At 62.8% G+C, this 54,220-nt stretch carries 57 protein-coding genes; 33 read left to right on the forward strand and 24 right to left on the reverse strand.

Going from position 1 to position 54,220, the window contains the following annotated elements; translation table 11 throughout:
- Positions 1–79 precede the first annotated feature (79 nt).
- A complete protein-coding gene (locus tag ABE456_RS16445) occupies positions 80–796 on the reverse strand; it encodes an SIMPL domain-containing protein (RefSeq protein ID WP_346644859.1) in 717 nt (238 codons plus the stop codon).
- A gap of 201 nt (positions 797–997) precedes the next feature.
- On the opposite strand from ABE456_RS16445, the gene ABE456_RS16450 reads away from it, so the two are divergent.
- The 4 genes from ABE456_RS16450 to ABE456_RS16465 all read left to right on the forward strand — a co-directional run bounded on the left by ABE456_RS16450 (position 998) and on the right by ABE456_RS16465 (position 5,388).
- Entirely contained in the window at positions 998–2,254 is a 1,257-nt protein-coding gene (locus ABE456_RS16450) for an ATP-binding protein (protein WP_346644860.1), read from the forward strand.
- Entirely contained in the window at positions 2,254–2,814 is a 561-nt protein-coding gene (locus tag ABE456_RS16455; protein ID WP_003255244.1) for a response regulator, read from the forward strand. Before ABE456_RS16450 ends, ABE456_RS16455 begins: the two co-directional genes overlap by 1 nt.
- A 217-nt stretch (positions 2,815–3,031) precedes the next feature.
- A complete protein-coding gene (locus ABE456_RS16460; protein WP_346644861.1) occupies positions 3,032–3,973 on the forward strand; it encodes an AEC family transporter in 942 nt (313 codons plus the stop codon).
- 56 nt (positions 3,974–4,029) lie between these two features.
- Positions 4,030–5,388, forward strand: coding sequence for an amino acid permease (locus ABE456_RS16465; protein WP_346644862.1), 1,359 nt, complete (start codon positions 4,030–4,032; stop codon positions 5,386–5,388).
- A 122-nt stretch (positions 5,389–5,510) separates the two neighbouring features.
- On the opposite strand, the gene ABE456_RS16470 is transcribed toward ABE456_RS16465, so the two are convergent.
- From ABE456_RS16470 to gatC, 6 genes are all read right to left on the reverse strand, one after another.
- A complete protein-coding gene (locus tag ABE456_RS16470) occupies positions 5,511–5,882 on the reverse strand; it encodes a carboxymuconolactone decarboxylase family protein (protein WP_346644863.1) in 372 nt (123 codons plus the stop codon).
- A 10-nt stretch (positions 5,883–5,892) separates the two neighbouring features.
- Entirely contained in the window at positions 5,893–6,936 is a 1,044-nt protein-coding gene (locus ABE456_RS16475) for a calcium/sodium antiporter (protein ID WP_346644898.1), read from the reverse strand.
- Positions 6,937–6,996: 60 nt separating this feature from the next.
- Positions 6,997–7,371 (reverse strand): septal ring lytic transglycosylase RlpA family protein, encoded by a 375-nt coding sequence (locus ABE456_RS16480; protein WP_063426377.1) that lies wholly within the window; start codon positions 7,369–7,371, stop codon positions 6,997–6,999.
- Between the two features lie 127 nt (positions 7,372–7,498).
- Complete coding sequence (gatB, locus tag ABE456_RS16485; protein ID WP_016713158.1) at positions 7,499–8,944, reverse strand: Asp-tRNA(Asn)/Glu-tRNA(Gln) amidotransferase subunit GatB; 1,446 nt, start codon at positions 8,942–8,944, stop codon at positions 7,499–7,501.
- 11 nt (positions 8,945–8,955) lie between these two features.
- Positions 8,956–10,407: an Asp-tRNA(Asn)/Glu-tRNA(Gln) amidotransferase subunit GatA gene (gatA, locus tag ABE456_RS16490; RefSeq protein ID WP_346644864.1), complete on the reverse strand. Its 1,452-nt coding sequence runs from the start codon at positions 10,405–10,407 to the stop codon at positions 8,956–8,958.
- Between the two features lie 15 nt (positions 10,408–10,422).
- Complete coding sequence (gene gatC / locus ABE456_RS16495; RefSeq protein ID WP_003255165.1) at positions 10,423–10,710, reverse strand: Asp-tRNA(Asn)/Glu-tRNA(Gln) amidotransferase subunit GatC; 288 nt, start codon at positions 10,708–10,710, stop codon at positions 10,423–10,425.
- A gap of 205 nt (positions 10,711–10,915) precedes the next feature.
- Between gatC and mreB the strand changes: the two genes are divergently transcribed.
- From mreB to tldD, 8 genes are all read left to right on the forward strand, one after another.
- Positions 10,916–11,953, forward strand: a complete 1,038-nt coding sequence (mreB, locus tag ABE456_RS16500; RefSeq protein WP_003255163.1) for a rod shape-determining protein MreB — start codon at positions 10,916–10,918, stop codon at positions 11,951–11,953.
- Positions 11,954–12,119: 166 nt separating this feature from the next.
- On the forward strand, positions 12,120–13,175 hold the full coding sequence (mreC, locus tag ABE456_RS16505; RefSeq protein ID WP_346644899.1) for a rod shape-determining protein MreC: 1,056 nt from the start codon (positions 12,120–12,122) through the stop codon (positions 13,173–13,175).
- Positions 13,175–13,663: a rod shape-determining protein MreD gene (mreD, locus tag ABE456_RS16510; RefSeq protein WP_346644865.1), complete on the forward strand. Its 489-nt coding sequence runs from the start codon at positions 13,175–13,177 to the stop codon at positions 13,661–13,663. Before mreC ends, mreD begins: the two co-directional genes overlap by 1 nt.
- Positions 13,664–13,696: 33 nt before the next feature.
- Entirely contained in the window at positions 13,697–14,308 is a 612-nt protein-coding gene (locus ABE456_RS16515; protein ID WP_346644866.1) for a Maf family protein, read from the forward strand.
- 54 nt (positions 14,309–14,362) lie between these two features.
- The gene (rng, locus tag ABE456_RS16520) at positions 14,363–15,820 is read left to right on the forward strand and encodes a ribonuclease G (protein WP_346644867.1); all 1,458 of its coding nucleotides are present in this window, start codon (positions 14,363–14,365) and stop codon (positions 15,818–15,820) included.
- A gap of 82 nt (positions 15,821–15,902) precedes the next feature.
- Positions 15,903–19,736, forward strand: a complete 3,834-nt coding sequence (locus ABE456_RS16525; RefSeq protein WP_346644868.1) for a YhdP family protein — start codon at positions 15,903–15,905, stop codon at positions 19,734–19,736.
- 8 nt (positions 19,737–19,744) lie between these two features.
- A complete protein-coding gene (locus ABE456_RS16530; RefSeq protein ID WP_346644869.1) occupies positions 19,745–20,596 on the forward strand; it encodes a carbon-nitrogen hydrolase family protein in 852 nt (283 codons plus the stop codon).
- A 2-nt stretch (positions 20,597–20,598) separates the two neighbouring features.
- The gene (gene tldD / locus ABE456_RS16535) at positions 20,599–22,038 is read left to right on the forward strand and encodes a metalloprotease TldD (RefSeq protein WP_346644870.1); all 1,440 of its coding nucleotides are present in this window, start codon (positions 20,599–20,601) and stop codon (positions 22,036–22,038) included.
- A gap of 35 nt (positions 22,039–22,073) precedes the next feature.
- On the opposite strand, the gene yjgA is transcribed toward tldD, so the two are convergent.
- Positions 22,074–22,595 carry a ribosome biogenesis factor YjgA gene (yjgA, locus tag ABE456_RS16540; RefSeq protein ID WP_009683052.1) on the reverse strand — a complete coding sequence of 174 codons (522 nt, stop codon included), beginning with the start codon at positions 22,593–22,595 and terminating at the stop codon, positions 22,074–22,076.
- A gap of 109 nt (positions 22,596–22,704) precedes the next feature.
- On the opposite strand from yjgA, the gene pmbA reads away from it, so the two are divergent.
- The 6 genes from pmbA to ABE456_RS16570 all read left to right on the forward strand — a co-directional run bounded on the left by pmbA (position 22,705) and on the right by ABE456_RS16570 (position 28,071).
- On the forward strand, positions 22,705–24,051 hold the full coding sequence (gene pmbA, locus ABE456_RS16545) for a metalloprotease PmbA (RefSeq protein WP_346644871.1): 1,347 nt from the start codon (positions 22,705–22,707) through the stop codon (positions 24,049–24,051).
- 241 nt (positions 24,052–24,292) lie between these two features.
- Positions 24,293–24,694 carry a FagA protein gene (locus ABE456_RS16550; RefSeq protein ID WP_346644872.1) on the forward strand — a complete coding sequence of 134 codons (402 nt, stop codon included), beginning with the start codon at positions 24,293–24,295 and terminating at the stop codon, positions 24,692–24,694.
- Positions 24,687–26,063 (forward strand): class II fumarate hydratase, encoded by a 1,377-nt coding sequence (locus tag ABE456_RS16555; protein WP_346644873.1) that lies wholly within the window; start codon positions 24,687–24,689, stop codon positions 26,061–26,063. The genes ABE456_RS16550 and ABE456_RS16555 overlap by 8 nt, the downstream gene beginning before the upstream one ends.
- Before the next feature lie 28 nt (positions 26,064–26,091).
- On the forward strand, positions 26,092–26,553 hold the full coding sequence (locus ABE456_RS16560; protein ID WP_346644874.1) for a hypothetical protein: 462 nt from the start codon (positions 26,092–26,094) through the stop codon (positions 26,551–26,553).
- A gap of 1 nt (position 26,554) precedes the next feature.
- Positions 26,555–27,166, forward strand: coding sequence for a superoxide dismutase (locus tag ABE456_RS16565; RefSeq protein WP_346644875.1), 612 nt, complete (start codon positions 26,555–26,557; stop codon positions 27,164–27,166).
- 11 nt (positions 27,167–27,177) lie between these two features.
- Positions 27,178–28,071: a ZIP family metal transporter gene (locus tag ABE456_RS16570; protein ID WP_346644900.1), complete on the forward strand. Its 894-nt coding sequence runs from the start codon at positions 27,178–27,180 to the stop codon at positions 28,069–28,071.
- Positions 28,072–28,108: 37 nt separating this feature from the next.
- Here ABE456_RS16570 and ABE456_RS16575 read toward each other — a convergent pair whose 3' ends face one another.
- From ABE456_RS16575 to ABE456_RS16630, 12 genes are all read right to left on the reverse strand, one after another.
- Complete coding sequence (locus ABE456_RS16575) at positions 28,109–28,429, reverse strand: helix-turn-helix transcriptional regulator (RefSeq protein WP_346644876.1); 321 nt, start codon at positions 28,427–28,429, stop codon at positions 28,109–28,111.
- A complete protein-coding gene (locus ABE456_RS16580; protein ID WP_346644877.1) occupies positions 28,422–28,793 on the reverse strand; it encodes a type II toxin-antitoxin system RelE/ParE family toxin in 372 nt (123 codons plus the stop codon). The genes ABE456_RS16575 and ABE456_RS16580 overlap by 8 nt, the downstream gene beginning before the upstream one ends.
- Before the next feature lie 86 nt (positions 28,794–28,879).
- Positions 28,880–29,152: an HPr family phosphocarrier protein gene (locus ABE456_RS16585; RefSeq protein ID WP_346644878.1), complete on the reverse strand. Its 273-nt coding sequence runs from the start codon at positions 29,150–29,152 to the stop codon at positions 28,880–28,882.
- Positions 29,153–29,171: 19 nt separating this feature from the next.
- On the reverse strand, positions 29,172–30,026 hold the full coding sequence (gene rapZ, locus ABE456_RS16590) for an RNase adapter RapZ (RefSeq protein WP_346644879.1): 855 nt from the start codon (positions 30,024–30,026) through the stop codon (positions 29,172–29,174).
- 2 nt (positions 30,027–30,028) lie between these two features.
- Complete coding sequence (ptsN, locus tag ABE456_RS16595) at positions 30,029–30,493, reverse strand: PTS IIA-like nitrogen regulatory protein PtsN (RefSeq protein WP_015269060.1); 465 nt, start codon at positions 30,491–30,493, stop codon at positions 30,029–30,031.
- A gap of 12 nt (positions 30,494–30,505) precedes the next feature.
- The gene (gene raiA, locus ABE456_RS16600) at positions 30,506–30,814 is read right to left on the reverse strand and encodes a ribosome-associated translation inhibitor RaiA (RefSeq protein ID WP_003255135.1); all 309 of its coding nucleotides are present in this window, start codon (positions 30,812–30,814) and stop codon (positions 30,506–30,508) included.
- A 79-nt stretch (positions 30,815–30,893) separates the two neighbouring features.
- Positions 30,894–32,387: an RNA polymerase factor sigma-54 gene (locus ABE456_RS16605; protein WP_346644880.1), complete on the reverse strand. Its 1,494-nt coding sequence runs from the start codon at positions 32,385–32,387 to the stop codon at positions 30,894–30,896.
- Positions 32,388–32,563: 176 nt separating this feature from the next.
- Complete coding sequence (lptB, locus tag ABE456_RS16610) at positions 32,564–33,289, reverse strand: LPS export ABC transporter ATP-binding protein (protein WP_300025442.1); 726 nt, start codon at positions 33,287–33,289, stop codon at positions 32,564–32,566.
- Positions 33,290–33,814: a lipopolysaccharide transport periplasmic protein LptA gene (gene lptA / locus ABE456_RS16615; protein ID WP_346644881.1), complete on the reverse strand. Its 525-nt coding sequence runs from the start codon at positions 33,812–33,814 to the stop codon at positions 33,290–33,292.
- Positions 33,801–34,373 carry an LPS export ABC transporter periplasmic protein LptC gene (gene lptC, locus ABE456_RS16620; RefSeq protein WP_012270659.1) on the reverse strand — a complete coding sequence of 191 codons (573 nt, stop codon included), beginning with the start codon at positions 34,371–34,373 and terminating at the stop codon, positions 33,801–33,803. Before lptC ends, lptA begins: the two co-directional genes overlap by 14 nt.
- 8 nt (positions 34,374–34,381) lie before the next feature.
- Complete coding sequence (locus tag ABE456_RS16625; RefSeq protein WP_336335460.1) at positions 34,382–34,906, reverse strand: HAD family hydrolase; 525 nt, start codon at positions 34,904–34,906, stop codon at positions 34,382–34,384.
- Positions 34,907–34,918: 12 nt separating this feature from the next.
- A complete protein-coding gene (locus ABE456_RS16630) occupies positions 34,919–35,893 on the reverse strand; it encodes a KpsF/GutQ family sugar-phosphate isomerase (RefSeq protein WP_346644882.1) in 975 nt (324 codons plus the stop codon).
- Between the two features lie 248 nt (positions 35,894–36,141).
- Between ABE456_RS16630 and ABE456_RS16635 the strand changes: the two genes are divergently transcribed.
- The 10 genes from ABE456_RS16635 (at position 36,142) to hisC (ending at position 44,065) form a co-directional block, all read left to right on the forward strand.
- Entirely contained in the window at positions 36,142–36,951 is an 810-nt protein-coding gene (locus tag ABE456_RS16635) for an ATP-binding cassette domain-containing protein (RefSeq protein WP_012270662.1), read from the forward strand.
- Positions 36,951–37,748 (forward strand): lipid asymmetry maintenance ABC transporter permease subunit MlaE, encoded by a 798-nt coding sequence (mlaE, locus tag ABE456_RS16640; RefSeq protein WP_346644883.1) that lies wholly within the window; start codon positions 36,951–36,953, stop codon positions 37,746–37,748. Before ABE456_RS16635 ends, mlaE begins: the two co-directional genes overlap by 1 nt.
- On the forward strand, positions 37,748–38,233 hold the full coding sequence (gene mlaD / locus ABE456_RS16645) for an outer membrane lipid asymmetry maintenance protein MlaD (RefSeq protein WP_010952152.1): 486 nt from the start codon (positions 37,748–37,750) through the stop codon (positions 38,231–38,233). Before mlaE ends, mlaD begins: the two co-directional genes overlap by 1 nt.
- A 9-nt stretch (positions 38,234–38,242) precedes the next feature.
- Positions 38,243–38,890, forward strand: a complete 648-nt coding sequence (locus ABE456_RS16650) for an ABC transporter substrate-binding protein (protein WP_346644884.1) — start codon at positions 38,243–38,245, stop codon at positions 38,888–38,890.
- Positions 38,887–39,189: an STAS domain-containing protein gene (locus tag ABE456_RS16655; protein WP_346644885.1), complete on the forward strand. Its 303-nt coding sequence runs from the start codon at positions 38,887–38,889 to the stop codon at positions 39,187–39,189. The genes ABE456_RS16650 and ABE456_RS16655 overlap by 4 nt, the downstream gene beginning before the upstream one ends.
- A 117-nt stretch (positions 39,190–39,306) precedes the next feature.
- Positions 39,307–39,546 (forward strand): BolA family protein, encoded by a 240-nt coding sequence (locus tag ABE456_RS16660; RefSeq protein ID WP_003255121.1) that lies wholly within the window; start codon positions 39,307–39,309, stop codon positions 39,544–39,546.
- Positions 39,547–39,569: 23 nt separating this feature from the next.
- Positions 39,570–40,835 carry a UDP-N-acetylglucosamine 1-carboxyvinyltransferase gene (gene murA / locus ABE456_RS16665; RefSeq protein ID WP_346644886.1) on the forward strand — a complete coding sequence of 422 codons (1,266 nt, stop codon included), beginning with the start codon at positions 39,570–39,572 and terminating at the stop codon, positions 40,833–40,835.
- A 93-nt stretch (positions 40,836–40,928) separates the two neighbouring features.
- The gene (gene hisG, locus ABE456_RS16670) at positions 40,929–41,564 is read left to right on the forward strand and encodes an ATP phosphoribosyltransferase (RefSeq protein WP_346644887.1); all 636 of its coding nucleotides are present in this window, start codon (positions 40,929–40,931) and stop codon (positions 41,562–41,564) included.
- Between the two features lie 126 nt (positions 41,565–41,690).
- The gene (hisD, locus tag ABE456_RS16675) at positions 41,691–43,016 is read left to right on the forward strand and encodes a histidinol dehydrogenase (protein ID WP_346644888.1); all 1,326 of its coding nucleotides are present in this window, start codon (positions 41,691–41,693) and stop codon (positions 43,014–43,016) included.
- A gap of 2 nt (positions 43,017–43,018) precedes the next feature.
- A complete protein-coding gene (hisC, locus tag ABE456_RS16680; RefSeq protein WP_346644889.1) occupies positions 43,019–44,065 on the forward strand; it encodes a histidinol-phosphate transaminase in 1,047 nt (348 codons plus the stop codon).
- 77 nt (positions 44,066–44,142) lie between these two features.
- Here hisC and ABE456_RS16685 read toward each other — a convergent pair whose 3' ends face one another.
- The gene (locus tag ABE456_RS16685; protein WP_346644890.1) at positions 44,143–45,327 is read right to left on the reverse strand and encodes an alkaline phosphatase family protein; all 1,185 of its coding nucleotides are present in this window, start codon (positions 45,325–45,327) and stop codon (positions 44,143–44,145) included.
- Between the two features lie 139 nt (positions 45,328–45,466).
- Here ABE456_RS16685 and ABE456_RS16690 point away from each other — a divergent pair, with 139 nt between their 5' ends.
- From ABE456_RS16690 to ABE456_RS16705, 4 genes are all read left to right on the forward strand, one after another.
- Entirely contained in the window at positions 45,467–46,117 is a 651-nt protein-coding gene (locus ABE456_RS16690) for a FadR/GntR family transcriptional regulator (RefSeq protein ID WP_346644891.1), read from the forward strand.
- 13 nt (positions 46,118–46,130) lie between these two features.
- Positions 46,131–47,411 carry a CynX/NimT family MFS transporter gene (locus ABE456_RS16695; RefSeq protein WP_346644892.1) on the forward strand — a complete coding sequence of 427 codons (1,281 nt, stop codon included), beginning with the start codon at positions 46,131–46,133 and terminating at the stop codon, positions 47,409–47,411.
- 179 nt (positions 47,412–47,590) lie between these two features.
- The gene (locus ABE456_RS16700; protein ID WP_346644893.1) at positions 47,591–48,067 is read left to right on the forward strand and encodes a nuclear transport factor 2 family protein; all 477 of its coding nucleotides are present in this window, start codon (positions 47,591–47,593) and stop codon (positions 48,065–48,067) included.
- On the forward strand, positions 48,060–48,350 hold the full coding sequence (locus ABE456_RS16705; RefSeq protein ID WP_346644894.1) for a GIY-YIG nuclease family protein: 291 nt from the start codon (positions 48,060–48,062) through the stop codon (positions 48,348–48,350). The genes ABE456_RS16700 and ABE456_RS16705 overlap by 8 nt, the downstream gene beginning before the upstream one ends.
- Positions 48,351–48,384: 34 nt before the next feature.
- Here the strand turns inward: ABE456_RS16705 and yejK are convergent, their stop codons facing one another.
- Positions 48,385–49,392, reverse strand: a complete 1,008-nt coding sequence (yejK, locus tag ABE456_RS16710; RefSeq protein WP_346644895.1) for a nucleoid-associated protein YejK — start codon at positions 49,390–49,392, stop codon at positions 48,385–48,387.
- 369 nt (positions 49,393–49,761) lie between these two features.
- Here yejK and ABE456_RS16715 point away from each other — a divergent pair, with 369 nt between their 5' ends.
- Positions 49,762–50,043: an HU family DNA-binding protein gene (locus ABE456_RS16715; protein WP_003255106.1), complete on the forward strand. Its 282-nt coding sequence runs from the start codon at positions 49,762–49,764 to the stop codon at positions 50,041–50,043.
- 50 nt (positions 50,044–50,093) lie between these two features.
- Here the strand turns inward: ABE456_RS16715 and rlmF are convergent, their stop codons facing one another.
- Positions 50,094–51,044: a 23S rRNA (adenine(1618)-N(6))-methyltransferase RlmF gene (gene rlmF / locus ABE456_RS16720; protein ID WP_346644896.1), complete on the reverse strand. Its 951-nt coding sequence runs from the start codon at positions 51,042–51,044 to the stop codon at positions 50,094–50,096.
- A gap of 163 nt (positions 51,045–51,207) precedes the next feature.
- Positions 51,208–54,054, reverse strand: coding sequence for a valine--tRNA ligase (locus tag ABE456_RS16725; protein ID WP_346644897.1), 2,847 nt, complete (start codon positions 54,052–54,054; stop codon positions 51,208–51,210).
- Positions 54,055–54,220 lie beyond the last annotated feature (166 nt).

A 54,220-nucleotide genomic window follows, 5' to 3' on the forward strand; every position in this document is an offset into this window, starting at 1 on the left:
ATCAGGTACAGCTGAAATCCCGGGGCTGCTTTGCAACCCATCGCGACACAAGGCCGCTCCTACAGGTGTTTCGTGGTTTTTACGGCATCTGCACTTCGATCAAGCCATCAGCATTCATGCTCACTTCACTGGTACCCGCCTCGATATCCGGCGCCGGCGCCGCTTCATCCGCGCCCATGGCCTTCATCGCCATCGGTGCGCTACGCAGGTACGGGCGCGGATAACCGCTGCTGTTCAGGTTCAGGCTGACCACTTTGTAGCCCTTGCCACCCAGCGCCTCGGTGGCCAGTTGTGCGCGCGCCTTGAAGGCATCGACCGCATCCTTGAGCAGTGCGTCCTCGCTGGCCTTGCGCGTGGCCGGGGCGATGGAGAAGTCCATGCCACCCATTTTCAGCTCTTGCAGCAGGTCGGCGGTGAGCTGCGACAGGGCGGGGAAGTTGGCGCTTTCCAGGCGCAGCTCGGCGCGCTCGCGCCAGCCGGTGATCTTCTGGCCCTTGCTGTCATACACCGGGTAGCTGTTGCGGCTGCCTTGGCTGATCTTCACGTCCTTGACCTGGCGCGACTGCTGCACGGCCTTGTTCATGGTTTCGGTGATCTGCTTGGCGAGCTTGCCCGGGTCGGTGTTCTGCGCTTCGCTGTACAGGGTCACGACCATCAGGTCGCGCGCCACTTCCTTGCTGACTTCGGCACGCAGCGATACCTGGTTGTAGCGCGGTTCATCAGCAGCCAGTGCTGGCAGGCTGGCGAGCAGGCCGCAGGACATGATCAGGGCGGCGCCGCGACGTGGGATGTGCATGTGGTACTCCTTGGCAATAAAAGGCGTGGCTCTGGTCATCCATGCCACGCATGGCCCATCAGACCGGCAACAGTGTAGTGGGTTCAAAAGTGCCATCATGACTGTGTGACAAAGTGTGGCGCTTTGCCGCATCGCTGCAGCAGGGCGCCCGGCTTCGGTATACTCCAGCCGATTTTTCTGGAGCACTCATCAGGAGAGCTCATGCTCGCCGCCGTACAACCGCTGTCCGCTACCCGCCAGAACCTCTGGCGCCTGACCGTCATTCGGGTCCTGGTCCTGGCTGCCCAGGCCGGCTCCGTGGGCGTTGCCTACTGGACCGAACTGCTGCCGCTGCCCTGGCTTTCGCTGGCCGGCACCTTGGCCTTGTCCTCGCTGCTGTGCGCCTTCACGGCCCTGCGCCTGCGCCTGTTGTTGCCGGTTACCGAGATGGAGTACGCCCTGCAGCTGGCCTGTGACCTGCTGATCCACAGTGCCTTGCTGTATTACTCCGGTGGTTCGACCAACCCGTTCGTGTCGTATTACCTGGTGCCGCTGGCGATTGCCGCAGTCACCTTGCCGTGGCTGTATTCGTTGATCCTTTCCGGCATTGCCCTGACCGCCTACAGCCTGCTGCTGGTGCAGTTCTACCCGCTGGAAGGGCTACCGATGGCGCGGGACAAGATGCAGGTCTACGGCATGTGGCTGAGCATTGCCTTGGCCGCGGCGGTGATCACCTTCTTTGCCGCGCGCATGGCCGAAGAGCTGCGCCGCCAGGAACAGTTGCGTTCCGAGCGGCGTGAAGAAAGCCTGCGCGACGAGCAGCTGCTGGCCGTGGCCACCCAGGCTGCGGGTGCCGCCCATGAACTGGGCACGCCATTGGCAACCATGAGCGTGCTGATCAACGAAATGCGCCAAGACCACACCGACCCCCTGTTGCAGGAAGACCTGCAGATCCTTCAGGATCAGGTGAAACTGTGCAAAGAGACCCTGCAACAGCTGGTGCGCGCTGCCGAGGCCAACCGCCGTCTGGCCGTGGTTGAGCAGGACGTGACGGCCTGGCTGGACGAAGCGCTGAACCGCTGGCACCTGATGCGCCCGGAAGCCAGCTACCGCTTCCAGCGACTGCGCGATGGCCAGGTGCCGCGCCTGATCCCGCCGCCGGACCTGACCCAGGCGCTGCTGAACCTGTTGAACAATGCTGCCGATGCCTGCCCCGATGACCTGGAAGTACGCCTGGACTGGGATAGCCAGGACATCGTCATCAGCATCCGTGACCATGGCCCCGGCGTGCCGCCGGCCATCGCCGAAGCCATCGGCAAACCCTTCATTACCACCAAAGGCAAAGGCTTCGGCCTGGGCCTGTTCTTGAGCAAGGCCAGCGTGACCCGTGCGGGCGGTTCGGTGAAACTCTATAGTCATGAACAGGGTGGCACCCTGACCGAACTGCGCCTGCCCTATGGCAAGCGAGGAGATGAATGATGAGCGAAGAAAACCAGGTCGAAAGCGAAGAGCTGCCGCACCTGCTGCTGGTGGATGACGATGCCACCTTCACCCGCGTCATGGCCCGTGCCATGAGCCGTCGCGGTTTCCGCGTGAGCACTGCCAGTTCGGCCGAAGAAGGCCTGATCCTGGCCCAGCAGGACCTGCCGGACTACGCCACGCTGGACCTGAAGATGGACGGCGACTCCGGCCTGGTGCTGTTGCCCAAGCTGCTGGAGCTGGACCCGGAAATGCGCGTGGTGATCCTGACCGGCTACTCGAGCATTGCCACTGCGGTGGAGGCGGTCAAGCGCGGTGCCTGCAATTACCTGTGCAAACCGGCCGATGCTGACGATGTGCTGGCGGCGCTGCTGTCGGAGCACACCGACCTGGATACCCTGGTGCCGGAAAACCCGATGTCGGTCGACCGCCTGCAGTGGGAGCATATCCAGCGCGTGCTGAACGAGCACGAGGGCAACATCTCGGCCACCGCCCGGGCGCTGGGCATGCACCGCCGGACCTTGCAGCGCAAACTGCAGAAGCGGCCAGTTCGCCGCTGAATCTTTACTGTCAGTGCCGGCCCTTTCGCGGGTAAACCCGCTCCCACAGGTACTGCACAGGTCATGAGCCTTGTGAAGGTCCTGTGGGAGCGGGTTCACCCGCGAAGAGGGCGGTACAGACAGAAAATTCTCTATGGCACCCCGCGATCCCCGCAAATCCCGGCCGTTGGCGTATCATTAGCCGCCTAACGGCAACCCCCTCCAGGATCGCTTGCGCATGCTCGCCCTTCTTATCCAGACGCTGAACATCACGGCACCGGTCTTCGCCATGCTGTTCATGGGCGTGCTGCTCAAACGCATCCACCTGATCGACGACAATTTCAATCGCGTCGCCTCGCAGCTGGTGTTCAACGTCTGTATGCCAGCACTGCTGTTCCTCGGCATCTACCACGCCGACCTTGCTTCAGCGGTCAAGCCTGGGGTCATCCTGTACTTCATCGTCGCCACCCTGGTCGGCTTCGCCATTGCCTGGGGCATGGCTGTCTGGCGCAGCCCGCTGGCGGACCGGGGCATCTATACCCAGGGCGCGTTTCGCGGCAACAACGGCGTAATCGGCCTGGCCTTGGCCGCCAGCCTGTATGGAGACTACGGTATATCCTTGGGCGCGGTGCTCGCCGGCCTGGTCATCCTCATGTACAACTCGCTGTCGGCGGTGGTGCTGGCGGTGTACAGCCCAGACCTGAAGTCCGACCCGTGGAGCATTTGCAAGAGCATCTTCAGCAACCCGCTGATCATCAGCGTGCTGGTGGCCACCCCGATGGCCTACGGCCAGGTGCCGCTGCCCAACTGGTTGCTGACCTCGGGTGACTACCTGGCGCAGATGACCTTGCCGCTGGCGCTGATCTGCATTGGCGGCACCCTGTCGCTGGCGGCCCTGCGCGACAGCGGCAGGCTGGCCTTCGATGTCAGCCTGGTGAAAATGGTCTGGCTGCCACTGCTGGGTACCCTGGGTGCCTGGTTGTGCGGTTTTCGCGGTGCGGAGCTGGGTATCCTGTTCCTGTACATTGGCAGCCCTACTGCAGCGGCCAGCTACGTGATGGCGCGGGCGGCCAACGGCAACCATGAGCTGGCAGCGTCGATCATCGTGATTACCACGCTAATGGCGGCGATCACCACCAATATTGGTATTTTCATCTTGCAGTGGGGCGGATGGATCTAGATCCTTGACTGCAAATAACAGCAACAACACTGCCTCACTGAGCTAAAGGACACTTCATGCAAGACCAGAGCACGCCCGAGCGGTTACAGCGCGGGCTGAAGAATCGCCATATCCAGCTGATTGCGCTGGGCGGGGCTATCGGTACCGGGTTGTTCCTGGGCATCGCCCAGACCATTCAGCTGGCCGGCCCCTCCGTCCTGCTGGGGTATGCCATTGCTGGCCTGATGGCCTTCCTGATCATGCGCCAGCTGGGTGAAATGGTAGTGGAGGAGCCGGTCGCCGGCAGCTTCAGCCACTTCGCCCACCAGTACTGGAGCGAGTTCGCCGGCTTTGTGTCGGGCTGGAACTACTGGGTGGTATACGTCCTGGTAGGCATGGCCGAGCTGACGGCGGTAGGTATTTACGTGCAGTACTGGTGGCCGGATTTCCCTACCTGGGCCACGGCGGCGATCTTCTTCGTGGTGATCAACCTGATCAACCTGACCCAGGTAAAGGTCTACGGCGAGATGGAGTTCTGGTTCGCCCTGGTCAAGGTGGTGGCCATTGTCAGCATGATCGGTTTCGGCGCCTGGTTGCTGAGCAGCGGTCATGGTGGCCCGGATGCCAGCGTGGCCAACCTGTGGCAGTACGGTGGCTTCTTCCCTAACGGCGTTACCGGTCTGGTGATGGCCCTGGCAGTGATCATGTTCTCGTTCGGTGGCCTGGAGCTGGTGGGCATCACTGCCGCCGAGGCCGACAACCCGCGCCAGAGCATCCCCAAGGCCACCAACCAGGTGGTGTACCGCATCCTGATCTTCTACATCGGTGCCCTGGCGGTGCTGCTGTCGCTGTACCCATGGCAGAAAGTGGTGCAGGGCGGCAGCCCGTTCGTGATGATCTTCCACGAACTGGACAGTGATCTTGTGGCGACCATCCTCAACATCGTGGTGCTGACCGCCGCGCTGTCGGTGTACAACAGTTGCGTGTACGCCAACAGCCGCATGTTGTTCGGTCTGGCCAGCCAGGGCGACGCGCCACGCCAGTTGCTGAAAGTGAGCCGCAGCGGTGTGCCACTGACCGCGCTGGGTGTGTCGGCCTTCGCGACCGGCCTGTGTGTGCTGATCAACTACCTGATGCCGGGTGAAGCCTTTGGCTTGCTGATGGCGTTGGCGGTATCGGCGCTGGTGATCAACTGGGCGAGCATCAGCATTACCCACCTGAAGTTCCGCAAGGCCAAGCTGGCAGCCGGCATTACCCCGTTCTACAAGAGCTTGGGGCACCCGCTGACCAACTACCTGTGCCTGGCGTTCATCGTGCTGATCCTGGTGGTGATGTACCTGACCCCGCCGATTCGCATTTCGGTGATGCTGATTCCGGCGTGGATTGCCGTGCTGTGGGTGGCCTTCAAGCTGAAGAAGGCGCGCCAGGCCAAATAGACAAGGCAGGCCCGGCCTCTTCGCGGGTCAACCCGCTCCCACAGGGATCCCCACAGGATTTGATAGCTGTGGAGGTCCCTTGTGGGAGCGGGTTTACCCGCGAAGAGGCCGGTACAGGCAACCTATTGGTAACTGTCGATCACTTCCTGCGCCGCACGGAAGGCATCAATCGCCGCCGGCACCCCTGCATACACCGCGCAATGCAGTAGCGCCTCGCGAATTTCCTCCACCGTGCAGCCATTGTTCAGCGCACCGCGCACATGGCCCTTGAGTTCCTGCGGGCACTTCAGTGCCGTCAGCGTGGCCAGGGTAATCAGGCTGCGAGTCTTCAGTGGCAGCCCGTCGCGGGCCCATACGCTGCCCCAGGCATGCTCGTTGACAAAGTCCTGCAGCGGCTGGGTAAAGTCGGTGGCATTACCCAGCGCACGGTCGACGAACGCATCGCCCATTACCTGGCGGCGAATCTGTTCGCCGGTCTTGTTGTTATCAGCCATGTCGGTTTCCTTAATGTTGGCGGCGCCAGGCGCGCACGGTGGTGTACAACAACACCGCTGCGAGTACCGGCAGCACATAGAACAGCATCAATTGTTCCAGGCGGCCGGCGAGTGGCAGGCCCATGGTAAAGGCTGCCACATGCAGGCCGTAGGCAAGGTACAGGCAAAGGAATACCAGGCCCTCGGCGCGGGTGATGCGGTACCCGGAATAGAACACCGGCAGGCTCAGAACGGCAACGCCGAGCATCACTGGCAGGTCGAAAGACAGTGCATTGGGTGATATCGACAGCGGCTCGGGGGTAACCAGTGCAGTCAGGCCGAGCACGGCCAGCAGGTTGAACAGGTTGCTGCCGATCACCGTGCCCACGGCGATTTCCCGTTCGCCACGCAGGGCGGCGATCAAGGCGGCGGCCAGTTCCGGCAGCGAGGTGCAGATGGCAACGACCGTAAGGCCGATGATGCGTTCGGACAAGCCCAGGTCGGTGGCCACTTCGATGGCGGCTTCCAGCAGCAAATGGCCCGCCAGGCTCAGTAGGCCAAGGCCGAGCACCACCTGCAGCAACGTGCCCGACCAGAAACGCCCACCACTGGCCCTGGCAGCATCCGGGGCAGGGTAGGTACGTGCGTAGTGGCGGGACTGGTGCCAGAGCATTGCCAGGTAAGCAGCAAGGCCCAGCAACAGCAGGCCCCCTTCGACTCGACCCAGATGGCCGTTGGCGGACAGTGCATAAACCAGCCCGCTGGCGACGATCATCAGCGGTATGTCCAGGCGCACCAGTTGCCGTGACACCCGCAGCGGGATTATCAGTGCGGCCAGGCCGAGAATGACCAGTACGTTGAAGATGTTGCTACCGATCACGCTGCCTACCGCCACGTCCGGCGCGCCCTGGTAGGCGGCCTGCAGGCTTACGGTCAGTTGTGGCGCGGTGCTGCCGAAGGCCACCAGGCTCAGGCCGATGATCAGCGGGCGAACATGAAGGCGCTGCGCCAGGCGCAAGGCTGCGCGCACCAGCAGTTCGGCGCCGCCGACCAGCAACAGCAGGGCGATGCCCAGTTGCAGCAGGCTAAAGGTGGGAAGGGTGGCCAGGTCGAAAATGGTCGGACTCCTGTCGCGTCAGTCGCTAAGCCCTTGTACTCGCACGCGCGCTGTTCCGCTACGGAGCATGCCGATTTTTTCTGCGGCGGCGCGTGACAGGTCGATCAGGCGGCCGCGGGTGTGTGGGCCACGGTCGTTGATACGGACCACGACGCTGCGTTGGTTGGCCGTGTTGGTGACCAGCACGCGGGTGCCGAAGGGCAGGCTGCGGTGGGCGGCGGTAAGGCCGTGCTGGTTGAACGGTTCGCCGCTGGCGGTGCGTTTGCCGTGGTGGCGTGAGCCGTAATAGGAAGCGGTGCCCGTCTGGTCGTAGCCGCGCGGGTCGATGTCGTGGCTGGCGCAGCCGGCCAGGAAGGAAAACAGGGCGAGGGTGCCGAGAGATCGTTTTAGCAAGTCAGGTGCTCTCCAGTGTGGCCATTCGCGGCTAAAGCCGCTCCTACAGGTACAGCGCTGTACCTGTGGGAGCGGGCATGCCCGCGAACGAGGGCGAAGCCCTCGCAGGACTACAGGGGTAAAACAATCACCCTTCGAGCTTGGCCTTGAGCAATTGGTTCACTTGCCCAGGGTTGGCCTTACCTTTGGAAGCTTTCATCGCCTGGCCGACGAAGAAGCCGAACATCTTGCCGCGCTTGGCTTCGTCGGCCGCGCGGTATTGTTCGACCTGCTCGGCGTTGGCGGCCAGCATTTCGTCGAGCATCTTGTCGATCGCACCGGTGTCGGTGACCTGCTTCAGGCCTTTGCTCTCGATGATGCTGTCGGCATCGCCTTCACCGGCAGCCATGGCCTCGAACACGGTCTTGGCGATCTTGCCGCTGATGGTGTTGTCGCGAATGCGCAGCAGCATGCCACCCAGTTGCGCGGCGCTGACCGGTGCCTGGTCGATCTCGACGCCCAGCTTGTTCAGCAGGCTGCCCAGTTCGACCATGACCCAGTTGGCGGCCAGCTTGGCGTCACCACCGATCTTCACCACTTCTTCGAAGTAGTCGGCCTGTTCGCGGCTGGAAGCCAGTACGTTGGCGTCGTAGGCCGACAGGCCATACTGGCTCTGGAAGCGTTCGACCTTTTGCGGTGGCAGCTCCGGCAGGCCGGCGCGCACGGTTTCGAGGAAGCTGTCCTCGATCACCACTGGCAGCAGGTCTGGGTCGGGGAAGTAACGGTAGTCGTTGGCTTCCTCCTTGCTACGCATGGAGCGGGTTTCGTCCTTGTTCGGGTCGTACAGGCGGGTTTCCTGCACCACCTTGCCGCCGTCTTCGATCAGGTCGATCTGGCGCTGGATTTCGCTGTTGATCGCACGCTCGATGAAGCGGAACGAGTTGACGTTCTTGATCTCGCAGCGGGTGCCGAACTCGGCCTGGCCTTTCGGGCGGATCGACACGTTGCAGTCGCAACGCAGCGAGCCTTCGGCCATGTTGCCGTCGCAGATGCCCAGGTAACGCACCAGTGCGTGGATCGCCTTGACGTAGGCCACCGCCTCTTTGGCGCTGCGCATGTCAGGCTCGGAGACGATTTCCAGCAGCGGAGTGCCGGCACGGTTCAGGTCGATGCCGGTGGAGCCGCTGAAGTCTTCGTGCAGGCTTTTGCCGGCGTCTTCTTCCAGGTGCGCGCGGGTTACCCCGATACGCTTGATGGTGCCGTCTTCCAGGGCGATGTCCAGGTGGCCTTTGCCGACGATCGGCAGGTCCATCTGGCTGATCTGGTAGCCCTTGGGCAGGTCCGGGTAGAAGTAGTTCTTGCGCGCGAACACGTTGCGCTTGCCGATCTCGGCATCGATGGCCAGGCCGAACATGCACGCCATGCGCACGGCTTCCTGGTTCAGCACCGGCAGTACGCCGGGCATGCCCAGGTCAACCAGGCTGGCCTGGGTGTTCGGCTCGGAGCCAAAGGTGGTGGCGCTGCCGGAGAAGATCTTCGACTGGGTGGCGAGCTGAGTGTGGATTTCCAGCCCGATCACAACTTCCCATTGCATGTGTGAGTTCCTCAGAAGCCGTTGGGGGCGCGGGTGTGCCAGTCGGTCACTTGCTGGTAGCGGTGCGCGACGTTGAGCAGGCGGCCTTCCTGGAAGTATGGCGCCAGCAGTTGCACACCGACCGGCAGGCCATCGACGAAGCCCGCTGGCATCGACAGGCCCGGCAGGCCCGCCAGGTTGGCGGTGATGGTATAGACGTCTTCCAGGTAGGCGGCGACCGGGTCGCTGCTCTTGGCGCCGAGCTTCCAGGCCGGGTTCGGCGTGGTTGGGCCAAGGATCAGGTCGACGTCGTTGAAGGCGGCCATGAAGTCGTTCTTGATCAGGCGGCGGATCTGCTGCGCCTTCACATAGTAGGCGTCGTAGTAGCCGGCCGACAGGGCGTAGGTGCCGACCATGATGCGGCGCTGCACTTCAACGCCGAAGCCTTCGCCGCGGGAACGCTTGTACAGGTCGGTGAGGTCTTTCGGCTCTTTGCAGCGGTAGCCGAAGCGCACGCCGTCGAAACGCGACAGGTTGGAGGAGGCTTCAGCCGGGGCGATCACGTAGTAGGCCGGAATGGCGTGCTGCATGTTCGGCAGGCTGATTTCCTTGACCACGGCGCCAAGCTTTTCCAGCTCCTTGACGCTGGCCTGGACCAGCTCGGCGATGCGTGGGTCGAGGCCGGCACCGAAGTACTCTTTCGGCAGGCCGATGCGCAGGCCCTGCAGCGAGGCATTGAGGTTGGCGCTGTAGTCCGGCACCGGCTCTTCGATGCTGGTGGAGTCCTTGGCGTCGAAACCGGCCATGCCTTGCAGCAGCAGGGCGCAGTCCTCGGCGGTGCGGGCCAGCGGGCCGCCCTGGTCGAGGCTGGAGGCGTAGGCGATCATGCCCCAGCGCGAAACACGACCGTACGTCGGTTTCAGGCCGGTGAGGTTGGTCAGTGCCGCCGGCTGGCGGATCGAGCCACCGGTGTCGGTGCCGGTGGTGGCCGGCAACAGGCGCGCGGCCACTGCGGCAGCCGAACCGCCCGACGAGCCGCCCGGGACGTGCTCGAGGTTCCAGGGGTTCTTCACCGCGCCGTAGTGGCTGGATTCGTTGGCCGAACCCATGGCGAATTCGTCCATGTTGGTCTTGCCCAGGGTGACCATGCCGGCTGCGGCCAGCTTGGCGACCACGGTGGCATCATAGGGTGCCTTGAAGTTGTCGAGCATCTTCGAGCCGCAGCTGGTGCGTACGCCGTTGGTGCAGAACAGGTCCTTGTGGGCGATCGGCGCACCCAGCAGCGCGCCGGTTTCGCCAGCGGCGCGACGGGCGTCGGCGGCACGCGCCTGGCCCAGGGCCAGGTCTTCGGTGACGCTGATGAAGCTGTTGATTTGCGGGTCGAGCTGCTTGATGCGCGCCAGCAGGGCGCCGGTCAGCTCTTCGGAGGAAAACGACTTGTCGGCGAGTCCGCGGGCGATCTCGGCCAGGGTCAATTGATGCATGGCAGGTTCTATCCCTTACTCGATGACTTTGGGAACCAGGTACAGACCGCTTTCGGTCGACGGCGCGATGGCCTGGTAGGCGTCGCGCTGGTTGCTTTCGGTGACCTGGTCGGGGCGCAGGCGCTGGCTGGCCTCCAGCGGGTGGGCCAGGGGCTCGATGCCAGTGGTGTCGACCGCTTGCATCTGGTCGACCAGGCCGAGAATGCTGTTCAGGGCATCAGTAATGCGTGGCAGTTCGCCATCATTCAGGCCCAGGCGGGCCAGATGAGCGATCTTTTCCACGTCGCAGCGTTCAAGCGCCATGGGGATCTCCAAGGGAAACAAAGAACGGAATTTGGGTCCGCAGTGAGGAACATGTCAGCTTTCTGGCGGTCTAACGGCCGCGAAATTCTGCTGGCGTGCTCGGAAAAACAGCCAATTTAACATATTGGCTCCTTGCCCAAAATCCCTGCCATTGTTAGAGTTTGCCGCACTTTTTTACCCACGCTTTCCCCAGGGTCACTTTCCCATGTTCAAGAAACTGCGTGGCATGTTTTCCAGCGATCTCTCCATCGACCTGGGTACTGCCAACACCCTTATTTACGTGCGTGAGCGCGGTATCGTCCTGAATGAGCCCTCGGTTGTTGCCATCCGTACCCATGGCAATCAGAAAAGCGTCGTCGCCGTCGGTACCGAAGCCAAACGCATGCTGGGCCGTACGCCTGGCAACATTGCAGCCATTCGTCCGATGAAGGACGGCGTCATCGCCGACTTCAGCGTCTGCGAAAAAATGTTGCAATATTTTATCAACAAAGTTCACGAGAACAGCTTCCTGCAGCCAAGCCCGCGTGTGCTGATCTGCGTGCCGTGCAAGTCGACCCAGGTAGAGCGCCGCGCCATTCGCGAGTCGGCCCTGGGTGCCGGTGCCCGTGAAGTGTTCCTGATCGAAGAACCGATGGCCGCTGCCATTGGTGCCGGCCTGCCGGTCGAAGAAGCCCGTGGTTCGATGGTCGTCGATATCGGTGGTGGTACCACTGAAATCGCACTCATCTCCCTGAACGGCGTGGTCTATGCCGAATCCGTCCGCGTTGGCGGCGACCGCTTCGATGAAGCCATCGTCACCTACGTGCGCCGCAACTACGGCAGCCTGATCGGCGAATCCACCGCCGAGCGCATCAAGCAGGAAATCGGTACTGCCTACCCGGGCGGCGAAGTACGCGAAGTCGACGTGCGTGGCCGCAACCTGGCCGAAGGCGTACCGCGTGCCTTCACCCTGAATTCCAACGAAGTGCTCGAAGCGCTGCAGGAATCCCTGGCCACCATCGTTCAGGCGGTCAAAAGCGCGCTGGAGCAATCGCCGCCAGAGCTGGCTTCGGACATCGCCGAGCGCGGCCTGGTGCTGACCGGCGGTGGCGCGCTGCTGCGTGACCTCGACAAGCTGCTGGCCCAGGAAACCGGCCTGCCGGTAATCGTCGCCGAAGACCCGCTGACCTGTGTCGCCCGTGGCGGCGGTCGCGCTTTGGAGATGATGGACAAGCACGCGATGGACCTGCTCTCCAGCGAGTGATTCCGCTCGCTGTTCACGAGCGCCCGGTTTACAGGTAGTACGCACAGTGCTACCTGTATGCGCTGGGCTGGCGCCTGTTTGTGGCGCTGTATCCGTCAACCCGCAACCAGGCTGGTGCGTTGTCCCATGTCCAATGACCTCCTGAGTCGTCCACGAGGAACGGCCCATTAAACCGCTTTTCTCCAAGGGCCCTTCGCTGGGCGTTCGCCTGCTCGTTCTGGTGGTGATGTCGGTCGCGTTGATGGTTGTCGACGCGCGCTTCGACGTGCTCAAGCCGGTGCGCAGCCAGATGGGCCTGGTGCTCATGGAATCTTACTGGATCACCGACCTGCCGCAGCGTGCGTGGCAAGGTGTGGCCGGCCAGTTCGGCAGCCGCACTGAACTGATTGCCGAAAACGAAAAGCTCAAGACCGAAGCCCTGCTGCTGCAAGGGCGCCTGCAAAAGCTGGCGGCCCTGACCGAGCAGAACGTGCGCCTGCGCGAGTTGCTCAACTCCTCGGCGCTGGTCAACGAAAAGGTTGAAGTGGCCGAGCTGATCGGTGTCGACCCCAACCCGTTCACCCACCGCATCCTGATCAACAAGGGCGAGCGTGACGGTGTGTTCCTCGGCCAGCCGGTACTCGATGCCCGCGGCCTGATGGGCCAGGTGGTCGAGTTGATGCCCTACACCTCGCGGGTGCTGCTGCTGACTGACACCACACACAGCATTCCGGTGCAGGTCAACCGTAACGGCCTGCGCGCCATCGCCAGCGGCACTGGCAACCCGGAGCGTCTGGAGCTGCGCCATGTGGCCGATACCGCCGACATCAAGGAAGGCGACCTGTTGGTCAGTTCCGGCATGGGCCAGCGTTTCCCGGCCGGCTACCCGGTGGCCACGGTCAACGAAGTGATCCACGATTCCGGGCAACCGTTCGCAATCGTTCGCGCCATCCCCACCGCCGCGCTCAACCGCAGCCGCTACATGCTACTGGTGTTCAGCGACCGACGTACCCCGGAGCAGCGCGCCACCGATGCCGCCATTGCCCAGGAAGAGGCCGACCGCAAGGGCACCTCGGCCTCTGGCCTGCCGGCCACTACCGGCGAGCAGGGCGCACCGGCTGTTAGCACACCCGCTGCGCCGGCTACACCAGCGGCCCCGGCAGCACCGGTAGCGCAGCCTGCGGCAGCACCTGTCGTGCCGGCCGCGGCGCCTGCCGCACCCGCTCACCCCCGGAGGCAATGATGGCTGCATCACGCCGCAACAACGGCTGGGTCATCTGGCTGACTTTCGCCATCGGCCTGCTGCTCAGCGTCACGCCCATGCCACAGTTCATGGAAGTGTTCCGGCCCATGTGGCTGGCCTTGCTGGTGTCGTTCTGGACCCTTGCCGTGCCGAACAAAGTCGGCATGACCACGGCGTTCGTGCTGGGCCTGGCCGAGGACGTGCTGTATGGCACCCTGCTGGGGCAGAACGCATTGATCCTCACCCTCATCACCTTCCTGGTGCTATCCCTGCAGCAGCGCCTGCGCATGTTCCCCATGTGGCAGCAAAGCCTGGTGATTCTGGTGATCTTCGGCATCGCCCAGCTGATCCAGCTGTGGCTTAGCGCACTCACCGGCAACCGCCTGCCCACCCTGGCGCTGGTCTGGTCGGCGGTGATCAGTGCCTTGCTCTGGCCATGGATCAGCTTTGCCCTGCGCGACCTGCGCCGACGCTTGCGTATCAACTGACGGCAATGCCGCAACTGACAGGGAGATGTCTGCATGAACCCGCTATACCTGGCCTCCGGCTCGCCCCGTCGTCGTGAACTGCTGACCCAGATCGGCGTGCCGTTCAGCGTCGTCAGCGCCCCCATCGATGAAACCCCGCTGCCCAACGAAAGCGCCCCGGCCTACGTCGAACGCCTGGCCCGGGCCAAGGCTGCCGCCGGCCTGGCCAGTGTCGAAGGGCCCGCTGTTGTGCTGGGCGCAGACACCGCCGTGGTGCTCGATGGTCGTATTCTCGGCAAACCGGAAAACCGCGAAGATGCCCTGGCCATGCTGGCCGACCTGTCAGGCCGCGAGCATCAGGTACTGACTGCTGTCGCCCTCAATGATGGCCAGCATGTGCACAGCCTGTGTGTCACCAGCAAGGTGCGCTTCCGGGCGATCAGCGCCGATGAGGCTCAACGCTACTGGGCCAGCGGCGAGCCGGCTGACAAGGCCGGCGGCTACGCCATCCAGGGCCTGGGCGCGGTGTTTGTCACTGGCCTTTCCGGCAGCTACTCGGCGGTGGTCGGCTTACCCCTCAGTGAAACGGCCGAGCTGCTCGGCCAATTCGGCATCGCCTGCTGGCAATCGCCTGCGCATGCGCCAGAGGTAACAAACCCGCGCTAGCCAGCATTGCATACGCCATCCATCATTATCCAAGACCTTTGACGAGAGCCTGCCATGAGTGAAGAGATCCTGATCAACATCACCCCGATGGAGTCACGCGTGGCGGTGGTGGAAAACGGGGTGCTGCAGGAAGTGCACGTCGAGCGCACTCAGCGCCGGGGCATCGTCGGCAATATCTACAAGGGCAAGGTGGTTCGCGTGCTGCCGGGCATGCAGGCGGCCTTTGTCGACATCGGCCTGGAACGTGCCGCGTTCATCCATGCTTCGGAAATTTCCCAGCGTGAAGGCTCTGCGGTAGAGAACATCACTGCACTGGTGCACGAAGGCCAGGCCTTGGTGGTGCAGGTGACCAAGGACCCGATCGGCACCAAGGGCGCGCGCCTGACCACCCAACTGTCGATCCCCTCGCGCTACCTGGTGTACATGCCGCGTAGCAGCCATGTCGGTATTTCGCTGAAGATCGAGGACGAAGCCGAGCGCGAGCGCCTCAAGCAGGTGGTCAGCGACTGCATGGAAAGCGAGAACATCAAGGATGCTGGCGGTTTCATCCTGCGCACCGCTGCCGAAGGCGCACGCGCAGAGGAGATTCTGCAGGACATCCGCTATCTGCGCCGTCTGTGGGAGCAGATTGGTACCCAGATCAAGACCTGCGGTGCGCCCACGGTCATCTACGAAGACCTGGGCCTGGCCCTGCGTACCCTGCGCGACCTGGTCAACCCGAAGATCGAGAAGATTCGCATCGACTCGCGGGAAACCTTCCAGAAGACCACGCAGTTCGTCGGCGAACTGATGCCGGAAATTGCCGACCGCCTTGAGCACTACCCTGGCGAACGACCAATTTTCGACCTGTATGGCGTCGAAGACGAGATCCAGCGCGCCCTGGAGCGCAAGGTACCGCTGAAGTCCGGTGGCTACCTGGTGGTCGACCCGGCCGAAGCGATGACCACCATCGACGTCAATACCGGGGCTTTTGTCGGCCATCGCAACCTAGAAGAGACCATTTTCAAGACCAACCTCGAGGCCGCTACCGCCATCGCTCGGCAACTGCGCCTGCGCAACATCGGCGGCATCATCATCATCGACTTCATCGACATGGAAGATGAAGAGCACCAGCGCCAGGTGCTGCGCACCCTGGAAAAGCAGCTGGAGCGTGATCACGCCAAGACCAATATCATCGGCATCACCGAACTGGGCCTGGTGCAGATGACCCGCAAGCGTACGCGTGAAAGCCTGGAGCAGGTGCTGTGTGAGCCGTGCCTGGCCTGCCAGGGCCGTGGCAAGCTGAAAACTCCCGAGACCATCTGTTACGAGATTTTCCGCGAGATCCTGCGTGAGGCCAGGGCCTACCAGGCCGAAGGCTACCGTGTGCTGGCCAACCAGAAGGTAGTTGACCGCCTGCTGGATGAAGAGTCAGGCAACGTGGCGGAGCTGGAGACGTTCATCGGTCGAACCATTCGCTTCCAGGTCGAGTCGATGTATTCGCAGGAACAATACGACGTGGTGCTGCTCTGAGGCCTTCTGAAACACGCCGCTGCAGGGTCGGGCTGGCAAAACCTGCGCTACGGGCCATCATGGATAGACGACTTGGAGGGCCATGGCCATGGGACGTCTGACCCGCGTTCTTGTCGCCATGACCCGCTGGGGGCTGGGTATATGCGCCCTGCTGGCGGTATTGGTGGCGCTGTATGTCAGCCTGGGCCGCGAACTGGTGCCACTGGTGGCCGAGTACCGCGCCGATCTGGAAAGCAAGGCCGAGCAGGTGTTGGGCCTGCCCGTGCATGTCGGTGCCCTGGAAGGGCGCTGGAGCGGCCTGGCGCCGGTGCTGCGGGTGCGCGACCTGCAATTGGGCGAGGGCGCCACGGCCCTGCGCCTGGATGACGTCAAAGTTGTCCCCGATGTCTGGGCCAGCCTTACCGCCCGCGAAGTGCGCCTGGCGCGCATTCAGCTGGGCGGCCTGCAACTGATCCTGCGCGAAAACGAGCAGGGTGCGTGGCACCTCGAAGGCCTGCCGAGCAAGGGGGATGCACCGCTTGACCCCGCCGAGCTGCTACAGCGCCTGCGCCAGCTGGGCCGTGTTGACGTGTTTGATAGCCAGGTCACCCTGCACCCTTGGCAACGCGACCCGCTGACCCTGACCTATGTCAGCGCGGGCCTGCAGGCCGGGGCTTCGCGCCAGGCCGTGGACCTGCGAGCGACCCTGCCCGATGGTCAGCCCCTGGCGCTTAACCTGCGCAGCCGTGCGTCGGCCAAGGCCTGGCGCGATGGCCAGGTCGAAGCCTACCTGAGCTTGCCACAAAGTGACTGGTCGCACTGGTTGCCACCCAGCCTGCTGGGGCAGTGGCATGCCGACGCCCTGCGGGCGGGCGGCGAATTCTGGGTCAACTGGGGCGAGGGGCAGTTGCAGCAGGCCGTGGTGCGGCTCAATGCACCTGAGCTGCAGGGTGCCTATGCCGGGCGCAAGGCAGCCAAGCTGAACAACCTGGCCCTTGGCGCCTGGTTCCAGCGTCAGGAGCAAGGCTTTGATGTGGTGGTCGACTCCCTGGCCATGGACATCGGCAAGACTCGCTGGGAGTCGCGCCTGCAGTTGCAGCAGCGCCCAGGTGAGAGCGCAGCTGATGAAAGCTGGCAGGTGCAGGCCGACCGCCTCAACCTTACGCCGTTGACCCCGCTGATCGATGCCCTGGCACCACTACCTGAGAATGTCATGGCCGTGGTCGATGGCCTGAAGGTGACCGGTGCGTTGCGCAATGTGCGCCTGGTGGCCCGCCCCAAGGCCGAGGGAGACCAACGCCTGCAGTTCGAAGCCAACCTGGAGAAGGTCGGCTTCGATGCTTATCACAATGCTCCGGCTGCCGGTAACGTCAGTGGCAGCATCAGCGGAGACCTGGGCCACGGCGAACTGCGCCTGGATACCGACGCGTTCATGCTGCATCTGTACCCGATCTTTGCCAAACCCTGGCACTACCAGAAGGCCAATGCGCGCCTGACCTGGGCATTGGACAAGGACGGTTTCACCCTGATCGCGCCTTACCTCAAGGTGTTGGGCGAGGAGGGCAAGATTGCCGGTGACTTCCTCATTCGCCTGTTGTTCGAGGAGGGCCGCGAGGACTACATGGACCTGCGCGTCGGCCTGACCGAAGGCGATGGCCGCTACACTGCCAAGTACCTGCCCGAGGTGCTCAGCCCGGGCCTCGACGAATGGCTGCGCAGCGCCATTGTCAAAGGCTCGGTGGACGAAGGTTACTTCCAGTACCAGGGCTCGCTGAACCACGGCGCTGCGCCGGAAGCCCGCAGCATCAGCCTGTTCTTCAAGGTGCGTGACGCCGCCCTGGACTTCCAGCCTGGCTGGCCGCAGGTGCAGCACGTGGATGGTGATGTGCTGATCGAGGACAGCGGCGTGCGCATCAAGGCCCAGCGTGGTGTATTGCTCGACACCAAGGTCAGTAATGTTGCTGTCGATATCCCGCATGTCGACGAGGGCCAACACAGCCACCTGTACCTCGATGGCGACTTCGACGGCAGCCTTGGCGATGGCCTGAAGATCCTCAAGGAAGCGCCGATCGGCACGGGCGAAATCTTTGCCGGCTGGGAAGGCGAGGGGCCGCTGAAGGGCAAGGTCAAGCTCGACATTCCGCTGGCCCACGGGCAGCGGCCGAAAGTGCAGGTGGACTTCGCCACCCACGATGCGCGCTTGAAGGTTGCCCCGCCGAGCCTGGAGCTGAGCCGCCTGAAGGGTGACTTCAGCTTCGATTTCGACAAAGGGCTGAGTGGCAAGGGCATCAGCCTGCAGGCCTTTGGCAAGCCAGTGACGGCGCAAATCACCGCCGAAGGCCAGCCCGGGCAGATGCAGACACGTATCAACGCCAATGGCCAGGTGTCGCTCAAGGCGCTGACCGACTGGCTGCAGTTCAAGCAAGCCTTGCCGGTGTCCGGTGACATGCCGTACCAGTTGCAGGTCAGCCTGGGTAGTCGGGATAACCGCCTGAGCGTTAACTCCAGCCTCAAGGGCCTGGCCATCGACCTGCCGGCACCGTTCGGCAAAGCCGCAGCAGATACCCGCGACAGCCGTTTCAGCATGAACCTGCAGGGCCCGGAACGGCGTTTCGATGCCGCGTATAACGACGTTGCCCGCTTTGCCTACGCTGCGCCGGCTGACAAGCTGAACCAGGGCCGTGGTGAGTTGCTGCTTGGCGCAGGTGACGCTCAGCTACCTGCCGGGCAGGGCCTGCGTGTGCGCGGGCGCCTGCAGGCGCTGGACCTGGCATCCTGGCAAGACCAGGCGACACGCCTTGCCGGCAACGACCCGGGCGGTAGTGCGCGGCAGAACCTGCAGAGCGTGGACCTGAGTATCGGCCAGCTGAAAGCCTTTGGCATGGACTTGAACCAGGCCGTGGTCCGCCTGGCCCGTGGCGGCGCGGCGTGGGACTTGCGCCTCGACAGCAAGGAGGTCATCGGCAATGCCCGGGTGCCGGATGCCAAGGGCGCACCCATGGTCGTACGCATGCAAACCCTTCGCCTGCCCGCTGCCAGCCCAGCTGAAAAGCAGGCCGAGGAGCAAGCCAAGGAGGGCCCGGACCCGCTGGCTTCGTTCGACCCACGCAAAGTGCCAGCGCTCGACCTGAGCATCGACAAGCTCTACCGTGGTGATGACCTGTTCGGCAGCGCGTCGATCAAGTTGCGGCCGACCGCGCGTGGCGTTACCGCCAGTGATATCGACCTCGATTTCAAAGGCCTGCGCATTGACGGCGGCGGCGGCTGGGAAGGCGAGCCTGGCAGCACCAGCAGTTGGTACAAAGGGCGCCTGGACGGCAAGAACCTGGCGGATGTGCTCAAGGCCTGGGGCTTTGCCCCGACCGTTACCAGCCGTGACTTCCGCCTGGATGTAGATGGCCGCTGGCCGGGCTCGCCGGCTTCGGTGAGCCTCAAACGCTTCTCCGGCAGCATGGATGCGGCGCTGCGCACCGGCCAGTTCGTCGAGGTAGAGGGCAGCGCCCAGGCGTTGCGGGTGTTTGGCCTGCTCAACTTCAACTCGATTGGCCGGCGCCTGCGCCTGGACTTCTCCGACCTGTTTGACAAGGGCCTGGCCTATGACCGGGTCAAGGGCCTGCTGGTGGCGAGCAGCGGGGTCTACGTGACCCGCGAGCCGATCAGCGTGACCGGCCCGTCGAGCAACTTCGAACTGGACGGCACGCTGGACCTGGTCCGTGACCGTGTCGATGCCAACCTGCAGGTGACCCTGCCGGTGACCAACAACCTGCCTTTGGCGGCGCTGATCGTCGGCGCGCCGGCCGTAGGCGGGGCGCTGTTCCTGGTCGATCGGCTGATCGGTGACCGTGTGTCGCGCTTTGCCAGTGTTCACTACCGTGTCGAAGGCCCGGTGAAAGAGCCTAGAATCACATTTGTGAAACCTTTCGAGAAATCCCGCTAGGAGTGCCCATGAAGGCAGCGGTAATCCAGATGGTCAGCCAGGACAATGTACTGGCCAACCTGCAGCGTGCCGGTGCCCTGTTGCAGCAGGCCGCTTTGGGCGGCGCACGGCTGGCGGTGCTGCCGGAAAACTTCGCCGCCATGGGCCGCAAGGACGCCGCCGCCATCGGCCGTGCCGAAGCCTTGGGCGAAGGGCCGATCCTGCCCTGGTTGAAACGCACCGCCCGCGACCTCAAGTTATGGATTGTCGCCGGTACCTTGCCCTTGCCACCGGTCGGCCAGCCCGAGGCCAAGGCCCATGCCTGCTCGCTGCTGATCGATGAGCACGGCGAGGTGGCAGCACGCTATGACAAGCTGCACCTGTTCGACGTGGACGTTGCCGACAACCGCGGGCGTTACCGTGAGTCGGATGACTACGCCCATGGCGCCCAGGTGGTGGTGGCTGATACGCCGGTTGGGCGGTTGGGCTTGAGCGTTTGTTACGACCTGCGCTTTCCCGAGTTGTACAGCGCGCTGCGTGCTGCCGGCGCGGAACTGATCACCGCACCGGCTGCTTTTACTGCAGTGACCGGGGCGGCACATTGGGAGGTGCTGGTGCGCGCCCGGGCCATCGAAACCCAGTGCTACCTGCTGGCTGCGGCGCAGGGCGGCACCCACCCAGGCCCACGGGAAACCCATGGCCATGCAGCGATCGTCGACCCTTGGGGGCGCATCGTCGCAGAACAGGCGCACGGCGAAGCGGTACTGCTTGCCGAGCGAGACATTGAAGAACAGGCGTCCATCCGGGCGCGCATGCCGGTGGTATCGCACCGGCGCTTTTTCTCGCAGGGCGCATTGCGGCCTGCGCACACCTCGGAGTGACTATGAGCCAGATGTTATCCACCGTCAGTGAGCAGCTCCTGGCCCCAGGCGGCTTGACCCTGGACAGCCTGCAGAGCGTGCTGGGTGAGTTGGCCGGCCCCGGCATCGACGCCGCCGACCTGTATTTCCAGGGCCAGATATCGGAAACCTGGGCGCTGGAAGACGGCATCGTCAAAGAGGGCAGCTTCAACCTCGACCAAGGCGTGGGCGTGCGTGCCCAGTCTGGTGAAAAGACCGGCTTTGCCTACAGCAACGCCATCAACCTCGAAGCCCTGACTTCGGCAGCCCGCGCTGCCCGGTCAATTTCCCGTGCCGGGCAGAACGGCACGGTGCAGGCCTTCCGTAGCCAGGACGTGATCGCCCTGTACCCAGCGGACAACCCGCTGGATGTGCTCAGCCGCGCAGAAAAGGTTGAACTGCTCAAGCGCGTCGACGCCGCCACCCGGGCCTTGGACCCACGTATCCAGCAAGTCAGCGTGAGCATGGCCGGGGTCTGGGAACGCATCCTGATCGCTGCAGCTGATGGCAGCCTGGCCGCCGACGTGCGCCCGCTGGTGCGCTTCAACGTCAGTGTCATCGTCGAGCAGAACGGTCGTCGCGAGCGCGGCGGGCAGGGCGGTGGCGGGCGTACCGACTACCGTTTCTTCACCGAAGAGCGGGTGATGGGTTATGCCCGCGAGGCACTGCGCCAGGCCCTGGTGAACCTCGAAGCGATCCCGGCGCCGGCGGGTACCTTGCCGGTGGTCCTGGGTTCGGGCTGGTCGGGCGTGCTGTTGCACGAGGCCGTTGGCCATGGCCTGGAAGGTGACTTCAACCGCAAGGGCAGTTCGGCGTTCAGCGGCCGCATTGGCGAGAAAGTGGCGTCGAGCCTGTGCACCATCGTTGACGATGGCACCCTCGAAGGCCGCCGTGGTTCGCTGAGCGTGGACGACGAAGGCACCCCGACCGAATGCACAACGCTGATCGAAAACGGCGTGCTCAAGGGCTACATGCAGGACAAGCTGAACGCGCGCCTGATGGGCATGGCGGTGACCGGCAACGGCCGCCGCGAATCCTACGCGCATCTGCCAATGCCGCGCATGACCAACACCTACATGCGTGCCGGCGAGAGTGACCCGCAGGAAATCATCGCTTCGGTTAAGAAGGGTATCTACTGCGCCAACCTCGGTGGTGGCCAGGTGGATATCACCAGCGGCAAGTTCGTGTTCTCGACCAGTGAGGCCTACCTGATCGAAGACGGCAAAATTACCGCACCGGTGAAGGGCGCGACCCTGATCGGCAATGGTCCGGAGGCGATGAGCCGGGTGTCGATGGTCGGTAACGACCTGGCGCTGGACAGCGGGGTAGGGACGTGCGGCAAGGACGGGCAGTCTGTGCCGGTCGGGGTGGGGCAGCCTACCTTGAAGCTGGATGCGATTACCGTGGGTGGTACGGGGGCGTGATGGCCCTGGGGGCCGCAAAGCGGCCCCCTAGGGACTCAGCGCAAGCCGCGCTGCAGCTCGTCGAGGTCGCGGATGTACTTGAACACCTTGCGCGCGGCGGCTGGCGGTTTGTTCCGGGCCTTCTCGTGCTGGGCATGGCGCACCAGCGAGCGCAGCTGCTGGCGGTCGGTGTCGGGGTACTCGTTGACGAAGCGTTCGAGGTCTTCGTCGTTGCCGTCGATCAACCGGTCGCGCCAACGCTCCAGGCCGTGGAAGCGCTCGTTGTACTGGCGGGTCGAGCTGTCCATCTGCTCGAGCAAGGCATGGATGGCATCCAGGTCCTGCACGCGCATCAGCTTGCCGACAAACGACATGTGGCGTTTGCGGGCACCGTGAGCTGTGTGCTTGCTGGCCTCGGCCAGGGCCTTGCGCAGCTCGTCGGTCAACGGCAGGCGGGCCAGGGTATCGGCCTTGAGCGTGGTAAGGCGCTCGCCGAGTTCGACCAGCGCATGCAGTTCGCGCTTGATCTGGGTTTTGCTTTTTTCGCCGTCGAAGGCGTCGTCGTTTGAATCAACCATGGTGGCAGTCCGCTAGAAATCGCCGCCATGATAACCAGTCGGGGGCCGCTTGTCCGGCCCGGTCGTAGAATGACCCCAAGCCGTACGCAGAATTTGAGTGGAGAGAACCATGAGTGCAGTCCAGAGCGTAGGTCCGAAAGACCTGCCAGCATTGCAGGAGCAAGTCGAGGCGATCATCGCCGAGGCGCGCCGCCAAGGGGCCAGTGCCTGCGAAGTGGCAGTGTCGCTGGAGCAGGGCCTGTCCACCACGGTACGCCAGCGCGAGGTCGAGACGGTCGAGTTCAACCGTGACCAGGGCTTTGGCATCACCCTCTATGTCGGCCAGCGCAAGGGCTCGGCCAGTACCTCGGCCAGTGGCCCGGACGCGATCCGCGAAACAGTCGCCGCTGCGCTGGCGATTGCCAAGCATACGTCGGAAGACGAATGCTCCGGCCTGGCCGACGCGGCGCTGATGGCCCGTGAAATTCCAGACCTGGACTTGTATCACGACTGGGATATCGAGCCCGAGAAGGCTATCGAGATGGCCCTGGCTTGCGAGGCGGCGGCGTTCGACGCCGACCCGCGCATCCTCAACGCTGACGGCACTACCCTCAACACCCACCAGGGTTGCCGGGTGTATGGCAACAGCCACGGCTTTATCGGCGGCTACGCCTCGACCCGGCACAGCCTGAGCTGCGTGATGATCGCCGAAGGCGACGGGCAGATGCAGCGTGACTACTGGTACGACGTAAACCGCCAGGGCAAGCTGTTGGCCGACCCACGTAGTATTGGCGTGCGCGCTGCCCAGCGGGCCGCCAGCCGCCTTGGCGCGCGGCCGGTACCGACGTGCGAGGTGCCGGTGCTGTTCTCGGCCGAGCTGGCCGGCGGCCTGTTCGGCAGCTTCCTGTCGGCCATCTCCGGCGGCAACCTGTACCGCAAGTCGTCGTTCCTTGAGGGCACCATTGGCCAGCGTCTGTTCCCTTCCTGGCTGACCCTCGACGAGCGCCCGCACATTCCGCGCGCGCTGGGCAGTGCGGCGTTCGACGGTGATGGCCTGGCCACCTACGCCAAACCGTTCGTCGACAAAGGCGAGCTGGTGTCGTACCTGCTGGGTACCTATTCCGGGCGCAAGCTGGGGTTGCCCAGCACCGCCAACTCGGGTGGCGTGCACAACCTGTTCGTCAGCCATGGTGTCGAAGACCAGGCTGCATTGATCCGCCGCATGGGCCGTGGGCTGCTGGTGACCGAGCTGATGGGGCATGGCCTGAACATGGTGACCGGGGATTACTCCCGTGGCGCGGCAGGGTTCTGGGTTGAGAATGGCGAGATCCAGCACGCGGTGCAGGAAGTGACCATTGCCGGCAATATGAAGGACATGTTCCAGCAGATTGTGGCGATTGGCAGTGATCTTGAAACCCGTAGCAACATTCATACAGGGTCGGTGCTGATCGAGCGAATGACTGTTGCAGGTAGCTGATCTTTAGCCTGTACCGGCCTTTTCGCGGGCTTGCCCGCTCCCATAGGTACAGCGCAATAGCTGACATGTGGTGATTCTGTGGGAGCGGGCAAGCCCGCGAAAGGGCCAGTGCAGGCATAAGAGAATTTTCAGTCAAACAGAATACCCGGCCCCTGCGCCGGGTTTTTTTATTCATCAGCTTTTCCTTGAAGTGATTCTGGTTATCACTTAATAATGAATATCATTATCCAGTAACCCGGCGATGATGTTCATGAAACCCGTCCTCCGCGAACTGCCCTACCTGGAAAACTGGCGCTGGCTCAGCCGGCGCATCCGCTGCGCACTCGAACCCGACGAGCCGCGCCTGATCGAGCATTACCTGGCCGAAGGCCGCTACCTGGTGTGCTGCACCGAAACCTCGCCATGGACGGTGGCGCTGACCTCCTTCCGCCTGCTGCTGGATACCGCCTGCGACCGCATGCTGCCCTGGCATTGGCGCTGCCTGTGCCTGGACCAGGCCTGGCGCCCGCTGCTGGACCTGCGCAACCTCGACCGTCAGGAACACAACCAGCGCTGGCAGCCCTACGCCCTGCAGTTGGCCAATTGCCGCCTGCTGCCGTCGATTTCTCCCGATGAACTGATGCAAGGATTTGATGATGAGTGATACCCGTAACGAGCGTGACAGCATGGGCGAACTGCAGGTGCCGGCCCAGGCCCTGTACGGTGCCCAGACCCAGCGCGCGGTCGACAACTTCCCGATCAGCGGCCAGCGTATGCCGGCCCAGTTCATTCGTGCCTTGCTGCTGGCCAAAGCTGCCGCGGCCAAGGCCAACGTCGAGCTGGAGCAATTGTCTGCGGCGCAGGGCCAGGCCATCGTCAAGGCCGTCGAGCAACTGCTGGCAGAAGACTTCATCCAGCACTTCCCGGTGGATGTGTTCCAGACCGGCTCCGGCACCAGCTCGAACATGAACGCCAACGAGGTGATCGCCACCTTGGCCAGCCGTGTACTGGGCGAGGCGGTCAATGCCAACGACCACGTCAACTGTGGCCAGAGCAGCAACGACATCATCCCCACCACCATTCACGTCAGTGCCGCGCTGGTCCTGCACGAACAACTGTTGCCAGCCCTGGCGCATCTGGTGCAGGTGATCGAGACCAAGTCGGCGCAGGTGCATCAGTACGTGAAGACCGGCCGTACCCACCTGATGGACGCCATGCCGGTGCGCATGAGCCAGGTGCTGGATGGCTGGGCGGCGCAGGTCAACGGCGCCAAGGCGCATATCGAAGCTACCCTGCCGAGCCTGCAGGCGCTGGCACAGGGTGGCACCGCCGTGGGCACCGGCATCAACGCCCACCCACAGTTCGCTGCCGGTTTTGCCCGCCAGCTCAGCGGCCTGACCCAGGTCGAATTCACCCCCGGGCAGAACCTGTTCGCCCTGATCGGTTCGCAGGATACCGCCGTTGCTCTGTCTGGCCAGTTGAAGACCACCGCTGTGGCGCTGATGAAGATCGCCAACGATCTGCGCTGGATGAACTCCGGGCCGCTGGCCGGCCTGGGTGAAATCGAGTTGCAAGGCCTGCAGCCGGGCTCTTCGATCATGCCAGGCAAAGTCAACCCGGTGATCCCGGAGGCCACTGCCATGGTCGCCGCCCAGGTGATCGGCAATGACGCCACCATCGCCATCGCTGGCCAGTCCGGCAACTTCGAACTGAACGTGATGCTGCCGGTGATCGCCCGCAACCTGCTCGAGAGCATCGAGCTGATGGCCAACGTCAGCCGCCTGCTGGCCGACAAGGCCATCGCGAGCTTCAAGGTCAATGAAGGCAAGCTCAAGGAAGCCTTGGCGCGCAACCCGATCCTGGTCACCGCGCTGAACCCGATCATTGGCTACCTCAAGGCTGCCGAGATCGCCAAGACCGCCTACAAGCAGGGCCGCCCGATCATCGATGTGGCGCTGGAGCACACCGACCTGTCGCGTGACCAGCTGGAGGCGCTGCTGGACCCGGAAAAACTCACCGCCGGCGGTATCTGACTCTGCGTCACCGCTCAGGAGGCTTGTCATGCAGCACTGGAAACGCACCACGGAAACCGCCAACCGCCTGTTCGAACAAGGTGAGCTGGTCGATGCCCGGGAACACTACCTGCAAGCCCTGGCGCTGGCCCAGGTGTTGTTCGAGCGCTGGCATGACGTCGACGAAGCGGTGGCCGCTTTCGTCATCGCCCACCACAACCTGGCCGACCTGCACCTGCGCCTTGACCAGCCGCATGAAAGCGCCGACTACCTGTGCGCCGCTCACCAGCGGCTGCTGCAGGCCAGCCAGGAGGCGCGCCTGCCCCAGGCGCTGCGTGAAGCAGCCTTGCGCCACAGTGGGCGGACCTACACCGAACTGCTGAGCTTCATCGCCGAGTACGGCCAGTACCCGCGGACCGAGCGCCTGCTCAACCGCCACAGCGTCGGGGCCAGCGAACTCGCTACCCGGCCGGATGTGGCGCCTAGAACCCACGCCTACGGAATTCACTGACATGCCTCATACCTTGCCTGCATTGCCTTACGCCTACGCTGCGCTGGAGCCGCACATCGACACGCAGACCATGGAAATCCACCACACCAAGCACCACCAGACCTACGTCAACGGCCTCAACGCTGCCGTCGAAGGCACCGAGTGGGCCGAATGGCCCGTTGAAAAACTGGTCGGCGCGGTCAGGCAACTGCCGGAAAACCTGCGTGGTGCGGTGACCAACCATGGCGGCGGCCACGCCAACCACAGCCTGTTCTGGACCGTAATGTCGCCGCTGGGCGGCGGTGAGCCTGTGGGCCAGCTGGCGCAAGCCATCACCGCACAACTCGGCGGCTTCGAGGCCTTCAAGGAGGCTTTCACCAAAGCTGCGTTGACGCGCTTCGGTAGCGGCTGGGCCTGGCTCAGCGTGACGCCGCAGAAAACCTTGGTGGTGGAGAGCAGCGGCAACCAGGACAGCCCGCTTATGCACGGCAACACGCCGATCCTCGGCCTGGACGTGTGGGAGCATGCCTACTACCTGAAGTATCAGAACCGTCGTCCTGAATACATCGGCGCCTTCTACAACGTCATTGACTGGGCGGAAGTGGAACGCCGTTATCTTGAAGCCCTGAAGTGAGTCGAACCGGTATGCGCTCTGAGGTGATGTCTGTCAGCAGTGTGCGCCTGTTTCGCCTGGCGCTTGGGACTTTGCTGTTGCTGGTTGGCACCGCGTTGCTGGTGGCGCGCGGCCTCGCCTGGCTGGACCTGGAACCGCGCATGTTGCGTGCCCTGGAGGGCGGCGCATTGTGCGCACTGGGAACAGCGCTGGGCGCGGTACCGGTACTGGTCATTCGTAACATGCCGGTGGCGCTGGCCGACACGCTGCTGGGCTTCGGCGCCGGGGTGATGTTGGCGGCGACCGCATTCTCGCTGATCATCCCAGGTCTGGATGCGGCCCAGGCCATCGGCTTCAGCCAATGGGGTGCGGGTGGCTTGGTCAGCTTCGGCTTGATGTTCGGTGCCTTGTGCCTGTTCCTGGTCGACCTCAAGGTCTCCGGCGCCTCGCCGGAAGCGCTGGTCGGCAGCGAGAACCAGCCGGTGATTGCCGCGCGTATCTGGCTGTTCGTCATCGCCATCATTGCCCATAACATTCCCGAAGGCATGGCCATTGGCGTATCGGCCGGTGGCGGCATGCCCGACGCCGACAGCCTGGCCATGGGCATCGCCTTGCAGGATGTGCCCGAGGGGCTGGTGATTGCACTGGTGCTGGCGGGGGCGGGGATGCCGCGCTTCAAGGCATTCCTGATTGGCGCGGCTTCGGGCCTGGTCGAGCCGGTGGCGGCGGTGATCTGCGCCTGGCTGGTGAATGTTGCCGAGTTGCTGCTGCCGCTGGGCTTGGCCTGCGCAGCGGGGGCGATGCTGCTGGTAGTGACCCAGGAAATCATCCCCGAATCGCGCAGCAACGGCCATCATCGTCTGGCTAGCTTGGGGCTGTGTATCGGCTTCTGCCTGATGATGGTGATGGATACGGCGATGTCGTAAGTCAGCTTGGGGCGCGCTTGCTGCTTGCAGGCGCCCATCAGGTGAAGATGACTTCCACGCGACCTTCGCGACGAGAGCGGGGGGCCGCTTTGACCACAATTTGTACATCTCGCCCGAGTCGTGCCAGGCAATCGATCATCTTGGTTTCACTGATACCGCGAAACTTGCCGCGCATCATCTCGGATACCTTGGGTTGGGATAACCCAAGTACTGTTGCGGCCTGAACCTGGGTGAGGTGACGAGCCTTGATGATGCTGCAGATCTTGCTGGCAAGCTGTGCTTTTACCAGCATCTCGTTGGCGTCGGCAGTGTTGAGGTCGGCATAAACGTTACCGCTGCCTGCTTCGATCTCAGTCATTTGTTTCTCCTCTTAGGTGAGCCTCCGCCAGCTTCAGGCCTGACCTGATCAGGGCGATGTCGTGGCCGGCAGTCTTGATGCCAGAGGTGGACTTCTTCTGAAAGCAATGCAGCACATAAACCGCCGAGCCAAAGCTCACGGTGTACACGGCCCGGTAAGTATTGCGGTTGTAATCCTCCACAACCTCCAGCACCCCTGCACCTGTAAAACCCTTAAGGGTCTTCGCTTGCAGGTGCTTGCCACCTTCCTGCGCCTGATGCAATGCAAAACCGAAGATGTCCTGTACATCCTCTGGAAGTGCTTGAAGATCTTTCTTGCTGCTGCCTACCCAGTACAGCGTTCTGACTCGTTTGAATGCATCCATGCCATGGCCTCAATCTATACCTATATAGGTATAAACACAACGACGCCTGATTGCATCCTGACAATTGACAGAAGATGTTGCTGGGCTTACTCGCCTTCGTCGAAGAAGTTGTTGATCAGCTCAACCAGCGCGTCCATGGCATCGTTGTCCTGTTCACCTTCGGTATGCAGGTGCACCTGGGTGCCTTTGCCGGCCGCCAGCATCATCACCGCCATGATGCTCTTGCCATCTACCAGTTTGTCCGGCGCACGGCCTACCCTGACGGTGCAGGGGAAGCGGCCGGCCACGCCGACGAACTTGGCTGCCGCCCGGGCATGCAGACCCAGCTTGTTGATGATGGTGATTTCACGGGCGGGCATCGTGGGGTGGATCCTTGGGCTAGAGGTCGCGGTGGCGGACCTGGACGTTTTTCAGGGTTTTTTGCAGCTGTTGACCAAGGCGCTCAGTGATGTACACCGAACGGTGGTGGCCGCCGGTGCAGCCAATGGCAATGGTGACGTAGGCGCGGTTGCTGGCGGCAAAGCGGGGCAGCCACTTGAGCAGGTAGCTGGAGATGTCGTTGTACATGTCCTCGACATCCGGCTGTGCGGCCAGGTAGTCGATCACCGGTTGATCAAGGCCGGAATGCTCACGCAGCTCGGGCTTCCAGTAAGGGTTGGGCAGGCAGCGCACATCGAACACCAGGTCGGCGTCGACCGGCATGCCGCGCTTGAAGCCGAACGACTCCACCAGGAACGCAGTACCAGGCTCAGGCTGGTTAAGCAGGCGCAGCTTGACCGAATCACGCAACTGGTACAGGTTGAGGTTGGTGGTGTCGATCTTCAGGTCGGCCAGGTCGGCAATCGGCCCCAGCAGGTCGCTTTCCACGCGGATGGCTTCTGCCAGCGAGCGATCAGCATTGGTCAGCGGGTGACGCCGGCGGGTTTCCGAGAAGCGCTTGAGCAGCACGTCCTCATCGGCGTCCAGGTACAGCACGTCGCACTTGATATGCCGGGCACGTGCTTCTTCAAGCAACTCGGGGAAGCGTGTCAGGTGGCTGGGCAAGTTGCGCGCATCGATCGACACGGCGACTTTGGGCTGCAGCAATTCGGTATTGATCAGCGCATTTTCCGCCAGCTGCGGCAGCAGCCCGGCGGGCAGGTTGTCAATGCAGTAGTAACCGTTGTCTTCCAGGACATCGAGGGCGGTGCTCTTGCCGGAGCCGGACCGGCCGCTGACGATGATCAGGCGCATGTTCAGTGCTCGTTCTGTACGTCCAGGACAACCTGGAACAGGGCCTCACTGCTGGTGGCCGCACGCAGGCGATCACGGACCTCCTTGCGATCGAGCATGCTGGCGATCTGACGCAGCAGTTCCAGATGGGCATCGGTGGCGGCTTCAGGCACCAGCAGGACGAACAGCAGGTCTACTGGAGCGCCATCGATGGCGTCGTAATCGATTGGAGCCTCCAGGTGCAGCAGGGCGCTGACTGGAGCGGAACATCCTTCAAGCCGACAATGCGGGATGGCGATGCCATTGCCGAAACCGGTCGAACCGAGTTTTTCCCGGGCGACCAGTTTTTCGAAGACGTCTTGCATCTCCAGTTCTGGCACTTGTTCGGCGATGACGGTGGCGACCTTTTCCAGGGCGCGCTTCTTACTGCCGCCCGGCACGTTCACAAGGGAACGGCCGGGGGTCAGGATGGTTTCAAGTCGGATCATGGATGAGGGGGATCAGCGGGCAGCTGCACCTTGCAGCAGGCTTTGCTGTTTTTCCTTGTGTTTTTTCAGTTGGCGGTCGAGCTTGTCGGCCAAGGCGTCGATCGCTGCATACATGTCTTCGTGTTCGGCGTTGGCAACCACTTCGCCGCCGGGAATTTGCAGGGTCGCCTCGACCTTCTGCTGCAACTTCTCGACTTTCATGATGACCTGCACGTTGGTGATCTTGTCGAAGTGACTTTCCACGCGAGCGAGCTTTTCAAGCACATAATCGCGCAGTGGCTGGGTGACTTCTACATGCTGTCCACTGATATTGACTTGCATACAGCTTCTCCTTTGTTGCCCGTGCATAAAGAGGCAGGTCTTGCACCTGCCCCACAAACGCTGTGGCACATCTCAGGGGCTACATCAGTCGCTTGCGCTCGCTCGACGGTGCGATGCCGAGGGACTCGCGGTACTTGGCGACGGTGCGACGGGCTACCTGGATGCCTTGTGCCTCCAGTAAACCAGCGATCTTGCTGTCACTCAATGGCTTTTTCTGATTTTCCGCTGCAACCAGTTTTTTGATGATCGCGCGGATCGCTGTGGACGAGCATTCTCCGCCTTCGGAGGTGCTGACGTGGCTCGAGAAAAAGTATTTCAGTTCGTAGATGCCGCGTGGCGTGTGCATGTATTTCTGCGTGGTGACACGCGAAATGGTCGACTCGTGCATGCCCACCGCTTCGGCGATGTCATGCAGCACCAGCGGTTTCATTGCTTCGTCGCCATGGTCGAGGAAGCCGCGCTGGTGTTCGACGATCTGCGTGGCGACCTTCATCAGGGTTTCGTTGCGGCTTTGCAGGCTCTTGATGAACCAGCGTGCTTCCTGCAGTTGGTTGCGCATGAACGTGTTGTCGGCGCTGGTGTCGGCACGACGCACAAAACCGGCGTACTGCGGGTTGACGCGCAGGCGCGGGATGGCCTCCTGGTTCAGTTCCACCAACCAGCGGTCGCTGTCCTTGCGCACGATGACGTCGGGCACGACGTACTCGGGCTCGCTGGACTCGATCTGCGAACCGGGGCGCGGGTTGAGGCTTTGTACCAGCTCGATGACCTGGCGCAGTTCGTCTTCCTTGATTTTCATGCGCCGCATCAGTTGGCTGTAGTCGCGGCTGCCGAGCAGGTCGATGAAGTCGGTGACCAGGCGCTTGGCTTCGGTCATCCACGGGGTGCTGGCGGGCAACTGGCGCAGTTGCAGCAACAGGCATTCGCCCAGGTTGCGGGCGCCGACGCCGGCTGGCTCGAACTGCTGGATGCGGTGCAGTACCGCTTCGACCTCGTCCAGTTCGATATCCAGCTCTGGGTCGAACCCTTCGCAGATTTCCTCAAGGGTGTCTTCCAGGTAGCCCTGGCCGTTGATGCTGTCGATCAGGGTGACGGCAATCAGGCGGTCGGTGTCGGACATCGGCGCCAGGTTCAGCTGCCACAGCAGGTGGCTCTGCAGGCTCTCGCCGGCCGATGTGCGTGTGGTGAAGTCCCACTCGTCGTCATCGTTGCTCGGCAGGCTGCTGGCACTGGTCTGGTAGATGTCTTCCCAGGCGGTATCGACCGGGAGCTCGTTGGGGATGCGCTCGCTCCACTCACCGTCTTCCAGGTTGTCGGCACTGATGGTGCTTTCCTGGAAGCTGTTGTCCTGGGCTTCGGTGGCCGGCTTGTTCTCGGCGTTGTCCGCCATCGGGTCGCTGTTGTCGAAGTCGTCGCCGTCTTCCTGGCGTTCGAGCATCGGGTTCGACTCCAGCGCTTCCTGGATTTCCTGTTGGAGGTCCAGGGTGGAGAGCTGGAGCAGGCGGATGGCCTGTTGCAACTGCGGTGTCATCGTCAGTTGCTGGCCCATTTTTAGGACGAGCGATGGTTTCATGGCAGGGGCTTAATACCTTGTTCGCCGGCGCGCATGCGCCATCCACTACACGAGGGCGCCGGGGCGCCAGATCAAGCAAGTTTTATGCCTTAAATTGTAGCGTTTGCCTAGAGTACCGTTACAACTTTAACCCCGGATTCAGGGCGATTTGCCAGTACTCCAGGCGCGTACCGGGGTCAGAGCCGGAACTCATGGCCCAGGTAAACCTCTTTGACCAGTTCGTTGGCCAGGATGGTCTCGGCGTCTCCTTCGGCGATCAGCCGGCCATCATTGACGATATAGGCGGTTTCGCAAATATCCAGGGTCTCACGCACGTTGTGGTCGGTGATCAGTACACCGATGCCTTTGGCCTTGAGGTGGTGGATGATCTGCTTGATGTCGCCCACGGAAATTGGGTCGACACCGGCGAACGGTTCGTCCAGCAGGATGAACTTGGGTGCGGTTGCCAGCGCTCGGGCAATCTCGACACGGCGGCGTTCGCCACCGGACAGGCTCATGCCGAGGTTGTCGCGGATGTGGCTGATGTGGAATTCCTGCAGCAGGCTTTCCAGCTCTTTACGCCGGCCTTCGCGGTCGAGGTCCTTGCGGGTCTCGAGGATGGCCATGATGTTGTCGGCCACCGACAGCTTGCGGAAGATCGAGGCTTCCTGCGGCAGGTAGCCGATACCGGCGCGGGCACGGCCGTGCATGGGCTGGTGGCTGACATCGAGGTTGTCGATCAGCACGCGCCCCTGTTCGGCCTGCACCAGCCCGACAATCATGTAGAAGCAGGTGGTCTTGCCGGCGCCGTTGGGGCCAAGCAGGCCGACGATCTGACCGCTGTCGATCGACAGGCTGACGTCACGTACGACTTGCCGCCCCTTGTAGCTCTTGGCCAGGTGCTGGGCTTTGAGGGTTGCCATTTACTCGGCCTTCTTCTTGGGCTGGATCACCATGTCGATACGCTGACGCGGCGAGGTCACGTTGCCACCACGACCTGCGGTCGCCACCTGGGTCTGGGTGTTGTAGACGATTTTCTCGCCTTCGGTGGTGTTGCCTTCGTTCTCGACCTTGGCGCGGTCGGTGAGGATAACCAGGTCCTTCTGCGCCTGATACTGGATGGTCACGCCCCAGCCTTTCATCTTGTCTGGCTTGGCCGCGCTCTGCTGCTGCTCGAAGTAGGCCAGGTTGCCCACCGAGGTCACCACGTCGATGTCGCCGGCGGCGGAACGGGTGATGGTCACGGTGTTGCCTTTGATCATCATGGAACCTTGGGTGATGATCACGTCGCCGGTGTAGGTGGCCACGCCTTGCTTGTCGTCCAAGTGGGCATTGTCGGCCTGGATGCGGATTGGCTGGTCACGGTCGTTCGGCAGGGCGAGGGCGCTCGCGCTTCCCAGTGCTGCGCTCAGGCTGAGCAAAAGGGGGAGGGTTTTAACGAGCCTCATACTGTCCTCTTACGTTAGAGAGCAAGTCCATCTTGCCTTCTTTCAAATACGCTTTCATTCCTTTGCCCGTAGTTGTGCCACCGGCGCCGTCGATTCTAACGGCTTGCTCGGTCTGCGCATATTGCTTCTGCGGGAACACGGTCATGCGTGAACTGGTAATGATGGTTTCACGCTGTTTTTCGTCGGTGCGAGCAACCCGTACCTTGTCGATCAACTCGACCTCGGTGCCGTCCGGGTTGACCTCGGCGCGCGTGCTCTGCACGTGCCACGGGTATTCGGTGCCGCGGTACATGTGCAGGTCCGGCGTGGTCAGCAGGGTGATTTCGCTGGCCTTGAGGTGTTCGACCTTGTCGGCAGTCATTTCGTACTGCAGCTTGCCGTCGGGCAGGAACTGCACGCTATGCGCATTGATCGCGTAGTAGTCGATGGCGCTTTCGTCTACCTGGGCCACAGGTTTGTCGAGGAAGCTCTCAGGGCTGACATTCCAGTAGCCGATGGCTACCAGCAGGGCGGCAATCGCCCCGAGCAGCACGATGTTTCGGGCTTTCTTGCTGAACATGGGCAGCCTTACAGGTAGTTGGCGTTGGCAGCGTCCAGGGTGCCCTGGGCCTGCATGATCAGTTCGCAGAATTCACGGGCCGCGCCTTCGCCGCCGCGTGCCTGGGTCACGCCATGGGCGTGCTGGCGAACGAACGGCGCGGCGTTGGCTACCGCCATGCCCAAGGCCACTCGGCGGATCACCGGCAGGTCGGGCAGGTCGTCGCCCAGGTAGGCCACTTGATCATAGCTTAGGCCCAGTTCAGCGAGCAGGCCGTCAAGCACCACCAATTTGTCCTCGCGGCCCTGGTACAGGTGCGGGATGCCGAGGTTTTTCGCCCGGCGCTCGACCACCGGCGTCTTGCGCCCGCTGATGATCGCGGTGGTCACGCCCGAGGCCATGAGCATCTTAATGCCCTGGCCATCGAGTGTGTTGAAGGTCTTGAATTCGCTGCCGTCCTCGAGGAAATACAGGCGCCCATCGGTGAGCACGCCGTCCACGTCGAATACTGCCAGCTTGATGCCTTTGCCGCGTTGCATGAGGTCCTGGTTCATTGCATGGCTCCTTTACATTACGCCGGCGCGCAGCAGGTCGTGCATGTTCAGGGCGCCGGTCGGGCGGTCCTCGCGGTCCACCACCACCAGCGCGCCGATCTTGTGGTCTTCCATGATCTTCAGGGCCTCTGCGGCGAGCATATCGGCGCGGGCCGTCTTGCCGTGCACCGTCATTACCTGCTCGATCAGGGTGGTGTGCACGTCGATGTTGCGGTCCAGGCTACGGCGCAGGTCGCCGTCGGTGAAGACCCCGGCCAGTTTGCCGTCGGCTTCGACGATCACGGTCATGCCCAGGCCTTTGCTGGACATTTCCAGCAGCGCGTCCTTGAGCAAGGTGCCGCGGGGGACCTGGGGCAGCTCGTCGCCAGCGTGCATCACGTTCTCGACCTTGAGCAGCAGGCGGCGGCCAAGCGCACCACCTGGGTGCGAGAAGGCAAAGTCCTCGGCTGTGAAGCCGCGGGCCTCGAGCAGGGCGATGGCCAACGCGTCGCCCAGCACCAGCGATGCCGTGGTGGACGAGGTAGGGGCCAGGTTGAGTGGGCAGGCCTCTTGCTCGACGCGGGCGTCGAGATTGACCTCGGCGGCCTGGGCCAGGGGCGAGTCCGGGTTGCCGGTCAGGCTGATCAGCTTGATGCCGAGGCGCTTGATCAGCGGCAGCAGCGTGACGATCTCGGCGGTGCTGCCGGAGTTCGACAGGGCAAGAATGACATCATCGCGGGTGATCATGCCCATGTCGCCATGGCTGGCCTCGGCGGGGTGCACGAAAAACGCTGGTGTACCGGTGCTGGCCAGGGTGGCGGCGATCTTGTTGCCGATATGCCCGGACTTGCCCATGCCGACCACGACGACCCGGCCTTTGCTGGCCAGGATCAGTTCGCAGGCCTTGACGAAAGTGTCGTCGATGCGCGCCAGCAGGGCCTCTACGGCTTCAAGCTCCAGGCGCAAGGTGCGTTGGGCGGATTGGATCAGCTCGCTGGATTGGCTCATGTCGAAAAAGCAATGCCTGATGAAAAGGCGGCGATTATAGCCGCAATGAAAGAAACCCTCACGCTTTCGATTGCCGTGGCGAATGTCTCGCCAGCTTGAATCGAAGCTGAACGACTCGTTGTCCGGCCTTGGGGCGGCGCTGTCAGCGGTGCTATAGTTCGCCGCTATTCGGCCTGCCAGGGGTGCGTGTGCCTTCCTGATGGGGGCCGGCGTCCATTAGGACGAGGCTGCACTAGCAAGGAGTCTAGATGAGTGTGGATAGCGCCTACGCGGTCGAGTTGAAGGGGGTTACCTTCAAACGCGGTTCGCGCAGCATTTTCAGCAACGTGGACATTCGCATCCCGCGCGGCAAGGTCACCGGCATCATGGGGCCATCGGGTTGCGGCAAGACTACGTTGCTCCGCCTGATGGGGGCGCAGTTGCGCCCCTCCAGCGGTGAGGTATGGGTTGCCGGGCAGAACCTGCCGACGTTGTCGCGCAGCGACCTGTTCGACGCCCGCAAGCAAATGGGGGTGCTGTTCCAGAGCGGCGCGCTGTTCACCGACCTCGACGTGTTCGAGAACGTCGCATTCCCGCTGCGTGTGCACACCCAGTTATCGGACGAAATGATCCGTGACATCGTACTGATGAAGCTGCAGGCCGTGGGCCTGCGCGGTGCCATCGACCTGATGCCCGACGAGCTGTCCGGTGGCATGAAGCGCCGTGTGGCGTTGGCCCGGGCTATTGCCCTGGACCCCCAAATCCTCATGTACGACGAACCGTTCGTCGGCCAGGACCCGATCGCCATGGGTGTACTGGTGCGCCTGATCCGCCTGCTCAACGATGCCCTGGGTATCACCAGCATCGTCGTCTCCCATGACCTGGCGGAAACCGCCAGCATCGCCGACTACATCTACGTGGTGGGTGACGGCCAGGTGCTGGGCCAGGGTACGCCCGATGAGCTGATGGGCTCGGACAACCCACGGATTCGCCAGTTCATGAAAGGCGACCCGGACGGCCCGGTACCCTTCCACTTTCCTGCGCCTGACTACCGCGCCGACCTGCTGGGGGCGCGTTGATGCGCAGAAAATCCTTACTCGAACGTGTCCGCCTGTTGGGTCGCTCGGCGATCGACGTGCTGGCGGTACTGGGGCGCTCCTGCCTGTTCCTGTTCCATGCCCTTGTCGGGCGCGGCGGCATCGGTGGCGGCTTCCAGCTGCTGACCAAGCAGCTGTACTCGGTGGGCGTGCTGTCGCTGGCGATCATTGTCGTGTCCGGGGTGTTCATCGGCATGGTGCTGGCATTGCAGGGCTACAGCATCCTGACCAAGTACGGTTCGGAGCAGGCGGTGGGGCAGATGGTCGCCCTGACCCTGCTGCGTGAGCTCGGCCCGGTGGTGACGGCGTTGCTGTTCGCCGGCCGCGCGGGTTCGGCGCTGACCGCCGAAATCGGCAACATGAAATCCACCGAGCAGTTGTCCAGCCTGGAAATGATCGGCGTCGACCCGCTCAAGTACATCGTTGCACCACGCCTGTGGGCCGGCTTCATCTCGCTGCCGTTGCTGGCGCTGATCTTCAGCGTGGTCGGCATCTGGGGCGGCTCGTGGGTGGCAGTCGACTGGCTGGGCGTTTACGAGGGCTCGTTCTGGGCCAACATGCAGAACAGTGTTTCTTTCACCGACGACGTGCTCAACGGCTTGATCAAGAGCCTGGTGTTTGCCTTCGTCACGACCTGGATCGCCGTATTCCAGGGGTACGACTGTGAGCCCACCTCAGAAGGGATCAGCCGTGCCACCACCAAGACCGTGGTCTATGCCTCGTTGGCAGTGCTGGGTCTGGACTTTATTCTGACCGCCTTGATGTTTGGAGATTTCTGATGCAAAACCGCACCCTGGAAATCGGTGTCGGCCTGTTCCTCCTGGCCGGGATCCTGGCGCTGCTGCTGCTGGCCCTGCGTGTCAGCGGGCTGTCGGCCAGCCCGAGCAGCGATACCTATAAAGTTTATGCCTACTTCGACAATATCGCCGGTTTGACGGTCAGAGCTAAAGTGACCATGGCCGGTGTGACCATCGGCAAGGTCACCGCCATCGATCTGGACCGTGATTCCTACACCGGTCGGGTGACGTTGCAGCTGGACAAGTCGGTGGACAACCTGCCGACCGACTCCACCGCCTCGATCCTGACCGCCGGTTTGCTTGGCGAGAAGTACATCGGCATCAGCGTGGGCGGTGAAGACGAAGTGCTCAAGGACGGCGCGACCATCCACGACACCCAGTCGGCACTGGTGCTGGAAGATCTGATTGGCAAGTTCCTGCTCAACTCCGTTGGCAAGGAACCAAAAGAAGCGCAACCGGCTAATTAAGGAGTTTCCATGATTTCGATCCTGCGACGTGGCCTGCTGGTCCTGCTGGCGGCTTTCCCTTTGCTGGCCTTGGCCGCGCAAACGCCTCACGACGTGGTTCAGGGTACGACCAACGAGTTGCTTGGTGACCTCAAGGCCAACAAGGAACAGTACAAGTCCAACCCCAATGCTTTCTACGATTCGCTCAACCGCATCCTTGGCCCGGTGGTGGACGCTGACGGTATTTCCCGCAGCATCATGACCGTCAAGTACTCGCGCAAGGCAACGCCTGAGCAAATGCAGCGCTTCCAGGAAAACTTCAAGCGCAGCCTGATGCAGTTCTATGGCAACGCACTGCTGGAGTACAACAACCAGGGTATCGTCGTCGACCCGGCCAAGGCCGATGACGGCAAGCGCGCCTCCGTCGGCATGAAGGTCACCGGTAACAATGGCGCCGTGTACCCGGTGCAGTACACCCTGGAAAACCTGGGTGGCGAGTGGAAGGTGCGTAACGTGATCGTTAATGGCATCAACATCGGCAAGCTGTTCCGCGACCAGTTCGCCGACGCCATGCAGCGCAACGGCAACGACCTGGACAAGACCATCGACGGCTGGGCCGGCGAAGTGGCCAAGGCCAAGCAGGCTGCCGACAACTCGCCAGAGAAGACCGTCAAATGAGTGAGGCCGCCGTGAGCATGGCCGAGCCGGGCGTGCTGCGCCTGACAGGCGTGCTGGACTACCGCAGCGGCCCGGCCTTGCGCAAACAGGGCAAGGCGCTGATCGACAGTTCGCGCGAGCCACGTCTGGTGCTTGATTGCTCGGCGGTCGAAAAGTCGTCGAGTGTCGGCCTGTCGCTGTTGCTTGCGTACATTCGCGATGGTCAGGCCACCGGCAAGGCCTGCGAAGTACGCGGAATGCCCGACGACATGCGGGAAATTGCCGAGGTCTATGACCTCGATGAAGTGCTGGCAACCTGATGGCCAGGCACGAATGATGGCCCCTCGGTCAGCGAAGTCCTTGTTGGGCTTCGCAGGCGAGGGGCTTTTTTGTATGATGGCCGACCCGTGCGCATCGGGCGCCGATTGAGGTTGAGCATGCAGGCCGTAGAAGTTAAAAGCTTCCTTGAAGAGAAATTGCCGGGATCCCGGGTCGAAGTTGAAGGCGAAGGCTGCAACTTCCAGTTGAACGTGATCAGCGACGAGTTGGCTGGCCTGAGCCCGGTCAAACGCCAGCAGGCGATCTATGCTCACCTGAATCCGTGGATCGCCAATGGCAGCATCCATGCGGTAACCATGAAATTTTTCAGCAGCGCAGCCTGGGCTGAGCGCACCTGAGCCAACTTGGCGGCGAGATTCCAATGGACAAACTGATTATTACTGGTGGCGCTCGCCTTGACGGCGAGATCCGCATTTCGGGCGCGAAGAACGCAGCCCTGCCGATCCTGGCAGCAACCCTGCTGGCCGACGGCCCAGTCACCGTGGGTAACCTGCCGCACCTGCACGACATCACCACCATGATCGAGCTGTTCGGCCGCATGGGCATCGAGCCTGTGATCGACGAAAAGCTGGCGGTGGAGATCGACCCACGTACCATCAAGACCCTGGTTGCGCCATATGAGCTGGTCAAGACCATGCGCGCCTCGATCCTGGTGCTGGGCCCGATGGTCGCCCGTTTCGGCGAGGCCGAAGTGGCCCTGCCTGGCGGTTGCGCCATTGGTTCGCGCCCGGTCGACCTGCACATCCGTGGCCTCGAGGCCATGGGCGCCAAGATCGAGGTAGAAGGCGGCTACATCAAGGCCAAGGCGCCTGAAGGTGGCCTGCGCGGTGCGCACTTCTTCTTCGACACCGTCAGCGTGACCGGTACCGAGAACATCATGATGGCCGCTGCCTTGGCCAAAGGCCGCAGCGTGCTGCAGAACGCCGCGCGTGAGCCGGAAGTGGTCGACCTGGCCAACTTCATCAACGCCATGGGCGGCAATGTGCAGGGCGCCGGTACCGACACCATCACCATCGATGGCGTCGAGCGCCTGGACTCGGCCAACTACCGCGTGATGCCAGACCGTATCGAGACCGGTACCTACCTGGTCGCCGCTGCCGTGACCGGTGGCCGCGTCAAGGTCAAGGACACCGACCCGACAATCCTTGAAGCCGTCCTGGAAAAACTCAAGGAAGCCGGCGCCGACATCACCACCGGTGAAGACTGGATCGAGCTGGACATGCACGGCAAGCGGCCGAAAGCCGTCAACCTGCGTACCGCCCCGTACCCGGCGTTCCCGACCGACATGCAGGCGCAGTTCATTTCGCTGAACGCCATTGCCGAAGGCACTGGCGCGGTGATCGAGACCATCTTCGAAAACCGCTTCATGCACGTCTACGAAATGCACCGCATGGGCGCGCAGATCCAGGTCGAAGGCAACACTGCCATCGTCACTGGCGTCAACGCGCTGAAAGGTGCCCCGGTAATGGCCACCGACCTGCGTGCTTCCGCCAGCCTGGTGCTGTCGGCGCTGGTTGCCGAAGGCGATACCCTGATCGATCGCATCTACCACATCGACCGTGGTTACGAGTGCATCGAAGAAAAACTGCAGATGCTCGGCGCGAAAATCCGCCGCGTACCGGGCTAGTTGCCCGCTGGCACAAGGATGTGCCATTCGAATTGAATGCGGTCGGGCTATAGCAGCCCGGCCAGCAGTAGCCGCTTAAGGACCGACGTTCCAATGTTGACCATCGCGCTTTCCAAAGGCCGTATTCTCGATGATACCCTGCCGTTGCTGGCCGAGGCCGGCATCGTGCCGACCGAGAACCCGGACAAGAGCCGCAAGCTGATCATCCCCACCACGCAGGAAGACGTACGCCTGCTGATCGTGCGTGCCACCGACGTGCCGACCTACGTCGAGCATGGTGCCGCCGACCTGGGTGTGGCCGGCAAGGACGTGTTGATGGAGTACGGCGGCCAGGGCCTGTACGAGCCGCTGGACCTGCAGATTGCCCAGTGCAAGCTGATGACCGCTGGTGCAGTCGGTGCAGCCGAGCCCAAGGGCCGCCTGCGCGTGGCCACCAAGTTCGTCAACGTAGCCAAGCGCTACTACGCCGAACAAGGCCGTCAGGTCGACATCATCAAGCTCTACGGCTCGATGGAGTTGGCACCGCTGATCAACCTCGCCGACAAGATCATCGACGTGGTCGACACCGGCAACACCCTGCGTGCCAATGGCCTGGAGCCCCAGGAACTGATCGCCACGATCAGCTCGCGCCTGGTGGTCAACAAGGCCTCCATGAAAATGCAGCACGCCCGCATCCAAAGCCTGATCGACACGCTGCGTCAAGCGGTCGAATCTCGACACCGCGGTTGATTCCTGTGCGCGACCTTCGCTGTCGCGCCCGTCTATCCGCGTCATAGCCACTTTTCTCGGGTGCCCGCGCGGATGGACTGGTAGCCTAGGGCGCCTGAGCATTCGCTAATAATCGAGGCCCTCGCCATGACCGTGTCCACTGCAATTGCCCGTCTCAACGCTGCTGATCCGGATTTCGCCCGACATCTGGATCATCTGCTGAGCTGGGAAAGTGTGTCCGATGACGCGGTCAACCAGCGCGTGCTCGACATCATCAAGGCCGTGCGCGAGCGGGGTGATGCGGCGTTGGTGGAATTCACCCAGCGTTTCGACGGTGTTGACGCCAAGTCGATTGACGACCTGATCCTCAATCGCGAGCGCCTGGAGCTGGCGCTGACCCGTATCACCCCGACTCAGCGTGAAGCCCTGGAGAAGGCCGCCAACCGTGTGCGCATGTACCACGAGCGGCAGAAGCAGGACTCCTGGCAGTACACCGAAGCCGATGGCACCGTGCTCGGCCAGAAGGTTACCCCGCTGGACCGTGCCGGCCTGTATGTACCGGGCGGCAAGGCATCGTACCCGTCGTCGGTGCTGATGAACGCGATTCCGGCCAAGGTTGCCGGTGTGGCTGAGGTGGTGATGGTGGTGCCGACCCCGCGTGGCGAGGTCAACGAGCTGGTGCTGGCAGCGGCCTGCATCGCCGGTGTCGATCGCGTGTTCACCGTGGGTGGCGCCCAGGCCGTGGCCGCGCTGGCCTACGGCACCGAAAGCGTGCCGCAGGTGGACAAGATCGTCGGCCCGGGGAACATCTATGTTGCCACTGCCAAGCGCCATGTGTTCGGCCAGGTAGGCATCGACATGATCGCCGGCCCGTCGGAAATTCTCGTCGTGTGCGACGGCCAGACCGACTCGGACTGGATCGCCATGGACCTGTTCTCGCAGGCTGAGCACGATGAAGATGCCCAGGCCATCCTGGTCAGCCCGGATGCCGCGTTCCTCGACCGCGTTGCCGCCAGCATCGACAAGCTGCTGCCGACCATGGAGCGTGCCGAGATCATCGAGAAGTCGATCAATGGCCGTGGCGCGCTGATCCAGGTGCGTGACATGCAACAGGCCATGGAAGTGGCCAACCGCATTGCGCCGGAGCACCTGGAGCTGTCGGTGGCCGACCCGCAGGCCTGGCTGCCGCACATCCGTCACGCGGGTGCGATCTTCATGGGCCGCCACACCAGCGAAGCGCTGGGTGACTACTGCGCCGGCCCCAACCACGTGCTGCCCACTTCCGGCACCGCGCGTTTCTCGTCGCCACTGGGGGTGTATGACTTCCAGAAGCGTTCGTCGATCATCTTCTGCTCCGAGCAGGGCGCGTCCGAGTTGGGCCACACTGCTTCGGTCCTGGCCCGTGGCGAGTCGCTGACCGCCCACGCCCGCAGCGCTGAATACCGTATCCTCACCCAAGAGAAGGGGAACTGAGCATGAGTCGTTTCTGGAGCCCCTTCGTCAAGGACCTGGTGCCTTACGTGCCCGGCGAGCAGCCCAAGCTGGCCCGCCTGGTCAAGCTCAACACCAACGAGAACCCTTATGGCCCGTCGCCCAAGGCGCTGGAGGCCATGCGCGGCGAGCTGAACGACAACCTGCGCTTGTACCCGGACCCGAACGGTGACCGGCTGAAGCAGGCGGTGGCCGAGTACTACGGCGTAACCCCGGCGCAAGTGTTTGTCGGCAACGGCTCGGACGAGGTGCTGGCGCACATCTTCCACGGCCTGTTCCAGCACGATGCACCGCTGCTGTTCCCGGATATCAGCTACAGCTTCTATCCGGTTTACTGCGGCCTGTACGGCATTGCCTTCGAGCAGGTGGCGCTGGACGAGCAGTTCCAGATCCGCATCGAGGACTACAACAAGCCCAATGCCGGTATCATCTTCCCTAACCCTAACGCGCCGACTGGCTGCCTGATGCCGCTGCAGGCGGTAGAGCAGCTGCTGCAGGCCAACCGTGATTCGGTGGTGGTAGTCGATGAGGCGTACATCGATTTCGGTGGTGAGACCGCCATCAGCCTGGTGGACCGCTACGACAACCTGCTGGTCACCCAGACCCTGTCGAAGTCGCGCTCGCTGGCTGGCTTGCGGGTTGGCCTGGCTGTTGGGCACCCGGACCTGATCGAGGCGCTGGAGCGGATCAAGAACAGTTTCAACTCCTACCCGCTGGACCGTGCGGCGATCGTCGGTGCGGCAGTGGCGTTCGAGGACCGCCAGTACTTCGAGGAAACCTGCCGCAAGGTGATCGACAGCCGCGAGGTGTTGGTTGAGCAACTGCAGGCCAAGGGCTTCGAAGTACTGCCTTCGGCCGCCAACTTCATCTTCGCCCGCCACCCGCAGCAAGATGCCGGTGAGTTGGCGGCACGCCTGCGTGAGCAGGGCGTGATCGTGCGCCACTTCAAGCAGCCGCGTATTGCCCAGTTCCTGCGCATCACCATCGGCACGCCGGAGATGAACCAGGCGCTGCTGGATGCGTTGAACTGACGGCAACCTCTACTGCTGTTACGCGGTCCTTGTAGGAGCGGCCTTGCCGGGGCGCTCCTACAAAAAGCGCGTCCCGCTTAGTAACTGCTCTCTTCAATGACAAACGCCTTGGCAGCCGGCCTGTTGCGTACCGCCGCCGGTGTACCATTGAGCACCAGCACGTAATCGTTCTGTTGCTCCATCCCGTCGGGATCAGTCCATTGCCCGTCACTGGCCGCTACCTGGGCAACCACATGCCCGTTCTTCAGAATCGTCAGGTAGCCCTTGGCCTCGCTGTTCCAGCGTATCCGCCCTTTGTTCTCATCGGCACGCGCCTTGCGCACGCCGGTATCCCCCAGCAAGGGTGTGCCGTCCAGTAACCATTCCGGTTGCAACCTCAGGCCCATATGGCGCAGCACCGTGGGTGCCACCGAAGTTTGCGCGGGCAGCCCGTACAGGTTGTTTGGCCCGGGCATTTCCGCTGGAGTGCTCAGTTCGGTCAGCTCCTGATTCATCGGCTTGTTGCTGGCGATGAAGATGCTCTTTTCCTGCTCCGAAGCGCTGCCATGGCCTTTGCCCCGGTAATCTCGGCCGTGGTCAGTGCTGACGATCACCAGCCAGTCTTCCAGCGGGAACATGCGACGTCGCTGGTCCACCTTGTCCAGTAGCCGCCCGATCTCGCTGTCGGCCTTACGCAATGCCCGCTGATAGCGCTCGCCGTAACCCTGGTCATGGCCGACCTGGTCAGGTTCGTCCAGTTGAACGAAGGTGAAGTCAGCGGGTGTGTTGCCGAGGATCTGCAGCGTTCGCCCAATCACCTGTTCATCCGCCAAGCCACTTTCGCGCACGTCGGCGCCATGGGCGTCTTCCAGCAGAAATGCCGTATTGATGGGCGACCAGTTGACGACGCTGGAGAGGTAGGCATTGGGCAAGGCCAGGCGCAACCGCTTGAACAGGCTGGGATACGCGGTGCTTGCCCGCAGCGACTCTGCGTCCGAGTCAACACCGTGCTTGTTGCTCCACACGCCGGTCAACAAGGTGACCCAGCCGGGGCCGCTCAAGGTGGCTTGCTCGCTGGCTTTGCCATTGATGCCCCCCGCGTAGGCCTTGCCATAGTACAGCCGCTGTTTCAGGTTGGTGGCGTCGCCCAGTTGCAGGTATTGCTCCAACTGCACGCCGTCGAGGCCGATGATCAGGGCTTTAGGCCGGCTCGGGTGATGGGCCGGTTCACAACCCGGCAGCAGGGCCAGGAACAGCAGTAACAGCAGGCTCGCCAGTCGCATGCAAATGCATCCTTGAAAGTACCCCGCGAGCGTTGCAACAAAGCGTTATGCCCACAACTGGCAGAAATACCAGGTGGTTTACGGCGTTGCCCGGTATCCAGTAAGCTGGGTAAATTCATCGGATGATTGGTTGAGTAGGATGAGTACAGAGCTGACCAAGCGTTCTCTGGTCGAGCTGGCTGTTGAGCGCATGCGCGAGCGCATCGTGCTGGGCGACTGGCAGGTCGGCCAGCGCTTGCCGACTGAGCCGGAGCTGGCCCTGCAATTGGGCATCAGCCGTAACACCGTACGCGAGGCCATGCGCGTGCTGGCTTTCAGTGGCCTGGTGGAAATTCGCCAGGGCGACGGCAGTTACCTGCGCACGGCCCAGGACCCGCTGCAGGCGGTGCAGGCGATGTCCCGCTGCACTGCCGAACAGGCCCGTGAAACCCGCCACATTCTCGAGACCGAAGCCATCGGGCTGGCCGCGCTGCGTCGCACCGATGGCGACCTGCAAGCGCTGCGTGATGCCCTGGCCGGCAGCGCCGGGCACTTCCACGGGGATGTCGATGCCTATGTGGCCTGCGACCTGGTGTTTCACCAGCGGCTGGTCGATGCCGCCCATAACCCGGCGCTGAGCGAGCTGTACCGGTACTTTTCCGGGGTGGTGGCTGCCGCGCTGCAGCACAACATGGCGACCGTGCCGCGTTGCCAGGCCACGTTCGACCTGCATGGGCAGATCCTCGATGCCATCGAGCAACGCGACGCGGAACGGGCCAAGCGCCTGAGCCGCACCCTTATCGAATCCTGACCCCGAGTAGGCCATGGCTGAATCCATTACCCGCAACACCCCGGCAAGCGAGGGGGACCTCGAAGAGCTACTGATTGATGCCGAAGCTGACGACGAGCAGGTGCAGCAGCAGCCAGTGGTGCTGCTGCGGCCCTGGCTGCTGTTGCTCGGCTTGGTGCTGGTGGCATTGAATCTGCGCCCGGCGTTGTCGAGCATGGCACCGGTGCTGGGCCTGGTGTCCGAAAGCCTGGGGCTGAATGCCTCGCAGGCCGGTTTGCTGACCACCTTGCCGGTGCTGTGCCTGGGCCTGTTCGCCCCCCTGGCGCCGGTACTGGCAAGGCGGTTCGGCAGTGAACGGGTGATTCTTGGCATTCTTGTCACCCTGGCGCTGGGCATCGTGGTGCGCAGCACTTTTGGGGCTACCGGTGTGTTCCTCGGCAGCCTGATGGCGGGGGCCAGCATCGGCATTATTGGCGTGCTGTTGCCGGGGATCGTCAAGCGCGACTTTCCGCAGCACGCAGGCACGCTGACGGGTGTGTACACCATGGCGCTGTGCCTGGGTGCGGCCATGGCGGCGGGTGCCACCGTACCACTGGCCCAGCATTTCGACGGCAGTTGGGCGCTGGGGCTGGGCTTCTGGGTGCTGCCGGCCTTGCTGGCCATGCTGGTATGGCTGCCGCAGGCTCGCCAGGGGCATGGTCTGCACAAGGTGGCGTATCGCGTGCGTGGCTTGTGGCGTGACCCGTTGGCCTGGCAGGTAACCTTGTACATGGGCCTGCAGTCGTCGCTGGCCTACATCGTCTTTGGCTGGTTGCCGTCGATCCTGATCGGCCGCGGCCTGAGCCCGACCGAGGCGGGGCTGGTGCTATCGGGGTCGGTGATCGTGCAACTGGTCAGCTCGCTCAGTGCGCCGTGGCTGGCCACGCGCGGCAAAGACCAGCGCCTGGCGATCGTGCTGGTCATGCTGATTACCCTGGCGGGGCTGTTCGGTTGCCTGTATGCGCCGGTGTCCGGGCTGTGGGGGTGGGCGGTGGTGCTGGGGCTGGGGCAGGGCGGTACCTTCGCCCTGGCGCTGACCTTGATCGTGCTGCGCTCGAAGGACGCCCACGTGGCGGCGAACCTGTCGAGCATGGCCCAGGGGGTGGGTTATACCCTGGCGTCGATGGGGCCGTTTGCGGTGGGGTTGGTGCATGACCTGACTGGCGGCTGGGCGGCACTGGGCTGGATCTTTGCTGTACTTGGGGTGGGTGCCATTGTGTTCGGGCTGGGTGCCGGGCGGGCATTGCATGTGCAGGTGACCAGCGAAAAAGTCTGAAGCTTCTGTTGGCAGTATCGGCCCTATCGCCGGCAAGCCAGCTCTCACAGAAGTCCCACAGTTCCGAAGATGGTGGTTTCCCTGTGGGCGCTGGCTTGCCGGCGATAGGGCCGGTACTGGGATAAGGTAACGGGGCAGATTATCGTGCTGCTTTCAACCCCCAGGACGGACCAGCCCACATGAGCGACGCCAACCGCGACCTGATCACCCGCTTCTACCAGGCCTTCCAGCGCCTGGACGCCGAAGCGATGATTGCCTGTTACAGCGACGATATCGTTTTCAGCGACCCGGTGTTCGGCACCCTGCGTGGGCGGGATGCAGGCGATATGTGGCGGATGCTCACCACCCGTGCCGAGGATTTCACCCTGTCGTTCGATAGCGTCCGTGCCGATGAGCGCAGTGGCAGCGCGCACTGGGTAGCTACCTACCTGTTCAGCCAGACCGGCCGTGTTGTGGTCAACGATATCCAGGCGCGCTTTGTCATCCGCGATGGGTTGATCTGCCAACACGACGACACCTTCGACCTGTGGCGCTGGTCGCGGCAGGCGCTGGGTGTGCCTGGTGTGTTGCTGGGTTGGTCGCTACTGCTGCAGAACAAGGTGCGCTCACAGGCATTCAAGGGATTGCGCGCATTTCAGCAGGCCCAGGGTGAGTGACGTCGTCGAAACTGTTGTTGGCAAACCGTGGTATGTGTACCTGGTACGGGCTGCCAATGGCTCGTTGTACTGCGGTATCAGTGATGACCCGCAACGGCGCTTTGTGGCGCATCAGAAAGGGCAGGGCGCGCGCTATTTCAAGACCAGCCCGGCGCAGGCGCTGGTGTATGTGGAGCAATGGCCGGACAAGGGCGAGGCATTGCGCCAGGAGCGGCTGGTGAAGCGGCTGCGCAAGTCGGCCAAGGAGGCGTTGGTGGCGTCTTATCTGGTGGATTTGGCTTGAGATTGCCGGGGCTGCAAAGCAGCCCCCAGGGCCATCAATCCTTGCGCCGCTTGAGCTGGTCCACCAGAGTGGTCGGCAGCCCCTTGATGATCAAAGTCCCCGCCTCTTCGTCATACTCCACCTTGTCCCCCAACAGATGCGCCTCGAAGCTGATCGACAGCCCCTCGGCACGCCCGGTGAAGCGGCGGAACTGGTTGAGGGTGCGCTTGTCCGCGGGAATTTCCGGCGACAGGCCATAGTCCTTGTTGCGGATATGGTCGTAGAACGCCTTGGGCCGGTCCTCGTCGATCAGGCTGGACAGCTCTTCGAGGGTCACCGGCTCGCCCAGTTTGGTCTGGGTGGTGGCGTACTCGACCAGGGTTTGGGTCTTCTCGCGGGCGGACTCTTCCGGCAGGTCTTCGCTCTCGACGAAGTCGCTGAAGGCCTTGAGCAGGGTGCGGGTTTCTCCCGGGCCGTCGACGCCTTCCTGGCAGCCGATGAAGTCGCGGAAATAGTCCGAGACCTTCTTGCCGTTCTTGCCCTTGATGAACGAGATGTACTGCTTGGAGTTCTGGTTGTTCTTCCATTCCGACAAGTTGATGCGCGCCGCCAGGTGCAATTGGCCGAGGTCGAGATGGCGCGAAGGCATCACGTCGAGTTCGGCGTTCACCGCCACGCCTTCGCTGTGGTGCAGCAGGGCGATTGCCAGGTACTCGGTCATGCCTTGCTGGTAGTGGGCAAACAGGATGTGGCCGCCGGTGGACAGGTTGGACTCTTCCATCAACTTTTGCAGATGCTCTACGGCAATGCGGCTGAAAGCGGTGAAGTCCTTTTCCTCATCCAGATACTGCTTGAGCCAGCCGCTTAGTGGGTAGGCACCCGACTCACCGTGGAAAAAGCCCCAGGCCTTGCCTTGCTTGGCGTTGTAGCTGTCATTGAGGTCGGCCAGCAGGTTCTCGATGGCGTCGGAGGCTGCCAGTGCGGTGTCGCGGGCATGCAGCACGGCGGGGCTGCCATCGGGCTTCTTGTCGATCAGGTGAACGATGCAATGACGGATTGGCATGGAATTCTCGGCGAGCTACAAAAGTCGTCCAGTTTACCCCAGACACCAGGTGATGCAGTGGCCGTATGTTGGCAGAAATGCCGGTTGTTCGTTTTTTGTTCAAATTTGTGCGTTTTAGGCTAAAACCCCCGAAAAACCTGCATTAAATCGAAGTGCGCAGCGGATATTTATCCGTTCCTGTGGTAGCTTTGCGCGGTCTTGTGCCCCTCGTGTGGCGCATTGCTGGCAGCTTGCTGTCGTCGTGTCGAACCAAACGCCGATTTACGTATCTACATACGCGATTGGCGCGGCCCTCCACTTCAGGGGCTGGCCCGATAACGTCGTAGTTCGCTGCATAACCATCGAATTTGATAGGGAAGGAACATCACCATGGCATTGACCAAAGACCAACTGATTGCCGACATCGCCGAATCGATCGCCGCGCCAAAAGCCACCGCCAAAAACGCTCTGGAGCAACTGGGCCAGATCGTTGCCGACCAACTGGAAAACGGCGCTGAAATCACTCTGCCAGGCATCGGCAAACTGAAAGTCTCCGAGCGTCCTGCCCGTACCGGCCGCAACCCTTCGACTGGCGCTGCCATCGAAATCGCTGCCAAGAAAGTCGTCAAGTTCGTTCCAGCCAAAGTGCTGACCGACGCCATCAACAAGTAATTGTTGAAGCTTTGACGAAACCGCGCCCGGCTTGCCCGGGCGCGGTTTTTTCATGCCTGTGATTTACGCCGGGCGTGCCAGGCCTGGCGCGCAGTGTCGTCCTGGAAGCTCCAGGCAACCATACGGCTCTGCTTCTGCCCCTGGCCCATTTCGGCAATGCGCACGGCCTTGGCGCCGGCCTTTTTCAGCGCGGCCTCGATCCCTGGCAGGTTGCTGGCCTTGGATACCAGGCTGGTGAACCACAGTACCCGCTCGGCGTACTGCACGCTTTCGCCGACCAACTGGGTGACAAAGCGGATTTCGCCGCCCTCGCACCACAGTTCATTGTTCTGGCCACCGAAGTTGAGCACCGGCAGCTTGCGCTTGGGGTCCTGCTTGCCGAGGTTCTTCCACTTGCGCTGGCTGCCGCGGGTGGCTTCGTCGCGCGAGGCATGGAACGGCGGGTTGCACAGGGTCAGGTCGAAGCGTTCGTCGTCCTGCAGCAGGCCGCTGAGGATGTGCGCACGGTTGGCCTGCTGGCGCAGGGTGATGGCCTTGCCCAGGCCGTTGGCCTGGACGATTGCCTTGGCTGAGGCCAGTGCCACCGGGTCGATGTCCGAGCCGAGGAAGCGCCAGCGGTAATCGCTGTGGCCCAGCAGCGGGTAAATGCAGTTGGCGCCCACGCCAATGTCCAGTGCGCGCACCTGGGCGCCCTTGGGGATCTCGCCGGCATTGTCGTCGGCCAGCAGGTCGGCGGCTACGTGGATATAGTCGGCACGGCCAGGAATGGGCGGGCACAGGTAGTCGGCGGGGATGTCCCAGTGCTGGATGCCGTACTGGGCCTTGAGCAGGGCACGGTTGAAAACTCGCACGGCCTCGGGGTTGGCGAAGTCGATGCTGGGTTTGCCGTGGGGGTTGGTGATGGTGAAGCGCGCCAGGTCAGGGTGGGCCTTGATCAGGCTGGGGAAATCGTAGCGGCCCTGGTGGCGGTTGCGCGGGTGCAGGGTGGGTTTGTTGGTCATGGTTGGATCCGGTGTTGCAGGCCGTGGGGCTGCTCTGCAGCCCTATCGCGACACAAGGCCGCTCCTACAGGATAGCGGCGCCTCTCAAACCGGCGCCGTCCCTGGAGGAGGGGCCTTGTGTCGCGAAAGGGCCGCACAGCGGCCCCAGCGGTCTATCAGGTTGTTACAGCGCTGCAATCCGCGCATGCTGCTCGGTGAAGTTGGCCAGGGCCTGTTCGGACTCGGCCAGCTTGGCGCGTTCCTTCTCGATCACCGCAGGCGGTGCCTTGTCGACGAAGGCGGCGTTGGACAGCTTGCCACCCACGCGCGCCACTTCACCCTGCAGGCGCTGGATTTCCTTGTTCAGGCGCGCCAGCTCGGCATCCTTGTCGATCAGGCCGGCCATTGGCACCAGCACTTGCAGGTCACCGACCAGGGCAGTGGCCGACAGCGGCGCTTCGTCGGCATCGCTCAGTACGGTGAACGACTCGACCTTGGCCAGCTTCTTCAGCAGCGCTTCGTTTTCCTGCAGGCGGCGCTGGTCGTCGGCATTGGCGTTCTTCAGGAACAGCGGCAGCGGCTTGCCTGGGCCGATGTTCATTTCGGCGCGAATGTTACGCAGGCCAACCATCAGCTCCTTGAGCCACTCGATGTCGCCTTCGGCGGCGGCGTCGATGCGCGCTTCGTTGGCCACTGGCCATGGCTGCAGCATGATGGTCTTGCCTTCGATACCGGCCAGCGGCGCGATGCGCTGCCAGATTTCTTCGGTAATGAACGGCATGAACGGGTGCGCCAGGCGCAGCGCCACTTCCAGCACGCGCACCAGGGTGCGACGGGTGCCACGGGCGCGTTCGACCGGCGCGTTCTCGTCCCACAGTACCGGCTTGGACAGCTCCAGGTACCAGTCGCAGTACTGGTTCCAGATGAACTCGTACAGCGCCTGGCTGGCCAGGTCGAAGCGGAACTGCTCCAGCTGGCGGGTCACTTCGGCTTCGGTGCGCTGCAGTTGCGAGATGATCCAGCGGTCAGCCAGCGACAGTTCGTAGGCTTCGCCGTTCTGGCCGCAGTCCTCGCCCTTGTCCAGCACGTAGCGGGCGGCGTTCCAGATCTTGTTGCAGAAGTTGCGATAGCCTTCGACGCGGCCCATGTCGAACTTGATGTCGCGGCCGGTCGAGGCCAGTGAGCAGAAGGTGAAGCGCAGGGCGTCGGTGCCGTAGCTGGCGATACCTTCGGGGAACTCGGCCTTGGTCTGCTTGGCGATCTTCTCGGCCAGCTTGGGCTGCATCATGCCGCTGGTGCGTTTTTCCAGCAGGGCGTCGAGGGTGATGCCGTCGACGATGTCCAGCGGGTCCAGCACGTTGCCCTTGGACTTGGACATCTTCTGGCCCTGGCCGTCACGGACCAGGCCGTGCACGTACACGGTCTTGAACGGCACCTGCGGGGTGCCATCCTCGTTCTTGATCAGGTGCATGGTCAGCATGATCATGCGCGCAACCCAGAAGAAGATGATGTCGAAGCCAGTCACCAGCACGTCGGTGGAGTGGAACTTCTTGAGGAACTCGGTCTGCTCCGGCCAGCCCAGGGTGGAGAAGGTCCACAGGCCCGAGCTGAACCAGGTGTCGAGCACGTCGTCGTCCTGGCGCAGGACCACGTCGGCGCCCAGCTTGTGCTTGGCGCGCACTTCTTCTTCGTTGCGGCCGACATAGACCTGGCCGGCCTCGTCGTACCACGCCGGGATGCGGTGGCCCCACCACAGCTGGCGGCTGATGCACCAGTCCTGGATATCACGCATCCAGGAGAAGTACATGTTCTCGTACTGCTTGGGCACGAACTGGATGCGGCCATCCTCCACGGCGGCGATGGCAGGTTCTGCCAGCGGCTTGGTGGAAACGTACCACTGGTCGGTCAGCCATGGCTCGATGACGGTGCCGGAGCGGTCGCCTTTCGGCACTTTCAGGGCGTGGTCGTCGATGCTTACCAGCAGGCCCTGGGCGTCCAGGTCGGCAACGATCTGCTTGCGCGCGACGAAGCGGTCAAGGTTGGCGTACTGGGCCGGCAGTTGGGTGTCGACCTGCTCGTTGACGCTGCCGTCGAGGTTGAAGGCCTGGGCGCTGGCCAGCACGAAGGCGTTCTTGTCGAAGATGTTCAGCAGTGGCAGGTTGTGGCGCTTGCCGACTTCGTAGTCGTTGAAGTCGTGGGCCGGGGTGATCTTCACGCAGCCGGTACCGAACTCGGGGTCGCAGTAGTCGTCGGCGATGATCGGGATGCGGCGGCCGACCAGTGGCAGTTCGACGAACTTGCCGATCAGTGCCTGGTAGCGTTGGTCGCTTGGGTTGACCGCAACGGCGGCGTCACCCAGCAGGGTTTCCGGACGAGTGGTGGCGACCACCAGGTAGTCCTTGCCTTCGGCGGTCTTGGCGCCGTCGGCCAGCGGGTAGCGCAGGTTCCACAGGTGGCCTTTCTCGTCGTGGTTTTCCACTTCGAGGTCGGAGATGGCCGTGTGCAGCTTGGTGTCCCAGTTGACCAGGCGCTTGCCGCGGTAGATCAGGCCGTCTTCATGCAGGCGCACGAAGGCTTCTTTAACCGCTTCGGAAAGGCCGTCGTCCATGGTGAAGCGCTCGCGGCTCCAGTCGACCGACGAGCCCAGGCGGCGGATCTGACGGCTGATGTTGCCGCCGGACTGGTCCTTCCATTCCCAGACCTTTTCCAGGAACTTTTCGCGGCCCAGGTCATGCCGGTTCTGGCCCTTGGCTTCGAGTTGGCGCTCGACCAGCATCTGCGTGGCGATACCGGCGTGGTCGGTACCTGGCTGCCACAGGGTGTCACGGCCTTGCATGCGGCGGAAACGGATCAGGGCGTCCATGATCGCGTTGTTGAACCCGTGGCCCATGTGCAGGCTGCCGGTAACGTTCGGCGGCGGGATCATGATGGTGTAGGACTCGCCTGCACCTTGTGGGGCGAAATAGTTCTCGGACTCCCAGGTGTTGTACCAGGAAGTTTCGATGGCGTGCGGCTGGTAGGTCTTATCCATGCGCGGCGGGACCCTGTGCATTTATTCGGGAAAGCCGGGAAGTATAACCAAGGTGGGGGCCGCAGGCGACAAGCTGCTGCTATCTGGCAGGGCAGGGAGGGCCTCTTCGCGGGTAAACCCGCTCCCACAGGTGCAGCAGTGCCTTCAGGCCTGTGCTGATCCTGTG

It is taken from the genome of Pseudomonas sp. TWI929 (assembly GCF_039673335.1).
Taxonomy (GTDB): domain Bacteria; phylum Pseudomonadota; class Gammaproteobacteria; order Pseudomonadales; family Pseudomonadaceae; genus Aquipseudomonas.

Excerpts from the sequence above, each read along its gene's own strand:
- raiA (WP_003255135.1), bottom strand. The coding sequence starts at position 30,814 with ATGCAAGTCAATATCAGTGGACAGCATGTAGAAGTCACCCAGCCACTG.
- ABE456_RS16580 (WP_346644877.1), bottom strand. The coding sequence starts at position 28,793 with ATGGATGCATTCAAACGAGTCAGAACGCTGTACTGGGTAGGCAGCAGC.
- mlaD (WP_010952152.1), top strand. The coding sequence starts at position 37,748 with ATGCAAAACCGCACCCTGGAAATCGGTGTCGGCCTGTTCCTCCTGGCC.
- pmbA (WP_346644871.1), top strand. The coding sequence starts at position 22,705 with ATGAGTGCAGTCCAGAGCGTAGGTCCGAAAGACCTGCCAGCATTGCAG.
- rlmF (WP_346644896.1), bottom strand. The coding sequence starts at position 51,044 with ATGACCAACAAACCCACCCTGCACCCGCGCAACCGCCACCAGGGCCGC.
- hisG (WP_346644887.1), top strand. The coding sequence starts at position 40,929 with ATGTTGACCATCGCGCTTTCCAAAGGCCGTATTCTCGATGATACCCTG.
- rng (WP_346644867.1), top strand. The coding sequence starts at position 14,363 with ATGAGTGAAGAGATCCTGATCAACATCACCCCGATGGAGTCACGCGTG.
- ABE456_RS16660 (WP_003255121.1), top strand. The coding sequence starts at position 39,307 with ATGCAGGCCGTAGAAGTTAAAAGCTTCCTTGAAGAGAAATTGCCGGGA.
- ABE456_RS16465 (WP_346644862.1), top strand. The coding sequence starts at position 4,030 with ATGCAAGACCAGAGCACGCCCGAGCGGTTACAGCGCGGGCTGAAGAAT.
- ABE456_RS16575 (WP_346644876.1), bottom strand. The coding sequence starts at position 28,429 with ATGACTGAGATCGAAGCAGGCAGCGGTAACGTTTATGCCGACCTCAAC.
- ptsN (WP_015269060.1), bottom strand. The coding sequence starts at position 30,493 with ATGATCCGACTTGAAACCATCCTGACCCCCGGCCGTTCCCTTGTGAAC.
- lptC (WP_012270659.1), bottom strand. The coding sequence starts at position 34,373 with ATGTTCAGCAAGAAAGCCCGAAACATCGTGCTGCTCGGGGCGATTGCC.
- ABE456_RS16470 (WP_346644863.1), bottom strand. The coding sequence starts at position 5,882 with ATGGCTGATAACAACAAGACCGGCGAACAGATTCGCCGCCAGGTAATG.
- gatB (WP_016713158.1), bottom strand. The coding sequence starts at position 8,944 with ATGCAATGGGAAGTTGTGATCGGGCTGGAAATCCACACTCAGCTCGCC.
- ABE456_RS16650 (WP_346644884.1), top strand. The coding sequence starts at position 38,243 with ATGATTTCGATCCTGCGACGTGGCCTGCTGGTCCTGCTGGCGGCTTTC.
- hisD (WP_346644888.1), top strand. The coding sequence starts at position 41,691 with ATGACCGTGTCCACTGCAATTGCCCGTCTCAACGCTGCTGATCCGGAT.
- ABE456_RS16565 (WP_346644875.1), top strand. The coding sequence starts at position 26,555 with ATGCCTCATACCTTGCCTGCATTGCCTTACGCCTACGCTGCGCTGGAG.
- mreD (WP_346644865.1), top strand. The coding sequence starts at position 13,175 with ATGGCTGCATCACGCCGCAACAACGGCTGGGTCATCTGGCTGACTTTC.
- ABE456_RS16560 (WP_346644874.1), top strand. The coding sequence starts at position 26,092 with ATGCAGCACTGGAAACGCACCACGGAAACCGCCAACCGCCTGTTCGAA.
- ABE456_RS16445 (WP_346644859.1), bottom strand. The coding sequence starts at position 796 with ATGCACATCCCACGTCGCGGCGCCGCCCTGATCATGTCCTGCGGCCTG.
- ABE456_RS16630 (WP_346644882.1), bottom strand. The coding sequence starts at position 35,893 with ATGAGCCAATCCAGCGAGCTGATCCAATCCGCCCAACGCACCTTGCGC.
- ABE456_RS16460 (WP_346644861.1), top strand. The coding sequence starts at position 3,032 with ATGCTCGCCCTTCTTATCCAGACGCTGAACATCACGGCACCGGTCTTC.
- ABE456_RS16515 (WP_346644866.1), top strand. The coding sequence starts at position 13,697 with ATGAACCCGCTATACCTGGCCTCCGGCTCGCCCCGTCGTCGTGAACTG.
- tldD (WP_346644870.1), top strand. The coding sequence starts at position 20,599 with ATGAGCCAGATGTTATCCACCGTCAGTGAGCAGCTCCTGGCCCCAGGC.
- ABE456_RS16530 (WP_346644869.1), top strand. The coding sequence starts at position 19,745 with ATGAAGGCAGCGGTAATCCAGATGGTCAGCCAGGACAATGTACTGGCC.
- ABE456_RS16555 (WP_346644873.1), top strand. The coding sequence starts at position 24,687 with ATGAGTGATACCCGTAACGAGCGTGACAGCATGGGCGAACTGCAGGTG.
- ABE456_RS16450 (WP_346644860.1), top strand. The coding sequence starts at position 998 with ATGCTCGCCGCCGTACAACCGCTGTCCGCTACCCGCCAGAACCTCTGG.
- lptA (WP_346644881.1), bottom strand. The coding sequence starts at position 33,814 with ATGAGGCTCGTTAAAACCCTCCCCCTTTTGCTCAGCCTGAGCGCAGCA.
- ABE456_RS16455 (WP_003255244.1), top strand. The coding sequence starts at position 2,254 with ATGAGCGAAGAAAACCAGGTCGAAAGCGAAGAGCTGCCGCACCTGCTG.
- lptB (WP_300025442.1), bottom strand. The coding sequence starts at position 33,289 with ATGGCAACCCTCAAAGCCCAGCACCTGGCCAAGAGCTACAAGGGGCGG.
- ABE456_RS16635 (WP_012270662.1), top strand. The coding sequence starts at position 36,142 with ATGAGTGTGGATAGCGCCTACGCGGTCGAGTTGAAGGGGGTTACCTTC.
- ABE456_RS16570 (WP_346644900.1), top strand. The coding sequence starts at position 27,178 with ATGCGCTCTGAGGTGATGTCTGTCAGCAGTGTGCGCCTGTTTCGCCTG.
- ABE456_RS16695 (WP_346644892.1), top strand. The coding sequence starts at position 46,131 with ATGGCTGAATCCATTACCCGCAACACCCCGGCAAGCGAGGGGGACCTC.
- hisC (WP_346644889.1), top strand. The coding sequence starts at position 43,019 with ATGAGTCGTTTCTGGAGCCCCTTCGTCAAGGACCTGGTGCCTTACGTG.
- mlaE (WP_346644883.1), top strand. The coding sequence starts at position 36,951 with ATGCGCAGAAAATCCTTACTCGAACGTGTCCGCCTGTTGGGTCGCTCG.
- ABE456_RS16715 (WP_003255106.1), top strand. The coding sequence starts at position 49,762 with ATGGCATTGACCAAAGACCAACTGATTGCCGACATCGCCGAATCGATC.
- ABE456_RS16585 (WP_346644878.1), bottom strand. The coding sequence starts at position 29,152 with ATGCCCGCCCGTGAAATCACCATCATCAACAAGCTGGGTCTGCATGCC.
- murA (WP_346644886.1), top strand. The coding sequence starts at position 39,570 with ATGGACAAACTGATTATTACTGGTGGCGCTCGCCTTGACGGCGAGATC.
- ABE456_RS16725 (WP_346644897.1), bottom strand. The coding sequence starts at position 54,054 with ATGGATAAGACCTACCAGCCGCACGCCATCGAAACTTCCTGGTACAAC.
- yejK (WP_346644895.1), bottom strand. The coding sequence starts at position 49,392 with ATGCCAATCCGTCATTGCATCGTTCACCTGATCGACAAGAAGCCCGAT.
- ABE456_RS16700 (WP_346644893.1), top strand. The coding sequence starts at position 47,591 with ATGAGCGACGCCAACCGCGACCTGATCACCCGCTTCTACCAGGCCTTC.
- ABE456_RS16625 (WP_336335460.1), bottom strand. The coding sequence starts at position 34,906 with ATGAACCAGGACCTCATGCAACGCGGCAAAGGCATCAAGCTGGCAGTA.
- ABE456_RS16690 (WP_346644891.1), top strand. The coding sequence starts at position 45,467 with ATGAGTACAGAGCTGACCAAGCGTTCTCTGGTCGAGCTGGCTGTTGAG.
- ABE456_RS16655 (WP_346644885.1), top strand. The coding sequence starts at position 38,887 with ATGAGTGAGGCCGCCGTGAGCATGGCCGAGCCGGGCGTGCTGCGCCTG.
- rapZ (WP_346644879.1), bottom strand. The coding sequence starts at position 30,026 with ATGCGCCTGATCATCGTCAGCGGCCGGTCCGGCTCCGGCAAGAGCACC.
- ABE456_RS16605 (WP_346644880.1), bottom strand. The coding sequence starts at position 32,387 with ATGAAACCATCGCTCGTCCTAAAAATGGGCCAGCAACTGACGATGACA.
- yjgA (WP_009683052.1), bottom strand. The coding sequence starts at position 22,595 with ATGGTTGATTCAAACGACGACGCCTTCGACGGCGAAAAAAGCAAAACC.
- ABE456_RS16550 (WP_346644872.1), top strand. The coding sequence starts at position 24,293 with ATGATGTTCATGAAACCCGTCCTCCGCGAACTGCCCTACCTGGAAAAC.
- ABE456_RS16525 (WP_346644868.1), top strand. The coding sequence starts at position 15,903 with ATGGCCATGGGACGTCTGACCCGCGTTCTTGTCGCCATGACCCGCTGG.
- mreB (WP_003255163.1), top strand. The coding sequence starts at position 10,916 with ATGTTCAAGAAACTGCGTGGCATGTTTTCCAGCGATCTCTCCATCGAC.
- gatA (WP_346644864.1), bottom strand. The coding sequence starts at position 10,407 with ATGCATCAATTGACCCTGGCCGAGATCGCCCGCGGACTCGCCGACAAG.
- gatC (WP_003255165.1), bottom strand. The coding sequence starts at position 10,710 with ATGGCGCTTGAACGCTGCGACGTGGAAAAGATCGCTCATCTGGCCCGC.
- ABE456_RS16685 (WP_346644890.1), bottom strand. The coding sequence starts at position 45,327 with ATGCGACTGGCGAGCCTGCTGTTACTGCTGTTCCTGGCCCTGCTGCCG.